Annotated in this window: 54 protein-coding genes (1 of these 54 running past the window's edge); 20 read left to right on the top strand and 34 right to left on the bottom strand. The window is 41.6% G+C overall.

What is annotated here, in order from left to right:
• Together PAARA_RS06270 and PAARA_RS06265 are read right to left on the bottom strand one after the other, a co-directional pair.
• Nucleotides 1-525, bottom strand: partial view of an alpha/beta fold hydrolase gene (locus PAARA_RS06270; RefSeq protein ID WP_062568228.1) — the 5' portion only. 429 nt of this gene lie to the left of the window's left edge; the window shows 525 of its 954 coding nt (coding positions 1-525); it begins with the start codon at nucleotides 523-525; its stop codon lies beyond the left edge, outside the window.
• Between the two features lie 25 nt (nucleotides 526-550).
• Nucleotides 551-1,423, bottom strand: coding sequence for a virulence factor BrkB family protein (locus PAARA_RS06265; protein WP_062568227.1), 873 nt, complete (start codon nucleotides 1,421-1,423; stop codon nucleotides 551-553).
• Between the two features lie 86 nt (nucleotides 1,424-1,509).
• Here PAARA_RS06265 and PAARA_RS06260 point away from each other — a divergent pair, with 86 nt between their 5' ends.
• Complete coding sequence (locus PAARA_RS06260) at nucleotides 1,510-2,166, top strand: DUF2959 domain-containing protein (protein WP_062568226.1); 657 nt, start codon at nucleotides 1,510-1,512, stop codon at nucleotides 2,164-2,166.
• A 131-nt stretch (nucleotides 2,167-2,297) separates the two neighbouring features.
• Nucleotides 2,298-3,389 (top strand): MBL fold metallo-hydrolase, encoded by a 1,092-nt coding sequence (locus tag PAARA_RS06255; RefSeq protein ID WP_062568225.1) that lies wholly within the window; start codon nucleotides 2,298-2,300, stop codon nucleotides 3,387-3,389.
• A gap of 38 nt (nucleotides 3,390-3,427) precedes the next feature.
• Here PAARA_RS06255 and PAARA_RS06250 read toward each other — a convergent pair whose 3' ends face one another.
• Both PAARA_RS06250 and typA read right to left on the bottom strand, forming a co-directional pair.
• Nucleotides 3,428-3,727, bottom strand: a complete 300-nt coding sequence (locus PAARA_RS06250) for a hypothetical protein (protein WP_062568224.1) — start codon at nucleotides 3,725-3,727, stop codon at nucleotides 3,428-3,430.
• A gap of 143 nt (nucleotides 3,728-3,870) precedes the next feature.
• Nucleotides 3,871-5,694 (bottom strand): translational GTPase TypA, encoded by a 1,824-nt coding sequence (gene typA, locus PAARA_RS06245; RefSeq protein ID WP_062568223.1) that lies wholly within the window; start codon nucleotides 5,692-5,694, stop codon nucleotides 3,871-3,873.
• A 508-nt stretch (nucleotides 5,695-6,202) separates the two neighbouring features.
• Here typA and glnA point away from each other — a divergent pair.
• The 5 genes from glnA to PAARA_RS06220 all read left to right on the top strand — a co-directional run bounded on the left by glnA (nucleotide 6,203) and on the right by PAARA_RS06220 (nucleotide 11,309).
• The gene (gene glnA / locus PAARA_RS06240; RefSeq protein WP_062568222.1) at nucleotides 6,203-7,609 is read left to right on the top strand and encodes a glutamate--ammonia ligase; all 1,407 of its coding nucleotides are present in this window, start codon (nucleotides 6,203-6,205) and stop codon (nucleotides 7,607-7,609) included.
• A 134-nt stretch (nucleotides 7,610-7,743) separates the two neighbouring features.
• Nucleotides 7,744-8,268 carry a DUF4124 domain-containing protein gene (locus tag PAARA_RS06235; RefSeq protein WP_228074387.1) on the top strand — a complete coding sequence of 175 codons (525 nt, stop codon included), beginning with the start codon at nucleotides 7,744-7,746 and terminating at the stop codon, nucleotides 8,266-8,268.
• A gap of 80 nt (nucleotides 8,269-8,348) precedes the next feature.
• Nucleotides 8,349-9,419 (top strand): nitrogen regulation protein NR(II), encoded by a 1,071-nt coding sequence (gene glnL / locus PAARA_RS06230; protein ID WP_062568220.1) that lies wholly within the window; start codon nucleotides 8,349-8,351, stop codon nucleotides 9,417-9,419.
• Between the two features lie 18 nt (nucleotides 9,420-9,437).
• Nucleotides 9,438-10,823 (top strand): nitrogen regulation protein NR(I), encoded by a 1,386-nt coding sequence (gene ntrC, locus PAARA_RS06225; RefSeq protein WP_062568219.1) that lies wholly within the window; start codon nucleotides 9,438-9,440, stop codon nucleotides 10,821-10,823.
• Between the two features lie 27 nt (nucleotides 10,824-10,850).
• Nucleotides 10,851-11,309, top strand: coding sequence for a cyclic nucleotide-binding domain-containing protein (locus PAARA_RS06220; RefSeq protein ID WP_062568218.1), 459 nt, complete (start codon nucleotides 10,851-10,853; stop codon nucleotides 11,307-11,309).
• Here the strand turns inward: PAARA_RS06220 and PAARA_RS06215 are convergent.
• On the bottom strand, nucleotides 11,306-11,968 hold the full coding sequence (locus PAARA_RS06215; protein ID WP_062568217.1) for a hypothetical protein: 663 nt from the start codon (nucleotides 11,966-11,968) through the stop codon (nucleotides 11,306-11,308). The genes PAARA_RS06220 and PAARA_RS06215 overlap by 4 nt on opposite strands.
• Before the next feature lie 56 nt (nucleotides 11,969-12,024).
• Nucleotides 12,025-12,312, bottom strand: a complete 288-nt coding sequence (locus PAARA_RS06210) for a hypothetical protein (protein WP_062568216.1) — start codon at nucleotides 12,310-12,312, stop codon at nucleotides 12,025-12,027.
• A gap of 235 nt (nucleotides 12,313-12,547) precedes the next feature.
• On the opposite strand from PAARA_RS06210, the gene PAARA_RS06205 reads away from it, so the two are divergent.
• From PAARA_RS06205 to PAARA_RS06190, 4 genes are all read left to right on the top strand, one after another.
• A complete protein-coding gene (locus PAARA_RS06205; protein ID WP_062568215.1) occupies nucleotides 12,548-12,922 on the top strand; it encodes an RNA-binding S4 domain-containing protein in 375 nt (124 codons plus the stop codon).
• A gap of 434 nt (nucleotides 12,923-13,356) precedes the next feature.
• Complete coding sequence (acnA, locus tag PAARA_RS06200) at nucleotides 13,357-16,107, top strand: aconitate hydratase AcnA (protein ID WP_062568214.1); 2,751 nt, start codon at nucleotides 13,357-13,359, stop codon at nucleotides 16,105-16,107.
• A gap of 188 nt (nucleotides 16,108-16,295) precedes the next feature.
• Entirely contained in the window at nucleotides 16,296-17,183 is an 888-nt protein-coding gene (locus PAARA_RS06195) for a DUF4097 family beta strand repeat-containing protein (protein WP_062568213.1), read from the top strand.
• An 81-nt stretch (nucleotides 17,184-17,264) separates the two neighbouring features.
• Nucleotides 17,265-17,510, top strand: coding sequence for a hypothetical protein (locus PAARA_RS06190; RefSeq protein WP_062568212.1), 246 nt, complete (start codon nucleotides 17,265-17,267; stop codon nucleotides 17,508-17,510).
• On the opposite strand, the gene PAARA_RS06185 is transcribed toward PAARA_RS06190, so the two are convergent.
• The 6 genes from PAARA_RS06185 to PAARA_RS06160 all read right to left on the bottom strand — a co-directional run bounded on the left by PAARA_RS06185 (nucleotide 17,507) and on the right by PAARA_RS06160 (nucleotide 26,417).
• Entirely contained in the window at nucleotides 17,507-18,046 is a 540-nt protein-coding gene (locus tag PAARA_RS06185; protein ID WP_062568211.1) for a DUF4124 domain-containing protein, read from the bottom strand. The genes PAARA_RS06190 and PAARA_RS06185 overlap by 4 nt on opposite strands.
• A 15-nt stretch (nucleotides 18,047-18,061) precedes the next feature.
• The gene (locus PAARA_RS06180) at nucleotides 18,062-18,784 is read right to left on the bottom strand and encodes a substrate-binding periplasmic protein (protein ID WP_062568210.1); all 723 of its coding nucleotides are present in this window, start codon (nucleotides 18,782-18,784) and stop codon (nucleotides 18,062-18,064) included.
• A gap of 102 nt (nucleotides 18,785-18,886) precedes the next feature.
• Nucleotides 18,887-19,627: a phosphoadenylyl-sulfate reductase gene (locus tag PAARA_RS06175; RefSeq protein WP_062568209.1), complete on the bottom strand. Its 741-nt coding sequence runs from the start codon at nucleotides 19,625-19,627 to the stop codon at nucleotides 18,887-18,889.
• Between the two features lie 38 nt (nucleotides 19,628-19,665).
• Nucleotides 19,666-21,363, bottom strand: coding sequence for an assimilatory sulfite reductase (NADPH) hemoprotein subunit (gene cysI, locus PAARA_RS06170; RefSeq protein ID WP_062568208.1), 1,698 nt, complete (start codon nucleotides 21,361-21,363; stop codon nucleotides 19,666-19,668).
• 48 nt (nucleotides 21,364-21,411) lie between these two features.
• The gene (locus tag PAARA_RS06165) at nucleotides 21,412-23,226 is read right to left on the bottom strand and encodes an assimilatory sulfite reductase (NADPH) flavoprotein subunit (protein ID WP_062568207.1); all 1,815 of its coding nucleotides are present in this window, start codon (nucleotides 23,224-23,226) and stop codon (nucleotides 21,412-21,414) included.
• A 260-nt stretch (nucleotides 23,227-23,486) separates the two neighbouring features.
• Nucleotides 23,487-26,417, bottom strand: coding sequence for a TonB-dependent receptor domain-containing protein (locus PAARA_RS06160; RefSeq protein ID WP_062568206.1), 2,931 nt, complete (start codon nucleotides 26,415-26,417; stop codon nucleotides 23,487-23,489).
• A 275-nt stretch (nucleotides 26,418-26,692) separates the two neighbouring features.
• Between PAARA_RS06160 and PAARA_RS06155 the strand changes: the two genes are divergently transcribed.
• Nucleotides 26,693-28,330, top strand: coding sequence for an endonuclease (locus PAARA_RS06155; RefSeq protein ID WP_062568205.1), 1,638 nt, complete (start codon nucleotides 26,693-26,695; stop codon nucleotides 28,328-28,330).
• A gap of 39 nt (nucleotides 28,331-28,369) precedes the next feature.
• Here PAARA_RS06155 and PAARA_RS06150 read toward each other — a convergent pair whose 3' ends face one another.
• From PAARA_RS06150 to rpsJ, 15 genes are all read right to left on the bottom strand, one after another.
• Nucleotides 28,370-28,960: a hypothetical protein gene (locus tag PAARA_RS06150; protein WP_062568204.1), complete on the bottom strand. Its 591-nt coding sequence runs from the start codon at nucleotides 28,958-28,960 to the stop codon at nucleotides 28,370-28,372.
• Between the two features lie 68 nt (nucleotides 28,961-29,028).
• A complete protein-coding gene (locus tag PAARA_RS06145) occupies nucleotides 29,029-29,319 on the bottom strand; it encodes a hypothetical protein (protein WP_062568203.1) in 291 nt (96 codons plus the stop codon).
• A 62-nt stretch (nucleotides 29,320-29,381) separates the two neighbouring features.
• Nucleotides 29,382-30,119, bottom strand: a complete 738-nt coding sequence (locus tag PAARA_RS06140) for a hypothetical protein (protein ID WP_062568202.1) — start codon at nucleotides 30,117-30,119, stop codon at nucleotides 29,382-29,384.
• 148 nt (nucleotides 30,120-30,267) lie between these two features.
• The gene (locus PAARA_RS06135; protein ID WP_062568201.1) at nucleotides 30,268-33,126 is read right to left on the bottom strand and encodes a TonB-dependent receptor domain-containing protein; all 2,859 of its coding nucleotides are present in this window, start codon (nucleotides 33,124-33,126) and stop codon (nucleotides 30,268-30,270) included.
• A 651-nt stretch (nucleotides 33,127-33,777) separates the two neighbouring features.
• Complete coding sequence (gene rpsQ, locus PAARA_RS06130) at nucleotides 33,778-34,035, bottom strand: 30S ribosomal protein S17 (protein ID WP_054552372.1); 258 nt, start codon at nucleotides 34,033-34,035, stop codon at nucleotides 33,778-33,780.
• Nucleotides 34,035-34,226: a 50S ribosomal protein L29 gene (rpmC, locus tag PAARA_RS06125; protein WP_004588692.1), complete on the bottom strand. Its 192-nt coding sequence runs from the start codon at nucleotides 34,224-34,226 to the stop codon at nucleotides 34,035-34,037. Before rpmC ends, rpsQ begins: the two co-directional genes overlap by 1 nt.
• Nucleotides 34,226-34,639, bottom strand: a complete 414-nt coding sequence (gene rplP / locus PAARA_RS06120; RefSeq protein WP_036974208.1) for a 50S ribosomal protein L16 — start codon at nucleotides 34,637-34,639, stop codon at nucleotides 34,226-34,228. Before rplP ends, rpmC begins: the two co-directional genes overlap by 1 nt.
• A gap of 12 nt (nucleotides 34,640-34,651) precedes the next feature.
• Nucleotides 34,652-35,353 (bottom strand): 30S ribosomal protein S3, encoded by a 702-nt coding sequence (gene rpsC, locus PAARA_RS06115; RefSeq protein ID WP_062568200.1) that lies wholly within the window; start codon nucleotides 35,351-35,353, stop codon nucleotides 34,652-34,654.
• Between the two features lie 11 nt (nucleotides 35,354-35,364).
• Nucleotides 35,365-35,697, bottom strand: coding sequence for a 50S ribosomal protein L22 (gene rplV / locus PAARA_RS06110; protein ID WP_055016519.1), 333 nt, complete (start codon nucleotides 35,695-35,697; stop codon nucleotides 35,365-35,367).
• Nucleotides 35,698-35,711: 14 nt separating this feature from the next.
• Nucleotides 35,712-35,990: a 30S ribosomal protein S19 gene (rpsS, locus tag PAARA_RS06105; RefSeq protein ID WP_010376377.1), complete on the bottom strand. Its 279-nt coding sequence runs from the start codon at nucleotides 35,988-35,990 to the stop codon at nucleotides 35,712-35,714.
• A gap of 16 nt (nucleotides 35,991-36,006) precedes the next feature.
• Nucleotides 36,007-36,831, bottom strand: coding sequence for a 50S ribosomal protein L2 (gene rplB, locus PAARA_RS06100; protein WP_036974212.1), 825 nt, complete (start codon nucleotides 36,829-36,831; stop codon nucleotides 36,007-36,009).
• 17 nt (nucleotides 36,832-36,848) lie between these two features.
• Nucleotides 36,849-37,151, bottom strand: coding sequence for a 50S ribosomal protein L23 (gene rplW, locus PAARA_RS06095; protein WP_054552368.1), 303 nt, complete (start codon nucleotides 37,149-37,151; stop codon nucleotides 36,849-36,851).
• The gene (gene rplD / locus PAARA_RS06090) at nucleotides 37,148-37,753 is read right to left on the bottom strand and encodes a 50S ribosomal protein L4 (RefSeq protein ID WP_062568199.1); all 606 of its coding nucleotides are present in this window, start codon (nucleotides 37,751-37,753) and stop codon (nucleotides 37,148-37,150) included. Before rplD ends, rplW begins: the two co-directional genes overlap by 4 nt.
• A 17-nt stretch (nucleotides 37,754-37,770) precedes the next feature.
• Nucleotides 37,771-38,406 (bottom strand): 50S ribosomal protein L3, encoded by a 636-nt coding sequence (rplC, locus tag PAARA_RS06085; protein ID WP_036974218.1) that lies wholly within the window; start codon nucleotides 38,404-38,406, stop codon nucleotides 37,771-37,773.
• A gap of 27 nt (nucleotides 38,407-38,433) precedes the next feature.
• Nucleotides 38,434-38,745, bottom strand: coding sequence for a 30S ribosomal protein S10 (gene rpsJ / locus PAARA_RS06080; protein ID WP_002957900.1), 312 nt, complete (start codon nucleotides 38,743-38,745; stop codon nucleotides 38,434-38,436).
• A 420-nt stretch (nucleotides 38,746-39,165) separates the two neighbouring features.
• On the opposite strand from rpsJ, the gene plsB reads away from it, so the two are divergent.
• Entirely contained in the window at nucleotides 39,166-41,616 is a 2,451-nt protein-coding gene (gene plsB / locus PAARA_RS06075) for a glycerol-3-phosphate 1-O-acyltransferase PlsB (RefSeq protein ID WP_062568198.1), read from the top strand.
• On the opposite strand, the gene tesB is transcribed toward plsB, so the two are convergent.
• Nucleotides 41,613-42,470: an acyl-CoA thioesterase II gene (tesB, locus tag PAARA_RS06070; protein WP_062568197.1), complete on the bottom strand. Its 858-nt coding sequence runs from the start codon at nucleotides 42,468-42,470 to the stop codon at nucleotides 41,613-41,615. The genes plsB and tesB overlap by 4 nt on opposite strands.
• Nucleotides 42,471-42,549: 79 nt before the next feature.
• Between tesB and PAARA_RS06065 the strand changes: the two genes are divergently transcribed.
• Together PAARA_RS06065 and PAARA_RS06060 are read left to right on the top strand one after the other, a co-directional pair.
• Entirely contained in the window at nucleotides 42,550-43,011 is a 462-nt protein-coding gene (locus PAARA_RS06065; protein WP_062568196.1) for an EVE domain-containing protein, read from the top strand.
• Nucleotides 43,012-43,087: 76 nt separating this feature from the next.
• Complete coding sequence (locus PAARA_RS06060) at nucleotides 43,088-44,119, top strand: hypothetical protein (RefSeq protein ID WP_062568195.1); 1,032 nt, start codon at nucleotides 43,088-43,090, stop codon at nucleotides 44,117-44,119.
• A gap of 1 nt (nucleotide 44,120) precedes the next feature.
• Here the strand turns inward: PAARA_RS06060 and PAARA_RS06055 are convergent, their stop codons facing one another.
• Nucleotides 44,121-44,333, bottom strand: coding sequence for a hypothetical protein (locus PAARA_RS06055; protein WP_062568194.1), 213 nt, complete (start codon nucleotides 44,331-44,333; stop codon nucleotides 44,121-44,123).
• The gene (locus PAARA_RS06050) at nucleotides 44,330-45,400 is read right to left on the bottom strand and encodes a potassium channel family protein (RefSeq protein ID WP_062568193.1); all 1,071 of its coding nucleotides are present in this window, start codon (nucleotides 45,398-45,400) and stop codon (nucleotides 44,330-44,332) included. The genes PAARA_RS06055 and PAARA_RS06050 overlap by 4 nt, the downstream gene beginning before the upstream one ends.
• A gap of 146 nt (nucleotides 45,401-45,546) precedes the next feature.
• Between PAARA_RS06050 and PAARA_RS06045 the strand changes: the two genes are divergently transcribed.
• Both PAARA_RS06045 and PAARA_RS06040 read left to right on the top strand, forming a co-directional pair.
• A complete protein-coding gene (locus PAARA_RS06045; RefSeq protein ID WP_062568192.1) occupies nucleotides 45,547-46,497 on the top strand; it encodes a chemotaxis protein CheV in 951 nt (316 codons plus the stop codon).
• Nucleotides 46,498-46,650: 153 nt separating this feature from the next.
• Nucleotides 46,651-47,964 (top strand): short-chain fatty acid transporter, encoded by a 1,314-nt coding sequence (locus PAARA_RS06040; RefSeq protein WP_062568191.1) that lies wholly within the window; start codon nucleotides 46,651-46,653, stop codon nucleotides 47,962-47,964.
• A 41-nt stretch (nucleotides 47,965-48,005) separates the two neighbouring features.
• On the opposite strand, the gene PAARA_RS06035 is transcribed toward PAARA_RS06040, so the two are convergent.
• Nucleotides 48,006-49,019 carry a metalloprotease gene (locus tag PAARA_RS06035; protein WP_420806951.1) on the bottom strand — a complete coding sequence of 338 codons (1,014 nt, stop codon included), beginning with the start codon at nucleotides 49,017-49,019 and terminating at the stop codon, nucleotides 48,006-48,008.
• Nucleotides 49,020-49,193: 174 nt separating this feature from the next.
• On the opposite strand from PAARA_RS06035, the gene PAARA_RS06030 reads away from it, so the two are divergent.
• Nucleotides 49,194-50,420 (top strand): EAL domain-containing response regulator, encoded by a 1,227-nt coding sequence (locus PAARA_RS06030; RefSeq protein WP_083515273.1) that lies wholly within the window; start codon nucleotides 49,194-49,196, stop codon nucleotides 50,418-50,420.
• Here the strand turns inward: PAARA_RS06030 and PAARA_RS06025 are convergent.
• Nucleotides 50,417-51,481: a hemolysin family protein gene (locus PAARA_RS06025; RefSeq protein ID WP_062568189.1), complete on the bottom strand. Its 1,065-nt coding sequence runs from the start codon at nucleotides 51,479-51,481 to the stop codon at nucleotides 50,417-50,419. The genes PAARA_RS06030 and PAARA_RS06025 overlap by 4 nt on opposite strands.
• Before the next feature lie 145 nt (nucleotides 51,482-51,626).
• Here PAARA_RS06025 and PAARA_RS06020 point away from each other — a divergent pair, with 145 nt between their 5' ends.
• Complete coding sequence (locus tag PAARA_RS06020; protein WP_062568188.1) at nucleotides 51,627-54,122, top strand: alpha/beta hydrolase family protein; 2,496 nt, start codon at nucleotides 51,627-51,629, stop codon at nucleotides 54,120-54,122.
• 164 nt (nucleotides 54,123-54,286) lie between these two features.
• Nucleotides 54,287-54,991 (top strand): response regulator transcription factor, encoded by a 705-nt coding sequence (locus PAARA_RS06015; RefSeq protein WP_062568187.1) that lies wholly within the window; start codon nucleotides 54,287-54,289, stop codon nucleotides 54,989-54,991.
• Nucleotides 54,992-54,995: 4 nt separating this feature from the next.
• On the opposite strand, the gene PAARA_RS06010 is transcribed toward PAARA_RS06015, so the two are convergent.
• Both PAARA_RS06010 and PAARA_RS06005 read right to left on the bottom strand, forming a co-directional pair.
• The gene (locus PAARA_RS06010; protein WP_062568186.1) at nucleotides 54,996-56,507 is read right to left on the bottom strand and encodes a YifB family Mg chelatase-like AAA ATPase; all 1,512 of its coding nucleotides are present in this window, start codon (nucleotides 56,505-56,507) and stop codon (nucleotides 54,996-54,998) included.
• A gap of 37 nt (nucleotides 56,508-56,544) precedes the next feature.
• On the bottom strand, nucleotides 56,545-57,159 hold the full coding sequence (locus PAARA_RS06005) for a trimeric intracellular cation channel family protein (RefSeq protein WP_062568185.1): 615 nt from the start codon (nucleotides 57,157-57,159) through the stop codon (nucleotides 56,545-56,547).
• Nucleotides 57,160-57,671: the final 512 nt, after the last annotated feature.

The following is a 57,671-nucleotide window of genomic DNA, read 5'->3' as shown; positions in this document are numbered from 1 at the left end:
AAAATCTAATAGCTGCGACCAATCGCGCAGTTCTCCTGCAAATTCTCTATAGCTTTCTGGGTAAAATTGGGCGCCAGCCCCTTGTTGTGAATACAACCATGCAAAATCACTTTCACAGGCTAAGAAACTAGCACGTAGAAGCAGCCCTGCAACGGATTCAGGATGACTAATCGCATAGAGCAAAGCCAATGTTGCCCCCCAAGACTCACCACTAACAAGCCACTTTTTAACGCCAAGCTGGATGCGTAAAAATTCAAGATCAGAGATCAAATCTTGGGTCGTGTTCGCTTGCGTTCCGTGGGGTGTAGAGTGACCGCATCCACGCTGACTAAACATAATTACACGATAACGCTGAAGATCGAAAAACCGACAATTTTCAGGGCATAGTCCAGAACCAGGCCCCCCATGACAGACAACGACAGCGATGCCACTGGGCTCTCCGAACTCCTGAACATGAATTTGATGACCATCCCCTACACTCAGATGATAGTCGCGGTTAGCTACGTATTGTGGATGAAACTGCACCTTGCTCTCCTTAGGTGCAGTTGGTTTAAATATCTATATCAGGGGTGTCTTCAATTTTTTCCGGGCTGATACAAACGGTAAACTCTGCACCGAGTAAAACAACAATCCACGACAAATATACCCATACAAACAAAATAGGAATGGTCGCCAGGGCCCCATAAATAACCTCATAGGATGGGAAATGACTGATATACAGTGCAAAACCTTTTTTCGTCAGCTCGAACAACATGGCTGCAAATAAAGCCCCTGGTATTGCCGCCTTAAATGGAACTCGTGTGTTAGGTACTAAAGTATAGAGCATAATAAAGCCCACCATGGAAATAACGTAAGGTAAAAGCTTTAATAAGAATCCACTAAAACCGGGGATCCCTTGATCTGCAAAAGACACTAACGACACAATATAAGAGGTCACGCCAATACTTGCCCCCAATAACACAGGTCCTAAGCTTAAAACCATCCAATACACGGCAAAAGAAATCATCATCGGCCGTTTTTTCTTGATTCGCCAAATACGATTGAGGGTAGCATCGACATTTCTAATCAATAACAACGACACAGCCGCTAAAAAGCCGACCCCGACTGCCGTCATCTTATTTGCGTTACCAGCAAAAGAACTGATATGCTCTTTAATAACATCAGTCGATGTGGGAACTAAGTTAGTAAATAGAAAGTTTTCGATTGTCACTAAGGTACTCTCAAACCCAGGAAATGCAGAAAATATCGCCACGCCCACGGCAACAAGTGGTACAATCGATAGCAAGGTCACATACGCCAAATAGCCAGCATTAACCGTAATTTGATCATCGATACATCGCGTCAAATACTGCATCCACCAACTAGGTTGCTGCTTTAGGAAAATACTTATTTGCAGCTTAAAACGACTGAGCTTCTCATCCATAGAATCAACTTTCTGCTAAAATGTTTTGATAATCATAGCAATCCGCCACATAATTTGAAATGACAGGCATCCAAAAAGGGAACTCAATGAAAAAACTGACACTTTTAAGCGCACCACTATTTGCAGTTACCATGGCATTATCAGGCTGTCAGTCAGCTTATTATTCAGCCATGGAGTCTGTAGGTGTCCATAAGCGCGATATTTTAGTTGACCGTGTTGAAGAAACTAAAGAGTCTCAACAAGAGTCACAAGAAGAATTTCAATCAGCATTAGAGAGGCTGACCACATTAATCAACTTTGATGGTGGCGAACTACAAGATGCCTACAACCAACTCAATGATGATTATGAATCAAGCCTTGCAGCTGCGAATCAAGTAACCACCAACATCAACAAAGTTGAAGATGTAGCCGAAGCGCTATTCGATGAATGGAGCGATGAGCTTGAGCAATATAAAAGCGCTTCTCTAAAGCGTGAAAGCAGCAAAAAGCTTAATGCAACCAAGCGCCAATTTGACCAACTGTTACGCTCAATGCGCAGTGCTGAGAGTAAAATGGAGCCTGTATTAACATCGCTTCACGATAACGTGCTGTATCTAAAACACAACCTTAATGCACAAGCTGTAACAGCTATCAAAGGCGAGTTTACGAATCTAAAACGCGACATCAAAATTTTAATGGATGATATGAATAAGTCGATTGAAGACTCAAATAAATTCATTGAGCAAATGAATAAAGCAAGCTAATCATCTTGCGCAAATTTCACTAAGCCTACTTAAACGTAGGCTTTTTTATGTAACCTCTTGTTACTTTTTAATGATTTATCTTAAATCTTATTTTGCTAAACTCGTGGCAAAGAATAAAAAGTAAGCATGTTATGCATTTAAAAACACTTCCTACACTTATCGCCGCAGCACTTTTAGCAGCTTGTAGCCACTCTAACACTGTTAATGTTATTGCTGGCGAAGGTACGATTACCCCGTTAAAAACCGAAGGAGAGCAGGCTGGTCGTTACCATAACCTTTACCCCGGTGAAAAAGAGTACCCAACAACCTGCACCGACAATTGCTATGAAACGTCTGAGCTGCTTGTATGCAACGACAGCAACTCACAATGCCACTATCAAGGCGAACAAATAGTACCTAAAGTCGATTCAGGCTTTACAGTTCGCTGGTTAGGTCATGCAGGCTTTTATATTCAATCACCCAGTGGTGAGCAGTTGCTGTTTGACCCCGTTAAGGATCAGTTTGATTCACCTGTAGACTTGGCCTTCAAACTCGCAGGCGGTATCTATCGCAAACCTGGGGCTTGGCCAACACAAACAGAGCTTGATGGCCTAGATGCGGTGATGTACTCACACATCCATTATGATCATTTTAACAAAGCGGATATAGAAGAAATTGGCAATGGTCCACGCTATTTAGTGCCTTTAGGATTTGCAGATAATTTTCCTACCGGTGGTTTTACTATCTCAGAGATGGCGTGGTACGCAAGTACCAAGATTAATGATTTAACGATTCATGCCGTGCCAGCTCACCACTTTAGCAGCCGTATCTTAGTGCCTTTCATTTATGAAGATCACAATAAAGATTTATGGAATGGTTGGTTACTCGAACAAAACGGAAAAACCTTATTTTTTGCTGGCGATACCGGTTACTCAAAACATTTTCGGGATATTAAACAAAAATACGGCGAAATTGATGTGTGTTTGATGCCGATAGCGTCCTATTACCACCAAGAAAGCGGCAAATGGTACCGCTATGTACACACAACACCTGAAGATGCGTTAAATGCAGCTGAGGAGCTAAGCTGTAAAGTGATGATCCCATGGGGGTATGGTAACGCAAGCTGGCAAATGGGCGACCATTCTAGTCACTCTGCATTGCTACGATTACTGCATATGCAAAAAGACATGAGCAGCCAAGTACCCGTATATATACTGAATGAAGGTGAGCAAGTGTCACTGTAGTAAAACCTTGCCCCTATCAATCTAACACACCAAAACGGTTAGACTTTCGTCTCTTTTATTAAACTATGAAGTAAGTCTAATCGTTTATGTAATTGTTTATCTGCATAGTATTGGGCAATACTTACATTAAAAATCATTAGTAAAATAAAGTAGAAAACAGGCTGGTCAATCGTTTCAGGAAAGAAGTATTGCACAACTAAAAGCGTGAAAATAAAACTTGCATACTTACTGATAATAGACCACCACTTAGGTCTGAGCGCATCTATTTTCTCATTGATGGATTCATTACGCTGCATCTGAGAAAAAGCAATTTGCGCGTCCACTTGATCCTTGTCCATTAAATCGATTCCTTTGTTTTTGTAGGCAGTCTTATTTTACAAGTTAAGAGTTGTCACTAGAAGCTCTTTATTTTAAAGGCCTAAAAAAACCGCCGTATTTTTCAATACGACGGTTTTTATATTTTTAAAACTAAAAGACGTTATTAGTCTTTAGCTTGACGGCTCGCACGTTTACGGTCACTTTCAGTTAAGTGACGTTTACGAATACGAATGCTCTCAGGTGTTACTTCCACTAACTCGTCATCATCGATGAACTCAATCGCTTGCTCAAGCGTGTAGTTTAGTGGTGGCGTTAATGTTTGCGCTTCATCAGTACCTGATGCACGAACGTTAGTAAGTTGCTTACCTTTAAGTGCATTTACTGTTAGGTCGTTGTCACGGCTATGAATACCAATAACCATACCTTCGTAAACTTCAACACCGTGACCGATGAATAGCTTACCACGGTCTTGTAAGTTAAATAATGCATTAGTAAGTGCTTTACCCGTTGCGTTCGCAATCATTACACCATTCTTACGCGCACCAATAGTACCGCCTTTATGTGGACCGTAGTGATCGAATGTATGGTAAAGAAGACCAGAACCAGAGGTTAATGTCATAAATTCAGTTTGGAAACCAATTAAGCCACGACTTGGGATCATAAAGTCCATACGTACACGGCCTTTACCATCTGGAGACATGTCTGTTAGTTCACCCTTACGAAGACCAATTTGCTCCATGATAGAACCTTGGTGCTCTTCTTGACAGTCGATTGTAAGTGTTTCGTATGGCTCTTCTTTTTGACCATCAACTTCACGAAGGATTACTTGTGGACGAGATACAGCAAGCTCGTAACCTTCACGACGCATGTTCTCGATTAAGATACCTAAGTGTAACTCACCACGACCAGAAACACGGAAGCTATCTGGGTTATCAGTTTCTTCAACACGTAGTGCTACGTTGTGTACAAGCTCAGCTTGTAAACGCTCAAGGATATTACGTGAAGTGACGAATTTACCTTCTTTACCAGCAAATGGTGATGTGTTTACAGAGAAAGTCATTGTTACTGTCGGCTCATCAACGCTTAGTGGTGGTAATGCTTCAACGGTATTTACATCACAGATAGTATCTGAGATTTTTAACTCACCAAGACCTGTAATTGCAATGATGTCGCCTGCGCCCGCAGATTCTGCTTCGTGACGCTCAAGACCTAAGTAACTCATTACTTGGCCAACTTTACCGTTACGCTTAGTACCGTCTGCACTCACAATCGTTACTTGTTGGTTAGGACGAACAGTACCACGCTTGATACGACCTACACCGATAACACCGATGTATGAGTTGTAGTCAAGCTGAGAAATTTGCATTTGAAGAGCACCTTCAGGATCGGCATCCGGTGGAGATACTTCGTCAACGATCATCTGGAACATAGGTTCCATGTTGTCAGATGGCGTGTCTAAATCCATTGTTGCCCAGCCGTTGATAGCTGATGCATAGATTACTTTAAAGTCTAACTGTTCATCAGTTGCACCTAGGTTATCGAATAAATCGAAAACTTGGTCCATAACCCAGTCAGGACGTGCACCTGGTTTGTCGATTTTGTTGATAACAACAATCGGCGTTAAACCTTGTGCGAATGCTTTTTGCGTTACGAAACGCGTTTGTGGCATTGGACCTTCTTGAGCATCAACAAGTAGTAATACTGAGTCAGCCATCGAAAGTACGCGTTCTACTTCACCACCGAAGTCGGCGTGTCCTGGGGTATCTACGATATTGATATGGTAGTCATTCCAAGAGATAGCTGTATTTTTAGCTAAAATGGTAATACCACGCTCTTTCTCAATGTCGTTTGAGTCCATTACGCGCTCTTCGTTACCGCCGCGCGTTTCTAATGTGCCTGATTGCTCAAGCAGTTTATCAACCAAAGTTGTTTTACCGTGGTCAACGTGGGCGATAATCGCTATATTTCTTAACTTTTCGATGCTCATATTTTTTCTCAGAGAAATTGAATCTCATTGATCCTGCAAGATCTACGCACTCATCTGAGTTTTCACCAGATGTCCCAGCATAGGATTTAAAAGGGCGCATATTATCCCTTAATAATGGCATGGATGAAAGTTTATCCAATGTAAATTTATAAACTTTCTTCAAGCTTTTTCTAAGTATCTGTTTTATAAATGACAAATTTATGAACTTTGTTCATTTCAAACAGTAAGAATTGGCGAAATTCTGAGTTATGAGCCATATTTTCAGAGTAAATCAAGCTCAGAGTTCATTTATTAGGTATGCTCAATTTCTGTGCATTTGGCATTGTGAAAAAGCAATGCACCACAATGAAACTTTTACGCACCAAAGTTGTGCAAATAGTTTTAACAAAACCCTATTCTATTTTTTTTTATAAGCCTAAACAACATGTTAAAAATATGGCATGAAATCAGCTTATATAAAACAAAAGCAATAATGCAGCAAAAATAAAACCCAACAATTGGAGGACACATGTCACAATCGGTTTTAGATTTTATCAAAGAAAATGACGTTAAGTTCATTGATTTACGCTTTACTGACACCAAAGGTAAAGAACAGCATGTTTCTATTCCTCATCACCAAATTGATGAAGAGTTCTTTGAAGACGGCAAAATGTTTGACGGTTCTTCAATTGCTGGCTGGAAAGGCATCAATGAATCAGACATGGTACTAATGCCTGTACCTGAGTCTGCTAAAATGGACCCATTTTCTGAAGAAGCTACTTTAATCGTACGTTGTGACGTTGTTGAGCCTTCAACACTTCAAGGTTACGAGCGTGATCCACGTTCTGTTGCAAAACGCGCTGAAGAATACATGCGTTCAACAGGTATCGCTGATACTGTTTTATTCGGCCCAGAGCCAGAGTTCTTCCTATTTGATGATGTAAAATACAAATCAGACATGTCTGGTTCTATGTACAAAATTGATGATATCGAAGCTGCATGGAACTCAGATAAAGACTACGAAGGTGGCAACAAAGGCCATCGTCCAGGCGTTAAAGGTGGTTACTTCCCATGTTCACCTATTGATTCATCACACGACTGGCGTTCAGCTACATGTTTAGTTCTTGAAGAACTAGGCCAAGTTGTAGAAGCTCATCACCATGAAGTTGCAACTGCGGGTCAAAACGAAATCGCAACACGCTTCAATACCATGGTATTAAAAGCAGACGAAATCCAAGAGATGAAATATGTTATCCATAACATGGCTCACCTTTATGGTAAGACAGCAACCTTCATGCCTAAGCCTCTTGTAGGTGATAACGGTTCTGGTATGCACTGTCACCAATCTTTAGGTAAAGATGGCGTAAACATCTTCGCTGGTGACAAGTACGCGGGTCTTTCTGAAGAAGCACTTTACTACATCGGTGGTATCATCAAGCACGCTAAAGCAATCAACGCATTCGCTAACGCGTCAACTAACTCGTACAAACGTCTAGTACCAGGCTTCGAAGCACCAGTAATGCTTGCATACTCTGCACGTAACCGTTCTGCTTCAATCCGTATCCCTGTGGTACCGTCTGCAAAAGCACGTCGTATCGAGGTACGTTTCCCAGATCCAACAGCTAACCCATACCTAGCATTCTCAGCAATGCTTATGGCTGGCCTTGACGGTATCAAAAACAAGATCCACCCTGGCGACGCTATGGATAAAGATTTATACGACTTACCAGCTGAAGAAGCTGCTGAGATCCCACAAGTTGCCTCTTCACTAAGCGAAGCACTTGCTTCTTTAGACGCTGACCGTGAATTCTTAACCCAAGGTGGTGTATTCACTGACGATCTAATCGATGCATACATCTCACTGAAGAACAAAGAAGTTGAAAAGCTTAACATGACAACTCACCCAGTTGAGTTTGAAATGTACTACAGCGTGTAATTGCGCTGTAGCAGAATTATCTATATCAGATAATAAATGTGTGTTCTCAAGCCCGCTTTGCGGGCTTTTTTAATGGTAATTCGACGTATTCTCCTCTACAGTTTTAAATAGATTAAGAAATGCAGGGTTGCAGAGTGAAAAGCATAACTTTATTGTTAGCAGTACTAATTTTTGTTAGTACTTTTAGCCATGGTACCGCTCAGAAGAAAGTGTATTCGTGGAAGGATAGAAATGGTGTTTTAGTCTTTTCTGATACACCACGTCCAGGCGCAACTGAAGTAAAGCTAAATACGCAAAATCTCACTATGCCAGCGACCGATACGAGCATTCTAGATAGCAGCCCGAACGTTACACCGGTTAATTTTAAAGTGACAATAGCCTCACCTGAAAATGAAGCCACCGTTAGAGAGAATACTGGTTCCGTTTATGTAACAACTCGTATTAGCCCACGCTTTGCAACAGGCTTTAAGGTACAACTCCTTGTTGATGGCACTCCTTTAGGTGTTGCCAGTAGCAGTACAACCTTTGCACTTAGAGAAGTCAATCGAGGCGAACACACACTGCAAGCTAAGCTTTTTAATGAGAATAATAAACTCGTTTCGGTTAGCCCAGTAAGCACCTTTTTTATGCATCGAGCATCTGTATTAAACAGCAATTAACTTTTTAAAATAGATACCTCACAATGCAGAATGGCTGTGCTAAGCTATGCTCAATCGCAACGCACTAAAATGGTGCAAACATGCTCAGTAATACTCCCTTCGACTCAGAAATACTCGACAGTATCTGGAAAAATTTAAGTACTGCCGTTATCTTGCTCGACCGAAACTTCAAACTGGTTTATGCAAATGACAGTGCAAGTGAGCTTTTAGGTTTAGGTCCTAAACGTATTATCAACCAACCATTCGATAATCTATTTAACTATCACTCAATTGATTTAAAACGCATCGCCCAGTACTCACTGTTCGATGGTGTTGATTGCCATCAGCATAGAGCTGACGTGGTGTTCATCGATTCTCGCCATGCTAAATTAACAATCAGTACGCGACGGCTCAGCAGCAAAAATAAAAACTACATTTTATTTGAATGCCGCCAAATGGACGATGAAATTCGTCACGATCAAGCCTCTAATCAAATGCATCAATATCAAGCTGCGCGTAATTTAATACGTGGTTTGGCGCACGAAATTAAAAATCCGCTAGGTGGAATTCGCGGAGCGGCGCAATTATTGCAGTATGAGGTTGATCAGCAAGAACGAGATCAATGTGCAGAGCTTATTATTGAGCAAGCAGACAGATTGCGAGAGCTAGTCGACCGCTTGCTTGGCCCGAATCAGTTGCCCCACAAATCCTATGGCAATATTCACCAAGCACTTGAGTCAGTAATCAAGCTAAGCATGCTGGATAATAGTGCGAATATCACCTTAGTAAAAGACTATGATCCGAGCATACCTAATGTGTATATAGATCAAAGTAAAATTCAACAGGTGGTGTTGAACATTATTCGTAATGCCCAACAGGCTCTCGTTGATGGTGGTGAAATCAGAATAAAAACCCGTATTAACCACCAGCATAGACGTCCTGGTAAAGCGCCGAAAAAAACCTTGCTGATCCAAATTTCGGATAATGGTCCAGGTATAGATAAGAATCTAAAAGAAACTTTGTTCTATCCCATGATCACCAATAAAGAAAATGGTTCAGGGCTTGGTTTATCCATCGCGCAAACCTTGGTTGACCAGCATGACGGACACATAGACTGTGACAGTTGGCCTGGCCATACAGAATTTAATATCTATTTGCCTTTTACGGATTAATGGTTTTTTGGAGTAATCATGAAAACAGTCTGGTTAGTTGATGATGATGCCTCAATACGCTTTGTATTAGAAAAAGCGCTGGCAAGAGCAGGATTTGACACCCAAAGCTATGCAAATGCACAAGATGTACTTAATGCATTAAAATTTAGCCAGCCCACAGTGCTCGTCTCTGACGTGCGTATGCCAGGTATGGACGGCATGGCATTGCTAGAAACAATTGCTGAGCAAAATCCTGGCTTACCTGTGATCATCATGACTGCCCACTCAGATCTCGACTCTGCAGTTAATGCGTTTCAAAAAGGGGCATTTGAGTATCTTGCCAAACCGTTTGATTTAGATGAAGCCGTAGCATTGGTAGAAAGCGCATGTCGTGCTAACTCAACAAAAAAAACCAAACGTAAATTAGCGCCGCAAACCAATGCGCATATCATCGGTGAAGCACCTGCTATGCAAGAGGTGTTTCGTGCGATTGGTAAATTATCAGCTTCAAGTATGAGTGTGTTAATCAATGGCGAATCGGGTACAGGTAAAGAGCTTGTCGCCAGTGCCCTACACAACCACAGTCCACGCAAAGAAAACCAGTTTATCGCTCTCAATATGGCTGCCATTCCTAAAGAATTAGTCGAATCTGAATTATTTGGCCATGAAAAAGGCGCATTCACAGGAGCTGACAGCATTCGTAAAGGTCGCTTTGAACAGGCAAATGGCGGCACATTATTTTTAGACGAAATTGGTGATATGCCGCTTGATGTGCAAACTCGCTTATTACGCGTGTTAGCCGATGGTGAGTTTTACCGTGTTGGTGGTCATCAAAGCATAAAGGTCGATGTGCGAATTATCGCCGCAACTCACCAAAATCTCGAAGACTTGGTTAAACAAGGGAAGTTTCGTGACGATCTGTTCCACCGTTTAAACGTCGTGCGTTTGCGCCTACCCGCCCTACGAGAACGCACCGAAGATATTGAGCGCCTCGCACAACATTTTTTACATAAAAGTGCTAAAGAGCTGCAAGTCGAAAGCAAAATTTTAAGCCCTAAAGCCACTGAGCAATTACGCCTATTCAATTGGCCTGGCAATGTTCGTCAACTAGAGAACACCTGCCGTTGGTTAACTGTAATGGCACCGGGTGAGCTTATCAGCGAGCAAGATTTACCTCCCGAAATTATTGCCGCAGCTCCCACAGAGCAAGAAGGCGACTGGCTAGATGCATTTCAGCAATGGCTTAATCTTGAACTTAAACAAGGCAAAGAGAATATTTGGCCTGCGATTCAAGCACAATTAGAAACTCGCTTAATTAAAACTGCACTTGCAAACTGTGCAGGCCACAAACAAGAAGCAGCCATCAAAATTGGTTGGGGGCGTAATACGTTGACCCGCAAGCTAAAAGAGCGCAATATTAGCTAAATTTCACACTATGAACACAGTGAATCAATGAAGTTAATCGAGCATATTCCGCTTATTAAACAAATGGAAATCATTAACAGACTGTCGTTTTTTAGAGAGTTTTCTCTCAGTGAACGACAGGTGTTATTAGAATCGTTTAGTCACTTATATTTAGTACAACAAGGCCGTGCGGTTTTTAAACAATTTGATAATGACAAACGCCTTTATATTGTACTAAGTGGCTCTCTTACCGTGTTTAAGCAAAGCCATTTAGTTGAGCTAGGCAGCATAGAGCCTGGTGAATTTATTGGTGAAGGCGCGTTTATCAATAACCGTGAACGAAGTACTAGTGCGCGAGCTAAGATCGATACTATCGTACTTGCAATCACACCAGAAGCGCTTACTCGACTACCAAATGTAATCCGTGAGAAAATAAAAGATCGTATCATCGAAGGTATGAGTGAACGCATCATTAAGCTCAGTAATTATCTAGAGTCACGCGGCTAATCCATATACACAATTTGTAACGAGCAATTCAACCAGCTTGGTTCATTAACCCGTGCTGTGTAACGGTAGGTGTCTGATGGTTTCATACCAAATGGGGTACTCACTTCTGGCGTTAAATGGCTGTAACTTTGCGAATAGTTTTTATAGTAAATAACTAGGTAGCCATATAAGTAATCCCAATCAAGGGAGACTTTTCTACCGCTTGTAAGGGTAAAGTGTGCCTGCTTATTATTAAATGTAACAGCAAGATCATTATACTTGTCTTCAACACATCCGGTGGTGAGTACACGAGTCGGCATAGTAAAACTAGTTGTGGTATTTTTAGCTCTTAAATAAAAGCCAATATTGCCATGATTGTAAAAGTGATTTGCGGCGGTGGTGTATTTGATCTCAGGCTGATAACCCAGTCGCTGCATGATACCAGCTAAGATCTCAGTCTGTTCAGTCAAAATTTTATCTTCGGATAACATCAAAGTCGCGTCGCCAAACTCTCGCGGCACACTCAGTTGCGTGTATTTATAAGGTAAACGCTGAGCACTTAAGGCTAAATCGAGCTGAGCTTGCTGCTGTGCGTCTAAGTTTTCTGTATAAACATAAACAGTTGGCTGTTGGCAACCAACTAACAATAGCAACACACACCAAATATACATCCTGTTCATACTATTCCCCCAAAAGATTACAAATGTAGTCTATTAAAGGAAAGCTGATTAATCAACTAATTTAAATGGTAACTTAGCCATTTATCAACACTGCGTCGAGTGTAAAGAATATCTTTAAATAAGCGGTGAACCTGATACTCAAGTAACTTTTCTTTACTCTCCTCTCCATAGGCAAGCTGGCTGTGGTTATCATTAAAACGTGAAATTAACGCGAAGCCTTGTTCTGACTTTTCGGGCTGTGCTTTGATTGCTTTTGTTAGCAAAGCTCGCACATCATCTGCGGCTAATAGTGACGAATCCTGTAACCCCATTAACTCTTTCCTTAGTGCTGATCTTACGCCCATTACTACTTCTCCAGAACGAATTTAAAATGAAACGAGATTGCTTATAGCAATTAGTACACCAATTTAAAACGCGCGCAGTGTAACCAGAAAATACTGCAATTTTTTTACTGCTTTTGAAAAATATCATTCTTTTTTGCGAGCCAATTTTAACCCTTTGAAGAAGTTAAAAATTTAATCTTGGTTCAATCCAGTGCTAGGCTTTATAATGGCTACGATTAAATTATGAGAGACCAACATGAACGAAGATTTCATAGAAATTGAACTAGAAGAAGAGCCTATAGAGTTATGTAATTTGCTAAAAGTGCTCGACTTAGTCGAAACCGGAGGCCAGGCAAAAGCACTAATAGGTGAAGGTTATGTTGGAGTAAACTATGAAATTTGTACAATAAAACGGAAAAAATTATACAGTGGTGATGTGCTCGCTTTTGATGGTGAGTTGTTTCAATTAACATTAAGCGAAGATGCAACACCGAATCCTCGCCCACCAGAAACACCGAAAAAAGCACAATCAGAAACGAGCGAAACAGCACCGAAAAAAACAAAACGCAAGCGTACTAAAAAACCAAAAGTGGACGAAAAAACAGGCCGTCGCCCTATTTCATTTGGTTAGTTCAAGGTTGCTTAGTTGCTATAAATCACCTTTAATTGAGTTGGATTATAACAGTAATAAAAGGTGGTTTTGACACCTCCAACTTAGCTAAAACTACTTGCTTAAGCAGTAAGCCTCGCTAGCATCTTATTACTGGCAATACCATTTTGTGTCATTATCATTGGCTTGGTACTGCTTTTTGTTAGCCATAAAAGTCAACATGAAGAATGGCTCAGCTAAACATTCTTTTTTTTAATAGTCACCTTAATTAACTGACTATTTATCTCCCCTTGCCCTTGAAATAAATCGTGTCGGCATCAACACTATTTAAGTAGCATACTTTTTCGTCAGCAAAATAAATTTACTAGCTGGTATTAAGTTTGCAACAGGCTAGTGTATATCTCGAAAAGGAAACACAAAACAAGCTCGGCTTGTTAAAACCACAGGGGCAAATAATGAATAACAGTTTTGATACCCAAAAACAGCTTACAATCAATGGTGAACAATACCATATTCACTCTTTACAAGGCTTAGGCGATAAAGCAAAGCGCTTGCCATTCTCATTAAAAATCTTACTCGAAAATCTGCTACGCAATGAAGATGGCGTTAATATCAAAAAGCAAGATATTGAAGCTTTATTAAACTGGGATCCACAAGCTAAACCATCAGCAGAAGTAGCGTTCACGCCTGCCCGTGTTGTCATGCAAGACTTCACAGGTGTACCCGCCATTGTTGATTTAGCCGCGATGCGTGACGCCATGGAGAAACTCGGCGGCGATCCAGCAAAAATTAATCCTCTTTCACCCGCTGAACTTGTGATTGACCATTCAGTGCAAGTTGATGGTTATGGCGAAGATGGCTCATTCGACTTAAATGCGAAACTTGAATACGAACGCAATAAAGAACGTTACGAATTCTTACGCTGGGGACAAACTGCTTTTGATAACTTGAAAGTTGTGCCACCAGCAACGGGTATCGTTCACCAAGTCAATTTAGAATACCTAGCCCGTGTGGTGTTCAATGATGAAAAAAATGGTAAATCACTGGCTTACCCAGATACCCTTGTCGGCACAGATTCACACACAACCATGATTAATGGTCTTGGGGTACTTGGTTGGGGCGTAGGTGGTATTGAAGCCGAAGCCGCCATGCTAGGCCAACCAATCAGCTTACTCATTCCACAAGTTATCGGCTTTAAGCTTAATGGTCGCCTGCCTGAAGGCACGACTGCGACTGACCTTGTGCTAACCGTAACAGAAATGCTGCGTAAACACGGCGTAGTGGGTAAATTTGTTGAGTTTTATGGTGATGGACTTGCTGATTTACCACTTGCTGACCGTGCTACTATCGCCAATATGGCGCCAGAATATGGGGCAACCTGCGGTATTTTCCCAATTGATGATGAAACCATTAACTACCTACGTTTAACTAACCGCGATGACAAACAACTTAAACTCATCGAGGACTATGCAAAACATCAAGGTTTATGGCGAAACCCTGGTGATGAAGCCCACTACACAGATACCCTTGAGTTATCCCTTGATGATGTAGTACCAAGTCTTGCGGGTCCTAAACGTCCACAGGATAGAATTGCCCTTGATAAAGCGGGCGACATCATTGGTGAACACTTAAAGGGCTTCCAAGATGAACGTATGCAGCATCGCGATAAAAGTGATATTCAAGAAGCGCGCATTGAAGATGAGGGCCCTACAACCAACCCAGATGAGCCAGTCAACGAAGCACAATTTATGGGGGCGGCTAAGGTTAACTTTAAAGGCGAGGAGTTTGAGCTTAATGACGGTGCGTGTGTCATTGCTGCAATTACAAGCTGTACAAATACCTCAAACCCAAGTGTTATTTTAGCAGCGGGTTTAGTCGCTAAAAAAGCGAAACAATTAGGCTTAAAAGTGAAACCTTGGGTTAAAACCTCATTGGCACCTGGCTCTCAAGTAGTGACTGACTACCTGAAAAAAGCAGACTTAATGGATGATTTAGATGCGTTAGGCTTTAACCTTGTTGGTTATGGCTGTACAACCTGTATTGGCAACTCAGGCCCACTGGCTGATGAGATCAGCGAAGCCATTCAAAAGCACAAACTGGTAGTCAGCTCTATTTTATCAGGTAACCGAAACTTTGAAGGTCGTATTCACCAAGATGTGAAAATGAACTTTTTAGCTTCGCCACCACTTGTTGTCGCCTACGCTATCGCAGGCCGTACAGATATTGATGTGTACAACGAGCCGCTAGCACAAGACCCTAATGGTAATGATATTTACCTGAAAAATATCTGGCCGAGTGTCAGTGAAGTCAATGAATTAGTAAAAGAGACCGTAACCAAAGAAATGTTCGCATCAAGCTATGGCAATGTGTATCAAGGCGATGATCGTTGGCAGAAAATTCAAATTCCTGATGGCAAACTGTACGATTGGGATGATGCCTCAACCTACATTAAAAAAGCGCCCTTCTTTGATGGTATGGAGATTGAGCCTCCAGGAATTCCAAGCATCAGTGGCGCACGCTGTTTAGCAAAATTAGGTGACTCAGTCACCACTGACCACATCTCGCCAGCAGGTGCTATTAAAGCCGATGCCCCTGCAGGCCTCTACTTACAAGAGCATGGCGTGCAAAAAGCACAATTTAACTCATATGGTTCGCGCCGTGGTAACCACGAAGTGATGATGCGCGGTACTTTCGCTAATGTACGTTTACGTAATTTATTAGCCCCAGGTACCGAAGGTGGTGTGACCCGTATGCAACCGAGTGATGAGCTTGCCAGCATTTATGATGCTGCTATGAAGTATCAGCAAGATGGCACGCCACTGATTATTTTAGCAGGCGCGGAATATGGCACAGGTTCTTCACGAGATTGGGCAGCCAAAGGTTCACTACTGCTTGGTGTTAAAGCCGTTATTGCACAAAGTTATGAGCGTATTCACCGTTCAAATCTAATTGGTATGGGTGTATTACCTTTACAATTTAAAGACGGTGAAAGCTATGAGTCATTCGGTCTAACTGGCCAAGAGTCATTCGACTTTGAAGGCCTGTATGACAAAACCAATGAAGTAAGCGTCATTGCCACTAACAGTGAAGGCAAACAAATTAGCTTTAGTGTTGATGTGCGTATAGATACGCCTAAAGAGTGGGATTACTACAAACATGGCGGTATTTTACAGTATGTACTTCGTAATATGCTGGCTGAGCAGTAATCACTTTGTAAGTTAACTAAGGGGCTGAATTTTCAGCCCCTTTTTTGTTTAAAACACCAATAATTTGTAGTTTAGACCAACACACTTATTTACAAAAAATGAAAAGCATATAAAAATCAGCATGTTAAAGTTGGACCATAGTTTGCAAATGCTAACCAGATAAAAATCACAATAATTTTGGAATCCATATGACAATTGCATCATTCAAACGCGCAATTTGCGCAACTGCCATCACATCTAGCTTATTATTAACTGGTTGTGTGATTCATGTATCTCCGGGTCAAATCGCAGAGCAAAAACAACAAGATTTAAGCGTGTCGGCTGCAAATTTAAGCACATTCAAAATCGATGCCGAAGCAGGCTCACTGACCATCAAAGGCGATAGTAACGCTTCAGCTATCACAGTAAATGCCAATATCTATGCGGCTAAAGGCGATGAAACCTATACCCTAACTATTGAAAAACACGGCGACACCGCAGAGCTTATCAGTAAGCTCAATAATGGTAGCTTATCGTTTTACAGAGGTTCATCACCTCACATTGATTTAATCGTATCTGTGCCCACCAACCTTAAACTTGATATCGATGATGGCTCAGGTGATATCGTTATACGTGCGATGCAAAACGACATTCGCATTGATGATGACTCAGGGTCAATTGTGATTGAAAACGGTCGCAATATTAATATTGATGATGACTCAGGCGATATTCGAATTAGCAATGTAAGCGGCAATATAAGCATTGAAGACGACTCTGGCTCGATTATGATAGAGCAAGGCCAAGGTCGCATTGATATTGAAGATGACTCTGGCGATATCCACATTGAGAACAGCCAAGGGCCTGCACGTATTATTGATGGTTCAGGTAGTATCAGCGTTAAAAAATTGGCTGGTTTGCTGGCTATCGAAGATGGCTCTGGTGATATAGATGTGAGACATATAAATGGACTCGTTACTATCACCGATGGCTCGGGCAGTATTTATGTGAATGATACACTAGGCCTGACAATTATCGAAGCGGGCTCTGGCGATTTAAGTATCGATAACATCAATGGCCCAGTTAAATTGGATAGATAATCGACAATTGCTTGATTTAGAACAATCCAGTTAATAACAACAGCACCTACACTTTAATTAAGGCAAAAGTGAGGTGCTTGTATGACTGAACAAACCATCATTCGAATATTAAAAACCTTCATCATTTTAGGTATTTGCTTAATCGTATTGGGGCATTCTTTATTAGCCGGCAATTACTTAAGTGAAAGCATGGGTGTGCATGGTATTATGTTCAGCGCAGCATGTATTGCTATCGGCGTACTGTTTTCATTGCCTACCAAAATTTACCTCACTATTTTGCTGATGAAAATGGAAAGTGATCTGACAGCACAAAACAGGCTGAATTAGTTACCGCTTTGCTCTTGTAGCTGCTTTTCAAGTTGCTTATTGCGTTGCTCCATAAGCTGTTTTACTTGCTCTGCTTCTTGCATCATCTTTTGCACATTTTTAGCATCGTACACCCCAAGTGCGGGCGGTGTTACGTCAGCTTTAACGGTTGATGATTGCTTTTCATCAGCTTGAAAAGTTTCTGCAGGTAATACAGTAATATCGTTCGGATCTAAGCTAACAACTGTACTCGAATAATTAGGGTGAGGTGTATCAGCATAGTGCCACTGACCATGCTCATCTTGCCATTTATACACGACAACAGGTGCATGTGCGTCTTTGCTAAAGCTCAATTTCTCAGTTAACTTTTTAGCTTGTGTGCTTAATGCATCGGCACCTTGCGAAGCAAAGTCACTCACATCACCACTCACTTTTTCAGAGTAATGTTCGAACATGCTCAGTTCTAAGTAAGGTTTACCATCTGGCTTTTTAATATAAAATAACAGCACAACACTGATCAGCAGCAACATGACGGCAAAATAACAAAAACGCTTCATCCTTCCATTTACCTACTATTGATAGCGACTCACAATCTTAGCAAATTCTCCTGAAGCTTTAAGACTTTTTATAAAGTCATTAAACTGCTCTTTGATTAAATATGTTTTTGCTGTTGCTGAAAACTGTAATTGGAGTGGCGCTTTTCCCACATTATAGGTGCTTACGGTTAATTTTTTGAATACTTCATCCCGGCTCACATACCAGTTTAATGCATCTAGAGAGATAGCGGCGATACGCTGATTATGATCCCAGTCCATTAATGCTAAGAGCATCTCTCGTTCTGAATAAAAATTCTCACGGTGCATCGCCCCGCTGTCAAAATAATGTTCAAATTTCGGATAAGTATAAGCATAACGACCCATAAATACATAGCCTGTTAGCTCATCTATGGGTGGTATATGACAGCCATGTGGCATGACTAACACATCCTCTACAAAGCTAATCGCCTCACTCCAATAGTACTGGTTACTCCCTGTATACCAATCTATAGATTCAATGCGCCCATCTAATAACCCATCATCAAGCATTTTTTGCGAGCGCTTTTCAGGCGCATACGAATACTGTACCTCAATAGCATATTGCTCACTAAAGCGTTGCAGTATATCTTGAACAATACCGCCTTGTTCGGCATTGATAAAATGATAAGGAGGGTAATCGCTGTCTGGTAGACCAATCTGCAATACTTTTGACTGGCAAAACGGCACTACAAAAAATAAGAAAACGACAAAACGACTCATCGACGACTCCATACTACTAATAAGCCGCGAATTGTACACAAAAGACACAAAAAAAGCGCAACCTAAGTTGCACTTTATGAATTTTCTGATAGGAAAATAGAATTAAATACCATCACCATCAATGTGCAAGCCACATTCACGGTTTAAGCCGAAGAAACGCGTCTCTTCTTCTGTCATACCAGGTTCAAGTTTACGAGTTGTATGAACATCACCCATAGATACATAACCTTGTTCCCAAAGTGGGTGATATGGTAAATCATGCTTAGTTAGGTACTGATAAATATCACGGTTGTTCCACTCAATAAGTGGATACACTTTCACAGTACCACGGCTAATTTCAACAATTTGCTTGTCAGCACGGCTAGATGATTGCCCGCGGCGTAAACCACTAAACCAGGTGCCCGCTTCAAGCTCGTTTAAAGCACGAGTCATTGGCTCAACTTTATTCAGTTGATTGTACTGCTTAATACCGGCTTCACCTTGCTCCCAAAGTTTACCAAACTTGGCTTCTTGCCACGCAGGACTAAGCTGTGCTTTATAAACTTTAAGATTAAGCGATAATCGCTCCGTCATTTGCTCGATGAACTGATAGGTTTCAGGGAACAAATAACCAGTGTCAGTCAGTACCACAGGAATATCTGGCTGCTGCGATGTCACTAAGTGCAACATCACCGCCGCTTGAATACCAAAACTAGACGACAAAAAGTGCGTGCTTGGTAAGTTTTCAAGAGCCCACGCAACACGCTCTTCAGCGCTTTTATCAGCCAGAAGACCATTAATATCAGCCAGCATAGCTGTTTGGTCTTCTTTGCTCATCGTTAAGATGTCTTTAAATTCACTCATGGTTAATTCCAAACCTTAAAGCGGTGTCGCTTATAAAATTATGCGTGAAAATCGGTTACTGAAACTTTAACTTCAGCAACAATGCCTTTGCGAATAACAAAATCACCAAAACACTCGCCTTCATTACGCTCACTTGCCCATTGGCCAATTAGCTTATCGAATGCCTCTAGGTAAACGTCTTCGCCAACATTTTCTAAATACAATTTTGGAATACGCGTGCCTTCACGGTTCCCCCCTAAGTACACGTTGTATTTACCAGGTCCCTTACCAACCAAACCCGCTTCTGCCAACATTGCGCGGCCACAGCCATTCGGACAACCCACAACACGCATAATGATGTTGTCATCGCTCAGACCATGCTTAGCTAATAATGCTTCCGTTTTCTCTATTAAGCTTGGTAAGTAACGCTCAGCTTCTGCCATCGCTAATGGACAGGTTGGTAATGCTACACACGCCATTGAGTTTTTACGCTGCTCTGTATGGCTGTCATCAATTAAGCCATGGTTGCGCGCAATCTCTTCGATTACCGCTTTTTGGTCAGCCGGAACACCTGCGATGATCAAGTTTTGGTTTGCCGTCATACGGAAATCACCTTGGTGAATTTCAGCAATTTTACGACAGCCTGTTTTTAGCGGTTGATTTGGGTAATCTAAAATACGGCCACTTTGGATAAACAGCGTTAAGTGGTGCTTGCCATCAATACCTTCAACCCAACCGATGCGGTCACCACGGTGCGTGAACTCATACGGGCGGCTCTGCTGAAATTGAACACCAGCACGTTTTTCAACTTCAGCTTTAAATACATCAGAACCTACACGGTCTAATGTGTATTTAGTTTTCGCATTTTTACGATTTGAGCGGTTACCCCAATCACGCTGTACAGACACGACGTGCTCAGCAATTTTCAAGGTGTGCTCAAGTGGGATAAAACCAAAGTCATCTGCTTTACGAGGATACGTTGCTGTATCACCGTGAGTCATCGCAAGACCACCACCCACTAACACGTTAAAGCCAACTAACTTGCCGTTTTCTGCAATTGCCACGAAGTTTAAGTCGTTCGCATGCACATCCACTTCATTGTTCGGTGGAATTGTTACTGTGGTTTTAAACTTACGCGGTAAGTAAGTTGAACCTAAGATTGGCTCTTCAGTGGTTTCACTCTTTTCGCCATTTAGCCAAATTTCAGCGTACGCTTTGGTTTTTGGTAATAGGTGCTCAGAGATCTTCGCAGCCCACTTGTAAGCTTCTTGGTGAAGCTCAGACTCAACTGGGTTCGTTGTACATAATACGTTTCGGTTTACATCGCCCGCGGTTGCAATTGAGTCAATACCCACGCTATTAAGCATTTGGTGCATGCCTTTAATGTTTGGCTTAAGCACACCATGGAACTGGAAAGTTTGACGCGTGGTTAAACGAATACTGCCATAGCTGGTTTTCTCTTCAGCAAACTTATCAATTGCTAACCATTGCTCAGGCTTGATGATACCGCCAGGCATACGCGCACGTAACATTACGTTATGTAATGGCTCTAATTTTTGTTTAGCGCGCTCAGGGCGAATATCACGGTCATCTTGCTGATACATGCCGTGGAAACGGATCAGTTGGAAGTTATCAGCAGTAAAACCACCGGTGATCTCGTCTTTTAAATCTTGCTCAATTGTGCCACGTAAAAAGTTACTTTCTCTTTTCAAACGCTCGTTATCAGAAAGCTTTACGTTTTTGTCTTGTTCGCTCATGGTATTTCCTAAATTTGTTACAGTGACGGCTGTTAGCTTTAAACGTGATTAGTACACGTCTTTCTGATAGCGGTTTGCGCTACGTAAATCTTTTAAATATTGCTCAGCTTGTTCATCATCTTTGCCGCTATTTTCTTTGATAATGTCTACAAGCGCCTGATGAACATCTTTCGCCATACGGTTTGCATCACCACAGATATACAAATGTGCACCGGCTTCTAACCAAGCAAATACTTCTTGGCTGTTTTTGCGAAGTTTGTCTTGAACATATACTTTTTCCGCTTGGTCACGGCTAAACGCCACATCTACTTTAGTCAGTAAACCTGACTTCAAGTAACCTTGAATTTCAACTTGATATAAGAAGTCTTGAGTAAAGTGTGGGTTACCAAAGAATAACCAGTTTTTACCACTTGCTTCACGAGCATCACGCTCTTGTAAAAACGCACGGAATGGGGCAATACCCGTCCCTGGACCGACCATGATAATGGGCGTTTCATCATTAGCCGGTAAACGGAAGTTATCGTTGTGCTCGCTGAATACTTTTACTTTACAGCCTTCTTGTGCACGACGTGCTAAATAGCCAGAGCAACCACCTAAGTGTTCGCTACCGAATGCATCAAACTCAACCAACCCCACCGTTAAGTGAACTTCTTCTTCAACTTCAGCTTGGCTAGATGCAATCGAATATAAACGTGCTTGTAGTTTACGTAAGCAATCTACTAAGGTTTGCGCTTCCAATTGAGCTGGGTTTTGACGAATAATATCGAAGATTTGGCGAGGCTCGATGTACTCACGCATTGCTGCTTTATCTTCAACTAACTTTAATAATTCAGGGTTGCCCGTTGCTGTTGCGTATTTTTCAACAAAGCCTGGGTATGACTGAGTTAACTCTAGCTTTTCGATTAGTGCGTCACGAATACTTAGCTCGTCGTCGCCGAGTTTAACCGTGCTAGATGCATCGATTTGTGTAAGCGTGAGCACTTCATCAACAAGTGCTTCGTCATTTAAAAAGTAGACGCCTAGCGAATCACCCGGTGTATAGGTGATGTCTGAACCTTCCAATGAAATTTCAACATGACGCACATCTTTGGTTGAATCACGACCCGTAATTTTTTGCACAACGCTTAGCTCTGCAGCAAATGGGTTTTGCTTGGTGTATTGGCTTGCCGCAGGTGCCGCTGCACCAAATGGCATCGCCACAACTTGACCACCACTTGCTTGCTGTTGTGCTTTAAGGTCAGGTTCAAACGCATCAAGTGCACCATCAATCCACTTAGCAGCTTCATCATCGTAATCAACATCTAAGTCAGCACGCTGGAAAATAGTCTCTGCGCCAAGCTTGTTAAAACGCGCTTCGAAATCTTTTGCTGTTTGGCAGAAGAACTCGTAGCTTGAGTCACCTAAGCCAATCACAGCCACTTTAACACCATCTAGTTTTGGTGCTTTTTTAGTCGTTAAGAATTCATGCAGGCTTTCAGCGTCTTCTGGTGGCTCGCCCTCACCATAGGTTGAAACAACAACCGTGATGAACTTTTCTTTTTTCAGGGCAGTTGGTTTGTAGTCAGCCATGTTGACTAGCTTAACGGTAAGACCACGCGACTGGGCTTGTTCTTTTAACTTAGTCGCAACGCCTTTTGCGTTACCCGTTTGCGAGCCGTATAAAATAGTCAGTGGTGCAGCATCACCCGTAGCTGGAGCGGCAGCAACACCACCCGTTATTGCACCTGCGTTGGCATTAGCAGCTAAGTAACCACTGACCCACGCTTGCTGAATTGGATTAAGTTCAGCCACTAAGCCTTGCAGCTTTTGTACTTGCTCTTGCGATAGCGGGCTCGCCGCTGCATTTAGTTGACTTAACAACATGAATTTATTCCTCGTAACCCTGAAAAGTTAACTGCGAAACGAACTTGCTACCGTCATTTCGCGAACAATTTTTTTCGACTTTAAAGACTAAATAAAAACGCTTTAAAGGTTTATCTGAGCGTGAAGAATAACGAGGTCTCGCGCGATTAAAAAAGAATAGAATCTGCTTTGATATTCCATTTAGTTATTAATTTTATAAATAACTAAAAAAAAGACACTAACATATAAGTAAGTGTCTTTTTGTTTAAACGGATTTTTAGTTAAAAATCAATAACAACATTTGCAAAGAAACGACGACCGATAGCATCGTAAATTGCATCATTAGCTCCACTGGCTGCAATATAAGCCGGTGGTAATTTATCGGTTAAGTTACGAATACCTAAACCAACTCGGGTGTTTTGAAATAACTGGTAGCTAGCGGACAAGTCATGGGTCACAATAGTTCCCACAAAGGCAGGGCTCAAATCTTCAGGTATATCTCCGTCAGGCGATAGGTCGATACGAGCTGAACGATCTATTAAACGTGATGACCAGTTTACAACTAAATCGTTAATAGCATAGGTTGCGGAAAAGCGAGCTTGCCACTCAGGATCCCCCACTTCACCATCTTCCACATTTACTTTATCAGGTCGACTTTGGAACTCAAAAGCCTCTAGCTCTAAAAGATGATTTACAAATAAGTTTAAATTTAAATCCCCTGCCAAACCATAATCAGACAGCTTCATACTGTAATCAAAATCAGCTTCAAGGCCTCTAGTTGTCAAAGCTGCTGCATTTAAAAAGCCAGAGCGAACTAAAGTCACATTATTCGTTGTAGGGTCTCGCTCAACCTGCGAGCAAAAACTTTCGTCTGGGCCTCCTGGGGCATCCACACAATTATCAGCAATACTTTGTGTCGCGATAAATGAAATTGCGTCTTCTATTTCAATATCATAGTAATCAAGGGTCATTGAAAAGTTTTCAAAAAAGCTCGGTGTCCAAACAATGCCTGCCGTAAATGAGGTTGAGGTTTCAGATTCAAGTTCAGAGTTGCCACCACTAATAGTATCTATACTCGCATTATCATTTGCCTCAAACCCTGCTGGTATGCCGATTGCTGCACAATTAGCAACGCGATTAGGATTATCGAGAATACTATCAGCATCACATGGATCGGCTACACGGCCAAAGCCTGGAGAAATGGGTGAAAAGGCTTCGGCTATATTCGGGGCACGTACCGCTTGGCCGTAAGTGCCTCGCAAGCGAATATCCTCAATAGGCTGATACAACACACCAACCTTCCACGCGTCAGTGTCGCCAGCATGCGAGTAATCAGCATAACGATATGCGGCATCTAAGGTTAGTTCTTTTGCGTAAGCAAGGTTTGCAAGCAGAGGCAAGCTCACCTCTATAAAACCCTCAGTTACATCATACTCACCAAATGCATCGAGTGTAGCTGCCTGTGCTAAAACACCTGATTTTGTCAGCTCATCGGTGCGTGTTTCTGATGTTTCTTCACGGTATTCAAAACCAGCAGCTAAACCGATTGGCCCGCCAGGTAGTTCAAAAAACTCCCCAGTATCAAATGTTATATTAGCGCCAATTAATTCTTGCGTTATTTCATCTGTTCGCGATACATCGGCCGTTACCCAGTCTTTTGCAGCCTCTGATGCTTGGTCAAAACCAAACGCATTGTAAGGAACACAATCTGCGGGGTTTAAAGTGGCAGGGTTGACATACTCATTTCCATCCTCATCTGGTAGTTGTAAGTCGGGTACTTGATTTCGACATACTATTTCGCCCGTATCTGGGGTAATAACAGCATCAAGCGCAGCATCAAGATTGCCTGAAATTAAATCGTTTAATGAGTTCCGGCGGTTATCTGTTTGCCCATATACATAGTAAACATCATAGTTAAAATCAGTTTGGCTTAAAGTAAATAAGCCTTGAACCCCACCAACGAATCGAAATAGCTCACGGCGGTTATCAGCACTTCGATTACCGAATTCAGCAAAAAACTTAGACATTTCTATTGTTGTAATGCCTTGGTTAAGGTAGGTCTGGCGTAGCGTTTCATCCAGGTAGGGGTTGTCTGCTACGTTAATAAATATATCACCAAAGCGAAAAGATGGCTGAAACTGTTGTTTAATGTCTGAACGAACGAACTTAAAGTCACTGTAAAATGTATGGTTGTCAGTAATATTATAATTAAGTGTTGATGCGATGGTTATTTTATCCTGCTCAGGTAATACATTTTCATAGTCTTGAAGTTTAAAGCAGTGCTCACATCCATCAGGGAAATTACCGAATGCAAAGCTATTTGTGAACTCACGAATCGGCATTAATTCAGGTGTGCCATTATCTGAAAACGTGGTAATTTCACCAAATGCACCAAATGGGTTTAGCACACCATTTTCACTTATACGATCCGAAAAAACACGAGGCCTTGTTAAACGATCAGGAATACCATCTTCCTCACCTTGGCTGAGCGGATTATCAACTGTTCCCCAGTTATCCGACTGGCGTAAGTCATTTGCCATCACTTCATTGATATGGTCTTTGCCAGCAAAGAAAGTGATATTACCCCGACCGCCGGCAATATCTGTCCCCGCTAAAATACTTAGTGAGGTATTTTTAGAGCCGACTCCTTCGGTTGAATTACCAACTGATGCCTTTAATTGTAAGCCATCGAAATTGTCTTTTAGAATCACGTTTACAACACCGGAAACCGCATCAGAGCCATACACTGCCGATGCACCTCCTGTTATTACTTCAATTCTGTCAATAAGTGCAGCTGGAATTGTTGATAAGTCTACCTGAGATGACCCTGGCGCCCCTGCGACATGGCGCTTGCCATTCACTAAAACAAGTGTACGCGTGGATCCTAGGCGTCTTAAATCAGCAGAGCTGATACCTGCATCAGCATTGTCATCATTATTACCAAAGAGGGTATCGGTCGCGCCTATAGACGGAAACTCAGCTAGAATACTCCCTAAATCTGGTGTACCTGCTTTGGCTATTTCAGCCGCACCAATTGTTACTATTGGTGTGGGTTGAGAAAGCTTTGGTTTTGCAATACGAGACCCTGTAACTTGAATTCGCTCAACTTCATCAACTCCCTCTTCAGCTGCGACTGAATAACCCACAGTAGAAAGTGCAGTTAACGACAAAGCAAACTTAACGCTATGCGCCAATAAATTATATTTCTTCATTTTGACCCCTAAACAAGCTGTTATTATTTGATTATTGCTGTTGAAGTCGGGTGATCTTTACACCACAAAACTATAACAGTGCTTTTAGAAGTAACACGACAAACCCAAAATAGGAACAAAACTAAAAAGTGTGCAAAATATAAACAATGCAGAAATGTAAATTTTAATTAACAAATGCGTATATAAAATAATCCAAAAATTATCAATTCTGTAAAAAACCTGTCATTGTTATCATCTATTGTCCACCATTTGAAAACACATAATAGGGAAAATCTATGCCATACGGGATTAAGAAAAAGCTCATACTTACTAGCAGCTTACTTTTTTTAAGCAACACAGCGTTTGCAAATATTAATAATGCAGACTTTGAAACTTGGTCAGCAAACACACCAACAGCTTGGAGCACGATTGATAGTGGTATCAGCATTAGTGCTAACAACAGTGTGGTTTACTCTGGCGAATATTCTGCACAAGTCACTGTTAACACTGGCACACAAAGCAATACTGATTTACAGCAGCTCGTTGATGTTGTTGCGGGCGAAAGCTACGAGTTTTCTGCTTGGGTTTACCATACCGAAGGTGGTGTGAAAGCACGCTTAGTGGTTGATGGCTATCAGGACTATTCAAATTCAGCATTAACCAATCAATGGCAACAAATTAGCTACCAGTACACAGCTCCAACAACAACCGCTATCAATGTTGGCTTACGCTTTTACGACGTAACGGGTTTTGATGGCAGCGAAGTGGTTTATGTCGATAATTTTGCACCCAGCACAGGCACAACCCCACCACCGACAGGTAGTTGCACAGATAATCAAGTATCGTTAGTGCTCACCACTGACAACTATGGTGAAGAAACAAGTTGGCAAATAACAAATGCCCAAGGCAGTACAGTGGCATCTGGCGGCAGCTATGCAGCGAATACTCAGTATAGTGAGCAAGCCTGTTTAATTGATGGTGACTACACATTCACTATTTTTGATAGTTACGGTGATGGCATGTGTTGCTCGTTCGGTAATGGCAGCTACAACCTCTCTCTAGGCCAAACGGTGCTTGCCAGTGGCGCAAACTTCCAAAGCTCAGAGGCGACACCGTTTACATTAGGTGATAGCGCTGGCGGTGATGATGGCGGTACAACACCACCTGATCCGACAGGCTATTATGTGACTACACAAGGCCTCACAGGCTATGCTCTAAAAACAGAGTTGTACAACATTATTAAAGATCACAACTCGCAAGGTTACTCTGCTATTTGGAGTTTTTATGACATTGCCTCACGCGATAAGTATTTTGAAAACGATAACTCAATTCTAGACCGCTACTCAGAAAACCCGACAGGTCAAGATAGCTACAACTATGTAGCCGTAAGCGATCAATGTGGTACTTATAACAGTGAAGCTGATTGCTACAACCGTGAACACTCTTTTCCGAAAAGCTGGTTTGGCGGCACTGTTGAGCCTATGAACTCTGATGTACACCACATTTTCGCAACCGATGGTTATGTAAACTCTAAACGCAGTAACTACCCATTTGGTGAAGTAGGAAGCGCAAGCTATACCTCTAGTAATGGTAGTAAATTGGGCAGCGCAGCGAGTTCTTTAAATTACTCAGGTACTGTATTTGAACCTATTGATGAGTTTAAAGGCGATTTTGCAAGAGCCTATTTCTATATGGCAACACGCTATCAAAATGTCATTGCAAGTTGGCAAAATAAAACTACTTACAGTAACGCTGTACTTAACGGCACCTCAAATCAAGTATTTGAGAATTGGGTTGTCGCAATGCTACTAAAATGGCACAACGAGGACCCTGTCAGCCAATTAGAACTTGATCGCAACCAAGCGGCATATGAGCACCAAGGTAACCGTAATCCATTTGTCGATCACCCTGAGTTTGTTGGGATGATTTGGTAATATCATAAGCCAGGCGCTTAGCTCAGCTAGGTGTCTGGTTTAACTGTCCAACAATATAACTCGTTTTTCGGCGACGAGTTGCTCCACAAATTGTTTTTCGAGGTTCCAAGGGTGACGCTTCCAACCTTGAAAACCAAAACCTGCAATATGTACGTATTTAAACCGCACTAAAAAGTAAGCAATTGCCAAAGTACCAGAACTAACACAACGAGGCCGATGTATCGGTGAGCCAAGGGCTAATAATTCATTTAATAATGATTGGCGAAACTGTGCTGTTAAACGCTCTACTTGGCACTTTTGCGCATAGGCTGAGATTAGAGCCTCCCCGAAATCTACCTTACCTTTACGTTGTATCAATTTAAAAAAACATTGCGCTACAGAATTAGGAGTTGGATCGGTGATCATAACCTGGCTCAGCCCTTCGAGAGACATTTGTGGTGTGTTTAATAAACTCAGGGCTTGTCGGCCACGCCCAACCAACCACAAGTCAGTACAACGTTGGCCTAAATAATCAGGCATTGCTGCACAATGGTTAAACCTAACCACTCGTGGGCAATGATTTACTTGCTCAGTAAGATCTGTATTGATAGGACCATTACCTAAGATAATGATTTTTGGCTGCTCTTGCATAAACTAAGCGACTTTTCTTTCTTAAAGCAGCTTATTTGACGCTAGCAGTGTGACTGGTTAATGACAATTCAAGATAAATTTAACCAATGAGTGAGTCGTTTATGTTCTATCAACAGCATGTTGTCGTGTTGTTGTTTGGTCTGATAACCAAGTAGCGGCAGCACGTGCTTTAATAACTCATGGTGTTGCTGTTGTAGTGAATAATGCGTGACCTTTAATGTTTCTAACAACTCCCGAGCATAAAGCGATCTCGATTGCAGCGACTGCCAAGTACGAATCTGTATTTCGACGATTTGTGAAATTGAAGTGTTATAGTTATTAAGTTGCAAACTTAACAAGTAGTTTTCTAATGAGTTCATAATAGCGTCCTTTTAAAAACGCCACTTTAAAAGCTCAAGTTAAGTTGAGGTAAAGTATTTTGTTATTTTTTGCGCCATTTATTCATTATTTCCTTAAATAATTTAGCCTCTTTATCTTCACAGGGTCTGGGCGATCCGCTTGGTACTCCTGACTTGCCAAATACGGTATTAAAATCGATGTCGTAACATAGCCCATTGAGCATTTCTGTTCGCTTGCTGCCATTGCCATTTTGCCAAAGTATTGTTGCTTTATCAGAGACAGTTAATTGTGCAGGCACTGTAACCCCGCCTACAGGCGAATTATTATTTGCAGCATCAATCTGACCAAGTGCTGAAGCATTAGAAAAGCCATTTTCAAACTTAAGCTCTGGGATTGGTGCATAAGGATTCAGCTTTTTAAATGGTTTTTCAGCTGTTTCTTCACTATTCGTTTTAGGCTCAGCAGTTAAAGTTTCTACCTCTTTACTGGATTTAGCGACTACAGCTTGAACTGCTTTAGGCTCTTTCAAAGAGCGATTAGCCGCTTTTGTATCAGCTGACTGTCCTAAATGACTGGGTTCAGCCTCTTTTGTTTGCGGTTTCAGTCTTGAGTCATTCTGCTTTTCTTTTGAGGTTATTTTTTCACTTTTTTTTATACTAGGTAAAGCCGTGAGATCAACACTAACGTATGCGTGTATTACATTCACAGAATCAGAGACAGGTGATACAGATACAGACCGCATATGCTGCGCAAATAGAAACAAGATTACAGCATGCAGCGCAATTGAAATCATCCATGCTTTGTAGCTTCCCTTTAACACCTAAACTCCTCACTTTTTATTTTAAGAGTGTTAAAAAAACGAAATAGTTCAGTGCCCAGAGCTTTAACAGATACAAAAAAGCAGCATCTTTTAGAATATACAATCAAAAAGCCCCAGCATGTGCTGGGGCTATCAAAACACTTAAGGATTAAAACTTATAGTTAACACCTAGTGTGAAGGTGCGACCGTTCAAATCAAAGTATTCACCGTCATCATAAAGACTTGGGTGTCTTGGTGGAGTGCGGTCAAATACATTTAACATACCACCACGCACTTGTAGGCCATCAGTAATATTATAACGCGCTGTTAAATCCCACTTCGTATAAGATGAGATATCGTTATAGTTATTATCTTCAGCTACCCAGTCGTTTGACCAAACAGTACTGTGGCGATAGGCACCGATTAAATTTACCTGTAAGTTTTCATAGGTATAGTTCGTTGTGAAACGTGCCTTCCAGCGTGGATCTGTATACTCACCTGCAGCATTACGTTTATCAGCTTCTTTACCTGTTAAGTTTTCATCGTTTTTAGACATGTAAGTGGCAAGCATATTCATTCTGAATGAGCCAAATGTTGTATCAAATGAATATGTTACTTCCATATCCGTACCCGCAATACTGTTACTTGCAGAGTTAATAGGTTTCAGATCATACGAATCAATTTCAAAGGTATCTTTATTACGATAGATAAGTGGGCAATATGGATTATCTGTACTCTCAAATTCATAACAGCTTTCAATCACTGTTTTTGCTTTAGGTGTACGGATCATATCTTCAAGATCGAACTCCCAATAATCAAGAGTAATACTTAAACCATCAACAAATGAAGGTGTGTATATAACACCAACAGTTAAATCGTGCGCACTTTCATTTTCAAGATTAATATTACCTAAATTGAAACCAGAGTGGTTAGTACGCTTCCAGTCTTCACTTGGAACCCAACCTTCAGGAATGCCTTGCGAGCGACAGTTATTGGTGATGTTTTCTTTATACTCACCTGCATTATCAATTTGGCCTTGTTCACATGGGTCATCAAAGCTTTTAAAAGTCTCTGAACGGGCTTGATAAAGCTCATTTATGTTCGGTGCACGAACTGATTTAGACTTATTAATACGGAAACGAATATCATCATTAAGTACATAGTTAAAACTTAACTTCCATGCGTCATCAGTGCCTGTTGATGAGTAATCCATGTAACGATATGCCGCTTCAAGGAAAATTTCATCGGCAAATGATGCATCTACAACAAGCGGAATAGAGAACTCTGCAGCGGCCTCACTGACATCAAATGAACCTGATAATGCCTCAGATTGATTGTTAAAAATCAATCCTTTACGCATAGCGGGATCAGGTAAAGTTGATGATGCTTCTTTACGATGCTCAATGGTAAATGCTGTAGCAATTGGTCCCGCTTCTAGCTCAAATAAATCACCGCTAAACGTTACACCATAAGTTGTTTGATCAACTGTTGCACGGCGAGTTGCATCTGTCTTTACATAATCAAGCGCTTCTTGCGAGGCAAGACCTGTTCCCCAAATATTAAGAGGCACACAACCTTCACGGGCAGTTACTTCATCTCTAGAACGATCGGCACAGACAATATCGCCATCAATTTCAACGGCATCTAATGACTTATTAAAATTGTCGACAAGCATTTCACCGTGCCAAGTTGTATCCGCTTGTACTGAGCCACGTTGTACATAAGCTGAGTAAAACCAGTTATCGGTTATTTCACCTTCAAAGCTTAAAACACCTTGAATAAGCTGACGCTTTTGATCGTATACGCGGTTACCTAGTGCGTCTGTAGTAATATACGCTGTATATGTGTCCATATCACGATCAGAGAAAAACTGTTTTGTCTCATCACTAAAGAACGCATTATCTGTACGCATACCACTTAAAGTATGGAATGCAGGCGAGCTTTCACCATAGGCATGCGTATTTGAATACGTAAGCTCAAATGCCATTGAGTGAGCATCACTAAACGCATAGTTCACATTCGATGATAAATTTAAACGCTCAAGTGGTGTACGCACATATTTATGATTTAAGAAATGATAGCCATCGCCTTCATTACCAACATAATATTGCGTATTACGGCTACCTGGCGTTGAACTTGCTGGTAAATATTCACCACTTGCAAATGGACGAATTGAACCGTCATCAGCAAAGATATAATGACCATCAGATGTGAAGAAATCACCTGTTGGACTATAAAAGCCAAGCGTTGTGCTACCTGTTTGATCATAAATGATTCGACGAGGAATGCCATCTTCATCATTTGAGTTATCAGGGTGGTCTAAAGAAATAACACCGTTACGAATAAAGTCTCGTTGATCACCACGTAATTGTTTTGAATCCGAATAAGAGATATTCGTTACAAAGCTTGCTTTTTCACCTTCGTTACCAAAAGTGAATGATACATAAGACTCTTCACCGCCGTCTTGTTGAGGCTGCGATGTTGATGCATCAAATTCAAAGCCTTGGAATGATTTCTTAGTAATAATATTGACCACACCAGCAACCGCATCTGAACCATACACAGCTGAAGCGCCGCCGGTTGAGATTTCCATACGCTCAATCATTGCGGTTGGAATATTATTTAAGTCGACGGCGCTACTGCCCGGAGCACCCGCAATAAAGCGGCGTCCATTAACAAGTACGAGCGTACGTTCTGCACCTAAACCTCGTAAGTCTGTATTACTCAAGCCATTAGCAAAAACGTTATCGTTTGTTGTCTCAGGTGATAAACCAACTGTAGCCGATGGCATCTCGCTTAATAGTTCAGCGGCATTAGTAATACCCGCATTAACCATCGCATCGCCCGTAATAACAGTAACAGGAGTTGGAGACAAATCACCAATACGCTTTATTTTTGAACCCGTAACTTGAATACGCTCAACTTGCTCATTACCTTCATCTGCAGCAGTGGCAAAATGTGATAAACCAAGCCCTGTTATACACAGGGCAGCCTTTATATTAAATGATAATGTGTTTAACTTGCTCATTTTCCCTTCCAAATGATTATTTTATTTTTTATTTGCGTTTTACATCAATACACCTATATCAATAACCAATAAAGGTACATAAACGCAAAGCTCATTATAAATTTAAAAAGGAACAATTAAATAAAACTATTGATACATATGTAAATATATGTAAATCAAATAAATAACCAATACAATCAGTAACTTGAGATAAAAATAATTTCCACACCTCACATTATTAATTATAATATTACATATAAACAATAAATTTACAAAAGCATAAATCTGGATAAAAAACACATATAAAATTAAAAACAAAACAACAAAGTAACAATATAGCTCAAAAATAAACCTATTATTTAAGGTTGATTCTGAAAAAGTATTTCATCACTTATTTTTGACAATAATAAATTTTGAGCCAGCTTATAAAAAAATGATTAAATATCTCTTTCTTAAAACGACACGGTTAACTTTATTACTTCAATCGTTATTTTCTATTTAATTGAGTGGTCTGTTTTTTGAACACTTGCGAATTACTGTAAATCAAATTACGCAAGCTTTTTCATACAAAGATGAATGACAGTAAACACTAACTGAAATGGCTGTTTAGAGTTTGAAAACAAAAAGCCCCAGCAAGTGCCGGGGCTTTTTAAAAGTAAACTTAATTAAAAATTAAGCTTTCTTTGGACGCTCAACAACGTCTACTAAAGTCCAAGACTTAGTCTTAGAAATAGGAGCACACTCAGAGATAGTAACTACGTCACCAGTTTGAGCTGTGTTGTTTTCGTCATGTACGTGTAGTTTAGTCGTACGTTTGATGAATTTCCCATATACTGGGTGCTTCACGTAACGTGCGATAGCAACAGTGAAAGACTTATCCATCTTGTCGCTGATTACACGGCCTTGAAGAGTACGGATTTTATCGCTCATTATTGACCTGCCTTCTGGTTAATAATTGTTTTTACACGCGCGATATCGCGACGTACTGTTCTTAGCGTGTGTGTCTGAGCTAACTGACCAGTGCTTGCTTGCATGCGCAGGTTGAACTGCTCACGAAGAAGTCCTAGAAGTTCAGCGTTTAGCTCTTCTACGCTTTTGTCTTTTAGTTCGCTAGCTTTCATTACATCACCGTCCGAGTTACGAAAGTTGTTGTGAATGGTAATTTACGCGCTGCAAGGTTAAATGCTTCACGAGCAAGCTCTTCAGAAACACCTTCCATTTCGTAAAGTACTTTACCAGGTTGAATTTCAGCAACCCAATATTCAACAGAACCTTTACCTTTACCCATACGAACTTCTAATGGTTTGTTCGTAATTGGCTTATCTGGGAATACACGGATCCAGATTTTACCTTGACGCTTTACGTGACGTGTCATAGCACGACGAGCTGCTTCGATTTGACGAGCAGTCATACGGCCACGACCAGTAGCTTTCAAACCGAAAGTACCGAAGCTTACTTTGTTACCGTTTTGCGCTAAACCGCGGTTGCGGCCTTTGTGCATTTTACGGAATTTTGTACGTTTTGGCTGTAACATTACTCGCTACCTCTACTTAGCACTTTTTTTGGCTTTCTTTGGCGCGCGTTTAGCTGGCTTCTCTTGCTCTTGTACTAGTGGTAAACCACCAATAACTTCGCCTTTGAAGATCCAAACTTTAACACCAATGATACCATAAGTGGTTAAGGCTTCAGAAGTTGCGTAGTCGATATCAGCACGTAAAGTATGTAGAGGTACACGACCTTCACGATACCATTCTGAACGTGCGATCTCAGCACCGCCAAGACGACCGCTAACTTCAACTTTGATACCCTTTGCACCAATACGCATTGCGTTTTGTACCGAACGCTTCATAGCGCGACGGAACATAACACGACGCTCTAGCTGTGACGCAATACCGTCAGCTACTAGTTGTGCATCAAGTTCAGGCTTACGAACTTCAGAAATATTGATCTGAGCCGGAACACCTGCAATCTTAGTTACTGCTTGACGTAGTTTTTCAACGTCTTCGCCTTTTTTACCGATAACAACACCAGGACGAGCTGTGTGAATTGTTACACGGATAGATTTAGCTGGACGCTCAATAACGATTTTAGACACAGAAGCCGCTTTTAATTCCTTAGTAAGGAATTTACGTACTTTGTGATCGCCAAAAAGCTGATCAGAGAAATCTTTTGAATTCGCGTACCAGGTAGAAACCCAAGGTTTAGAGATACCTAGGCGAATACCAGTAGGATGAACTTTTTGTCCCATTACTTATACTCCTAGCTATCTGAAACCACAACAGTGATGTGGCTTGTACGCTTAAGGATGCGATCTGCGCGTCCTTTAGCACGTGGCATAATACGCTTCATTGTAGGACCATCGTCCACAAAGATCGTAGCTACACGTAGCTCATCAATGTCAGCACCTTCGTTATGCTCTGCGTTAGCAATAGCAGACTCAAGTACTTTCTTAACTAATACAGCCGCTTTTTTAGGGCTGTACGCCAGGATTTCTAGAGCGCGATCAACCGGAAGTCCGCGGATCTGATCTGCAACTAGACGAGCTTTTTGCGCCGAACCAGAGGCGAATTTATGTTTAGCTAATGCTTGCATTTATCATTCCCCTCTTAACGTTTCTTCGCTTTCTTATCCGCAGCGTGACCGCGGTAAGTACGAGTTGGTGCAAATTCGCCCAGTTTGTGACCGATCATTTCGTCTGTGATAAACACAGGAACGTGCTGACGACCATTATGGACAGCGATGGTCAATCCGATCATGTTAGGTATGATCATTGAACGACGGCTCCAAGTTTTAATTGGCTTCTTGTCACCGCTTTCCAACGCTTTCTCTACCTTCTTCAGCAAGTGTAGGTCAATAAAAGGACCTTTCTTGAGAGAACGTGGCATGGCTATTCCTCAACTATTATTTAGTACGACGACGTACGATAAACTTATCAGTACGCTTGTTCTTACGTGTCTTAGCACCTTTAGTCGGTTTACCCCATGGAGACACAGGATGACGACCACCAGATGTACGACCTTCACCACCACCGTGCGGGTGATCTACCGGGTTCATGGCAACACCACGAACTGTCGGACGGATACCACGCCAGCGATTTGCACCAGCTTTACCTAGTGAACGAAGCATATGCTCAGCATTACCTACTTCACCAAGTGTTGCGCGACAGTCAGCTGGAACTTTACGAACTTCGCCAGAACGAAGACGTAGAGTCACGTATTGACCTTCACGTGCAAGGATTTGAACGTATGCACCAGCAGAACGTGCGATTTGCGCGCCTTTACCTGGTTTTAATTCTACGTTGTGAACAGTCGAACCTACAGGCATGTTACGCATTGGTAATGTGTTACCAGCTTTGATTGGTGCATCAACACCAGACTGGATTGAATCACCAGCTTTTAAGCCTTTAGGTGCAATAATGTAACGACGCTCACCGTCTGCATATAATACAAGAGCGATGTTTGCGCTACGGTTTGGATCATACTCTAGACGCTCAACAACAGCTGGAATGCCATCTTTAGTGCGTTTAAAGTCGATTACACGGTAATGATGCTTGTGACCACCACCGATGTGACGAACCGTGATACGACCTTTGTTATTACGACCACCAGACTTAGAGTTTTTCTCTAGTAGTGGTGCGTAAGGTTTACCCTTATGTAGATCTGGGTTAACCACTTTAACCAGGTGACGACGACCCGCAGAAGTTGGTTTACACTTTTGAAGTGCCATAATTCTAACTCCCCTTATTACTCGGCGCCGCCGACAAAGTCTAGCTCGCTACCTTCTTTAAGAGTAACGTAAGCTTTCTTCCAGTCTGAACGACGACCGAAACGCATGCCAGTACGTTTTGTTTTACCCTTAACGTTTAGTGTGCGAACACCAGTTACTTCTACTTCAAAAAGCTTTTCTGCTGCAGCTTTGATTTCAGCTTTAGTTGCATCAGAAGCTACTTTGAAAACAATCGTGTTGTTCTCTTCAGCAGCGATAGTGCTTTTTTCAGAGATGTGTGGAGCAAGGATCACTTTTAAAAGACGTTCTTCACGGATCATGCTAGCGCCTCCTCAAGTTGCTTAACAGCAGCAGCTGTAATAAGTACCTTATCGAAAGCGATTAGGCTTACAGGATCGATACCAGCTACATCACGCGTGTCAACCTTGTATAGGTTACGTGCCGATAAGAAAAGATTCTCATCTACTTCTTCAGTCACGATTAGAACATCTTTAAGCTCAAGTTCTTTAAGCTTAGCAACTAGTTCTTTAGTTTTTGGTGCTTCAAGACCAAACTGTTCAACAACGATTAAACGCTCTTGACGAACTAATTCAGATAAGATGCTTTTGATCGCACCGCGGTACATTTTACGGTTTACTTTTTGGCTGTGATCTTGTGGTTTAGCTGCGAAGCTAACGCCACCTGAACGCCAAATTGGGCTACGAATTGTACCAGCACGTGCACGGCCAGTACCTTTTTGAGACCATGGTTTTTTACCACCACCGCTTACTTCAGAACGTGTCTTCTGAGCACGAGTACCTTGACGAGCACCTGCTGCGTAAGCAACAACTACTTGGTGTACTAATGCTTCGTTAAACTCACGTCCAAAAGTAGCTTCAGAAACTTCAAGAGCGCCAGAAGCGTCTTTAATTGCTAATTCCATCACTAAATCTCCAGGACTTATGCTTTAACAGCTGGTTTAACGATAACGTCACCGCCGATAGCGCCAGGTACTGCACCTTTAACTAAAAGCAAGTTACGCTCAGCGTCAACGCGAACTAGTTCTAAGTTTTGAGTCGTTACACGCTCAGCACCCATGTGACCGGCCATTTTCTTACCTTTAAACACCTTACCAGGTGATTGGTTTTGACCGATTGAACCAGGAGCACGGTGAGATAGAGAGTTACCGTGAGTCGCGTCTTGCATGCTGAAATTCCAGCGCTTAACACCACCTTGGAAACCTTTACCTTTAGAAGTACCGGTTACGTCAACTTTGTTGATTTCGTTGAATAATTCAACAGTAAGCTCAGCGCCTACTTCAAAATCGCCTTCACCACCATTTAGGCGGAATTCCCACAGACCGCGACCCGCTTCAACACCAGCTTTAGCGAAGTGACCCGCTGCTGCTTTGTTTACACGGCTTGCTTTTTTAGTGCCTGCGGTTACTTGAAGCGCGTTATAACCGTCAGTTGCTTCAGATTTGATCTGAGCAATACGGTTAGGAGTCGCTTCGATAACTGTCACAGGGATAGATACACCATCTTCAGTGAAGATACGTGTCATACCCACTTTACGACCGACTAGACCTAATGCCATTTTCCTAAAACCTCTCTAATCTTCCGATTAACCCAGGCTGATTTGAACATCAACACCAGCAGCAAGATCTAAACGCATAAGAGCGTCAACAGTCTTGTCAGTTGGTTCTACGATGTCGATCAGACGTTTATGGGTGCGGATTTCGTACTGATCACGCGCGTCTTTGTTAACGTGCGGTGAAGTTAGTACAGTAAAACGTTCAAAGCGTGTAGGTAGTGGGATTGGACCACGTACTTGTGCGCCAGTGCGTTTCGCAGTTTCCACGATTTCCGCCGTTGATTGGTCAATCAAACGGTGGTCAAAAGCTTTTAGGCGAATACGAATGCGTTGATTTGACATTCTTAAACCTCAATATAAAGAGCATTTAAAAAGAGCATAAAAAAACGACCGAAACAATCTTACTAACTAAGATGTCGGCTGCTTTCTTATATCTACGTTGAACTCCAAATCGGAGTTCCTGTTTTATTAGCTTGAAATCCAAGCTTAATCTTTCCTTCCAAGTTCCCGAGGGAATTTTGAAAGCCTGCGTATTATAGTGATATTGGTGATAAATGCAACAACAATTTTGAAAAAATCCACAGCCCCAATTAAAATTTGTTTAATTTTCGAACTTTATCAATAACATTGCCGTCTTTACTTTATACTTGTGCAGTCTGAGGCGCGCAAGCATCGCTTTTAAATGGTCAGTCCAGTTAATAATTGCTATTCTATTGCGCTTATTTTTGCCTCTATTACTACTTTATTTACTTTGGTGAGTTGATGCGTATCATTAATCGTTGTTTGAATTTTATGTCAGCAGGTATGAACCGCTTGTTTGTAAGAAGCAAGGTACTGCCTGACAACCCGATTGAACAATATAACCTAAACCCAGCTAACCCGACTTTCTATATAGTTAAGCTCAATGCACGCTCAGATTTGGCTGCACTCGCACGCGTGTGTAAAAAATATGGTCTACCAGACCCAACACAAGAGCAGCTTTTAGGGCATGCTGAACTTAATCGCTTTATTGGTATTCAAAACCCTCCGCCATTATTTGGGGACAAAAGTAAACCCAGTAATGCGCTGCAACAAGGCAAGCAAATCATTGATCATTTGATGCGCACGGGAGAAAAAAACGTGCAAGTGATCCCCGTGACTATTTTATGGGGTCGTAACCCAGGTAAAGAAAAACCTGGCTTAGGGACGTTAGTATCGCACTCGCTCACACCAAGTTGGTTCCGCAAGTTTTTTGTATTGCTATTCTCTGGGCGCGATAATTTTATTCGTTTTAGTCAGCCCCTGGACTTATCACTGCTAGTGAACGAAAAAGCAGACGTGGATGAGCTACCACACAAACTACTGCGTGTTGCACGCGTTCACTTCAAACGTCAAAAACTGGCCGCGACTGGCCCTAAAATGCCATCGCGAGAGCAGCTATTCAATTCGCTACTTGCTTCACCAACAATTAAAAAAGCCATTCAAATTGAAGCCAAAGAAAAGAACATCAGCCAACAGCAAGCACGCCAAAATGCGCTGAAACTTCTTGATGAAATAGCGGCAAATTACAGTGATGCAACCATTCGTGTTGCTGATCGCGTGTTAACTTGGTTATGGAATAAGCTTTACAACGGTATTGATATTAAGTTTTCTGAACAAGTCAATGAGCTGACTGATAAAGGCCACGAGATTATTTATATGCCGTGTCACCGCTCTCATATGGACTACTTATTACTGACCTACTCTATTTACCATTTAGGTTTGGTACCGCCGCATATCGCGGCAGGTATTAACTTAAACTTCTTCCCAGCCGGTGGTGTATTCCGCCGTAGCGGTGCGTTCTTTATTCGCCGCTCATTCGCGGGCAATAAACTGTATTCATCAGTATTCAAAGAATACCTGAGTCAGCTGTTTATCAAAGGTTATTCAGTAAAGTTTTATACTGAAGGTGGCCGTAGCCGTACTGGTCGTTTGTTACCGCCAAAAACAGGTATGCTCGCTATGACGTTGCAAGCCATGCTACGCGGTATTGATCGCCCTATTTCGATTGTACCTGTATACATAGGTTATGAGCACGTAATGGAAATTAATACCTACTTAAAAGAACTTGCCGGTAACGATAAAAAAGGTGAGTCGATATTAGGTATCTTTAAAGCGATTAAAAACCTGAAAAACTATGGACGTGGTTACTTAAACTTTGGCGATCCTATTTCGATAAACCAATATCTGAATGAGCAGCAACCTGATTGGCGTGAATCTATTCACCCAACCGATGTACAAAAACCACAGTGGCTTGGGCCACAGGTCGCCAACCTTGCTGATAAAGTCATGGTTAATATTAATAGCGCCGCGGCACTCAATGCGGTGAATCTACTGGCCATGATTTTATTGGTTAATGATAAACATGCGTTAAGTAAGCCTAAATTGATTGCTCAGCTTGAGTTTTATCTACATTTACAACGCAGCGCGAGTTATAGCGACAAAGTAACAACACCTGACGAAACGGCTGAGCAGCTATTAGAGCATGCGCTTAAGCTTAATAAATTTGATGTTATCAGCGATGAGTTTGGTGAAATCATTGCTATCAACGACAAAGAGAAAACGTTATTCAACTATTACCGTAATAACGTATTGCACTTATTTGCTGTGCCAAGCTTGCTTGCACTGCATTTATTTAAAGCGCATAAAACGACGATGGCAGATTGCCACGCCTTGATTGCACGCTTTTACCCACTATTTGCCAAAGAGTGGTTCTTACATGAGTTAGATGAAAACTACATTACGCGTGTTCTTGCCAGCTTTGTTGATCAAGACCTCATTGAAATTGACGGTGATAATATAAAAATCACCAACAGCAGTGATTGCTTAGCAAAACTAGAAATACTCGGTCGCGCTTTAAGTTTAACCTTACAACGTTATGCAATCGTTATTGGTTTTATTCAAACCAGTCATGGCATTGAACGTGCTGAACTTGAGCATGAAAGCCAAGTATTGGCAGAGCGTTTAGGGACGTTACATGGCATTAAAACCCCTGAATTCTTTGATAAGAAAGTACTCATTGGTTTTATTACAAGTTTACGTGAGCAGAAGCTGATCACTGAAACAGAACAAGGGTTAACGGGTAGCAGTGAGCTGTGTGAGGTGTATATATACCTTAAGGCATTGCTGCCAGCACGCGTCTGGCAGTCAATTGACGACATAGTGCAAAGCCAAGCTAAGCACTCAAAAGGTTAACGCTGACGCATGACCCCTTCTTGGATCGTTGAGGCAACCAAGTTGCCTTGACGGTCAAAGAATTGGCCTCGCACCAAACCACGTCCAGAGCTCGCACTTGGGCTATCAATCGAGTATAAAATCCAATCATCAAGTCTAAACGGACGGTGGAACCACATTGCATGGTCAATCGTTGCAACCTGCATATTCGGCTGCATAAATGATACACCGTGGGGCTGTAAGGCCGTTGGTAAGAACTCAAAATCCGATGCATACGCAAGTAAATAATTATGAATGCGCTGGTCGTCAGGCATCTCGCCATTGGCTTTAAACCAAATATGTTTCACTGGCTCCATAACTTGTGGCTTAAATGGGTTATGAAAAGTCACAGGGCGCATTTCAATCGGCACTTCGCGAATGAACTTATTGCGTATAGGTTCAGGAATAAGCTCGGCATTCGCTTGATAGAATTCAAGAGACGACTTTAGCTCTTCAGGCTGTGGCACACTTGGCATTTGCGCTTGATGCGATAACCCCTCTTCATCGCCTTGGAATGACGCCGTCATATAAAAAATAGGTTTACCGTATTGAATGGCTTTCACACGGCGGGTGCTAAAACTTCTACCATCACGAATGTTTTCTACATCATAAACAATCGGTTTTGCAGCATCCCCTGGGCGTAAGAAGTAAGAATGCAGAGAGTGAACGATGCGCCCCTCGGGTAACGTTTCTTTAGCGGCCGATAAAGCTTGGCCCATAACTTGGCCGCCAAAAACAGCTCTAAACCCTAAATCTTGGCTTTGGCCACGATATAAGCCTTGTTCAATTTCTTCTAGCGCCATTAATGACAGCAAATCATCTAATACTTGGCTCATTTATTTATCCTCAATCCCGACAAGCGTTTAATGATACTATAGACTAATTGGAAGTAAATCTTTGTAAGAGCACCTCATTATGGCTTATTGGCTTTTTAAAACCGAACCCGATGCATTTTCAATTGATGATCTAAAAAACACACCTGAGCAAACCTCTATGTGGGATGGCGTACGTAATTATCAAGCCCGTAATTTCATGCGTGATGACATGAAGCAAGGTGATTTGGTGATGATTTACCACTCCAGTTGCAAAGCAGTTGGTGTGGTAGGCATTGCCACGATAACGCGTGATGCCTACCCTGACCCAACACAATTCGATTTAAATAGCGACTACTATGACGCCAAAGCAACAACAGACAACCCTCGCTGGTTTGTGGTCGATGTGAAATATCAATCACACCTTAAAAAGCCAGTGAGCTTACAAGCAATTAAAGCCAATGAGTCAATTACCGAAATCGCCCTTAAAAAAGGCGGCCGACTGTCAGTCATGCCCGTGACTGAACATGACTGGCAGCAAATAATGACAATGAGTGAGACATAAAATCACTGTCATTTAAATGAGCCCCCAAATTTGCTAAAATACGTCACCTTTGTTTCAAGGGTAAGATGGGGTATGTATGAAATTATTGTATTGGTTAGATGAGTGGACCAAGCTACCCCGCGACGAACAGCAAAATCAACTACCATTTATTGGCGGCGACTTGCTTGGTGATGTGTATATGAAATATCACATCAGCGATGCTAATAAGCCACTGCTATTTACCTTCTCTCCTGCTGGTACCAATTATCAAGAACATGACTTAACCGACGACTTTACTCCTTGGGGCTATAAGCTCGCCAAAAAGCAGGGAATAAATATAATTGCGTTTCAACATTTAGGGAAAAGCAATTGGTTTAGACATCGGAATCTGATTTTCTTTATTGAGCAATTGGCACCTTTAGTTAGTTGCTTTACCGAGCGATTAGGTTACGGCTTGAGTCGTGGTGGCTTTGCAGTAGGTGCATTCGCTAACTTATTACAACTAGACAAAGTACTATTATTTCACCCTGTCAGCACCAAAAATAAAGATAAAGTGCCATGGGATGATCGCTCAAGCACAGATATCGCACAAAATTTTGATTGGCACGGTGATTACCATGACTTAGATTTAGGCCACGCTAAAGGCTACATTATTTACGACCCAACAAATCGCATCGACCGTGCCCACGCTAAGCGCTACCCACAGCTTAATCATCTAAGAGTGTTCGGAATGGGACACAGTGTACATGCCACTTACCTCAGTAAGTTTGGATTTTATAAAGATGTTGCCGTTGACTTTATGCGCCACCAGCAAGTCGATATTGCACAATTTCGCCAGCAAACACGTACACTGCGTTTTAAAGAAGACTACTATCGCCGCCTTAACAAAGCGAATGCGAGTTCCGCACACCGCTTGGCACTATTGAGTACAGCCCATAACATTTTAATTGATGAAAAAGCGGAGCATGTAAAAGAAGAACAAGAAAACGTTGACGTGCAACCTTTGTTAGATGTTGCTCTAAAACACCAAGAGCAACACCCTAAAGATGCCGTAAAATTGCTTGAAGTGGCGCAACAACTGGCTCCTGACGATCCGGTTATTGAACACAAACTAAAACAGTTAAAATAACTTAGTGTTTACTTTTCGCCTTTTTATTTTTTTTAACGTGCCCATGCTTGGGCACGATGGTTAAGTACATGATAAGTGCTAACCACGAAAACAAGATAATCCCTATTAACCATGCATTTTTTTCATGCCCCTGAGTGCGTTTGCTATTTAAAACAATCACCACAGGCAAAATATACGCACTCAATACAATGATTAAAAACGCAACTTCATTCATTCGCTCACCAATGAAGACCAATCAACTTCATTACTAAGTACACGTTCAACGGCGATGTAGTGCAAAATATCCCCCTCACTGACGGTATAATCCAGAGGTGGGTTTAAATCCATATTCTGAGCACTTAAGTTATGCGCCACACCAAGCAAAATCGCATCATGACTTTGTTTAAAGTGATGAAATAAATTACCAAACGTCATGGCTTTTACACCCTTAGGTATTGGCAAGCTAAATTGCGTGTCACCGTGTAGCGTAGATAATAATTCTTCTTGCACACGGCTTGAACCTGGGTCTTGCATCGAACGTACAAGAATTTCTGCAGACTTAGAACTACTGCATTCAACATTATTACAATGCTCAAGTAGCATCTCAATTTTAGTTTCATCATCAAAATGAGCACTAATATGGCACTGCTTATTGACCAATTTACTGATGCGTAATGCCGTTGTGAATGTTTGGTCATCGTCTTGACCATCAATAATGATTTTATCTGCCCGCTCTATAGCCACACGTTTTAACTCATCAATATCGGTAAAACTACTTAAGCGAGCAAAGTCGACATGTGCATTGGCTAGAAATGGATGCTCCATTTGCTCGGTCACTGCTAATAATATGCGTCGATCAAGACGCTTGTTATCTGCCAAGATATAGTCAATCATCTTTTTTGTCCGCGTATCATGCCAACCGAAAATAATAATGTGATTGTTAATATGTGAGAAGCTTTTATCACCCGTCATAGCGCGCCTAATCAAGTAAGTAACTGTTTGCCCTGTTTTTCCTAACAGAACACCAAATAATGCCAAACCAAAAGGAATTTGTAGCAGTGCAACGATCCAGCGTCCTAGCTCTGTACTGGCACTAAAGTCGCCATAACCGACTGTAGAAGTCGTGACAACATAATAGTAAAAGTAGGTGCTAATTGGTGTGAGATCCTGCTCTCCTGCAAGCACGAGTAACCACCAAATAAGCAACATATGGAAAAGTGTTGTTATTACCACAGCCTGCCAGCTAACCTGATCAATATGACTGCGTATAAGCACCACTAAGCGGTTAAAAATATGATGCATAATCCTTGCAATGTATCTTAGAAGAAATTAACCGATACGGTACTGTAATGCATAGGTTTTGGCAACTGGTGGAAAATTCTTAATGTCTGTCGATGAAAAATAATAGTAGACTATACTTTCTCTGTATTAAGTATTAAGGGTGCAATATGTCTGGTGTTCTAGCTTCAGTCGATCAACGTACACAATTAGTTGGTGAAAATCGTTTAGAGCTCTTGCTGTTTTATCTACACAGCCGCCACTTATTTGCGCTCAATGTATTCAAAGTAAAAGAGGTTGTTAAACTTCCCCACTTAAGCAAAATACCCAATTCACATCCTAAAGTATCTGGTGTTGTCGATATCCGTGGTGAATCTATTCCTGTGATCGATTTACGTAAAGCGATTAACATGCCTGAGACGAAACACATTGAAGATACTAACTTAGTAATTACTGAGTACAATCGCACCGTACAGGGCTTTTTAATTGGCAAAGTCGATCAGATTATCAATATGACATGGTCTGACATTATGCCGCCACCCACCGCTATTGGTAAAAACCATTACCTAACTGCACTGACAAAAATTAAACGTGATAATCAAGAGCACCTAGTTGAGATTATCGATGTTGAAAAAGTCTTGGCTGAAATTATCGAATACGAAGTGCAAATCAGCGATGACATTTTAGATCAAAATATAGTCAACGAGTTCACAGGTCGTAAAATTTTACATGCCGATGACTCCCCGACTGCGCGCAAACAAGTAAGTGATACACTAACTCAATTAGGTATAGAAATAATTCCAGCACGTAATGGCCTTGAAGCATTAGAGATGCTAAAAGGCTGGGCAGACGAGGGCAAGGATGTTGAAAAAGAATTACTGATGGTAATTACCGATGCTGAAATGCCGGCAATGGATGGTTATAGGCTCACCCATGAAATTCGCCAAGATAGCCGCCTAAAAAACCTACATATCGTTTTAAATACCTCTTTGAGTGGTAGTTTTAACCAAGCAATGGTTGAAAAGGTAGGGTGTAATGCCTTCTTGTCTAAGTTTCAACCTATTTTGCTTGTCGAGGAAGTACAATCGCGTTTAAGAGCTGTACTCGAGCAACAAAAATAGTCTTATAAATAATTGCCCTTTTAAATAACGCAAAAAATGCTGATGAGCACTTTTTGGGATGCCCAATGTAAACCCACCACAGAATGTCGATTTGCCAATTAGTTATTTTCATGATTAATTGGCACAATCAATTTACTGACAACAATAAAAATTATGCTAAATCATGTTGCAAAGCCATTCACAAAACTGGTTGAGCGTTACCTACCAGATCCATTTATTTTTGTAATTTTATTAACTTTTTTAAGCTTTATCGTTGCTGGTATTTTCACACCATCGACACCGATACAAATTTTAACGGCTTGGGGAAGCGGCTTTTGGAACTTATTGCAATTTGCCATGCAAATGCTGTTAGTATTACTAACCGGTTATATGCTGGCAAGTACGCCTGTCATGCGACATCTATTAACCAAGCTGGCGGCCTTGGCTAGTACACCTGCCAAGGCAATTATACTGGTTACGTTCGTTTCATTATTAGCAAGCTGGCTCAACTGGGGCTTTGGTTTAGTAATAGGAGCTTTGTTTGCAAAAGCGATTGCCAAACAAGTTCGCGTTGATTACAGGTTACTCGTTGCCAGTGCTTATTCAGGCTTTATTGTCTGGCATGGTGGCTTGGCAGGCTCAGTACCACTGACTATCGCAACAGAGGGGCACTTTTCAGAGCAAAGTATCGGCGTAATAGGTACGGACAGTACTATTTTTTCAGGGTTTAATATCGCAATTGTCATTGGCTTATTTATTGTCATGCCACTTGTAAACCGCTACATGTTGCCAAGCAACAAAGACAGTATATATATTGACCCTGCAAAGCTAGATGATGAACCGACTCAGTCGGTAACCCCTAGCCGTCCTGCTGAAATCATTGAGCATAGCCGCATACTGGGTATAGGGATGGGACTCATCGGCCTTGGCTATCTAGTTTATTACTTTGTACTGAGTAACGGTGGCTTAAATTTAAATAGTGTTATCGCCATTTTCTTATTCAGCGCTATTTTACTGCACCAAACACCTCATAACTTACTCACAAGCCTACAGCAAGCAATCCCAAGCGGTGCTGGAATCGTAGTGCAATTTCCATTTTACGCAGGCATTATGGCTATCATGGTTAACACTGGCCTAGCTCAGCAAATTTCCGAAGGCTTCATCGCAATAGCCACAGCCGAAACACTGCCATTTTGGAGTTTTTTAAGCGCTGGTTTTGTGAATATATTTGTGCCATCGGGTGGAGGCCAATGGGCTGTTCAGGCACCTATCGTCATACCTGCGGCACAAACACTCGGTGCCGACATACCCCGTGTTGCTATGGCCGTTGCTTGGGGTGATGCATGGACAAACCTCATTCAGCCTTTTTGGGCCCTGCCTGTGCTTGCAATAGCAGGACTAAAAGCAAAAGATATTATGGGCTTTTGTTTAGTACAACTGGTTATCACCGGTGTGTTTATTGCGCTAATGCTGAGTTTTTATCCCTAGCTCCTAGTAACGGAAGCATGACTCAACGCTTCCGTTATAAACTAACTTGATAAGATTTTCATTGGTAGGCTTAAGATTGCGCTTTGTGAATCAGCAAAGTGCATCATCACGGCTACGTGGCCAGCGACCACCAGCGCATACATCACAGTTGAGAAGGTTTGCCCATAAGTATCTAATGGTACAAGGTGTGAATTATGGCGTTCACGCCACTCAAAAAGTATTTCCAGCGCACCAATAAACAAGAAAAACACTAACAACGTCAGTCCGAAAGTGTAGCTAAGCCAAAGGCCTAATAACACACCCACTAAACACATTGTTAGGCCAATCCACGAGCGCATTGAGAAACTAATACTTTTCAGCACATGCCCCCCATCTAGAGGGAGAATTGGTAATAAATTGAAGAGATTAAGTAGTGCACTTAATACTGCTACACCCGCGAATATTTCCATCTCAGTTGCGTAATAAAGCACCACACCCAGTACTGATGTGATCAAACCAAATGCTGGCCCCATCAATGAGATAACAACATCTTGCCAACGGGTCGTAATTTTATCGTCTGAAACAGCAAGCCCGCCGACAAATGGAATTAAGTAAATACCTTTGGTTTTTATACCAAAATACTGCATCGCTCTGACATGCCCATATTCATGCACAACCAAGCACCCTATTAGCATCAACGCAAACTCTATCGAGAATAGCCATGCATAACCCGCTACGGATGCTCCAGCAAGTGCTGCTTTAACAACTTTTGCACTTTTAAATAATTTAAACGCTAAAGCGACAAGGCCAATAACGCTTCTTTTGGGTTTAGTAGGTGTCATCGTGGGTATCACTAATCGGTGAGCAAACTGCTGATTTATGTAAATAGCTAAGCAGCGGTTATCAACATTACACGTATCTAAGCCGACTCGTTCACCTCGAAAGTCAAACTCATACATATACTGCTTGGGCGACTCAAAGGTAATAGCTTGTTGATGATGAAAAAGTCCTACTAATTGCGAACCTTTAAGGTGCAAGGTAAAAATTTCATCTGCTAGACTTAGCTGTATCGTTATCATAATGATTTTAAACGCTATTGTTGTATTAAGCTATTACATTTAGAAAAAGCAAAATTCCGGATTATTGACAATATTTCTAAAGTAGCGTTTTTTTTCATCACTGACCAGTCATAAAACATGACGAACTCCTTTTTTCCTACTACTTTTAAAGAAGATTAATTTATTCATGGAGTGAATAAGGTGAAATCAAACCGACATATACTTGTAGTAGATGACTCCAAAGCAATTTTAATTGTTATGCAAGCCATACTAAATGAGCTCGAGATAACAAATATCACAACCTGCTTAAGTGCAACTGATGCGTTGGAGAAAATCAAAAAAGCACCCCATTACTTTGATGCCGTATTTACAGATTTAAATATGCCAGATATGGATGGGATGGAGCTTATTCGACACTTAGGTGAAATGAAATACAATGGTGCGATAGCCATTATTTCTGAAATGGATCCAAAAGTCATTGATTTAGCGGCAGATTTGGCACGTAAGCATAACGCCCACTTGATTGGCAACATTTCGAAACCTGTACAATTGAATCAGGTTTATTTATTGCTGCAAAAACTTGAGCATTTTTCTGTTCACATTGAACGTACAAAATCACCTATTTCAGAGTCGCTGCTCCTGCATGCGATAAGTCACAATGAAGTGCTTCCTTATTATCAGCCCAAAATCAATCGCCATGATAATCGGGTAGAAAGCATTGAGGTATTGGCACGTATAAACACCAGTAAAGAAGATGAAGTCGTCTTGCCAGATCGATTTATCTGCATTGCTGAAGACTTAGACCTCATTAACCTCATCACTTTTCAGTTATTCGAAAAAGCAACCAATGACTTTAATGAGATAAAAGAGCATTTTGATCCTAACTTAAAGCTGGCATTCAATTTATCACCTTCCCAGTTAGAAGACTTAAGCTGCCCTGATAAGTTAGCCCTGATCCTACACCTTAATAAACTCACTCCCAGTGAAGTGATATTAGAAATAACAGAACAATATGCTTTACGAAGTGCCGCACAGCTAGAAACGCTTAACCGCTTACGCATGAGGGGCTTTGGCATATCCCTTGATGATTTCGGTACAGGTTTTACAAACGTACAGCAACTAAAAACGCTGCCTTTTACTGAAATAAAAATTGATAGAACCTTGATCAGCAATATTGAAACCGATCAATTTTCACAAGTTATCGTCAGTAGTTTAGTAAATATTGCCATACAAGAGGACTTAGCGATTGTTGCAGAGGGCATCGAGCGCGTTGAAGAGCTTGATTACCTTGATAGGTATAAAGAGTTCATTCTTATGCAAGGTTTTTTACTATGCCGACCAAAATCCAAAGACGACTTTTTAAATTGGTCTTTATCATGGCGGCAAATGGTTAAAACGGCGGCTGGCTATAGGCGTTAGGGCTTACGCTTATCATCACTAACAATCGTATTGCTACTTTCTAGGCGCTGTCGCCAACGCTGCTTGGCAACATGCTGCATATTAGCTGACTGATCATGTTCATCAACTATTTCGAGGCCCATCAACGCTTCAATGAGATCTTCAAGGGTGACAATTCCTTGCACATCCCCGTACTCATCCACAACTAGGCAAATATGAGTACGTTCTGTCAACAGTGTTTCAAGCAAGGTTGGCACGTGTAATGTTTCTGGCACAGTATAGATAGGTTTTACTAACTTACTGATTTTATAGTCTTCGCCTAATCGGTGATAAGCAAGCATAATATCGTTCTTATGCACAAAGCCAATAATATCATCGCCATTTTGATCATACACCAGTACACGAGAAAATGACGAAGAGCCATATTCAGACAAGTACTGATTAACGGTTAAATCTTTATGTACTTTGAACAATACAGTACGTGGTGTCATGATGGTATCGAGCTTAGCGTGGCGAAAGTGCAATAAGCTTCTTATTATTTCAGATTCATCCTGACCAAGCGCTCCCGATTCCGTTCCAATATCCGCCATAGCTTCAATTTCTTGACGAATATAATAAGCTTCATCGTAATTTCGACCTAAGAAACGAGTAAGAATATCTGCAAACCAGACAAAGGGTTTTAACATAAACACCAAGCCAACTAAGCCAAGGCTGACAATAGGCGTCAGAGCGCGCCAATAATTAGCGCCTAATGTTTTAGGGATGATCTCAGACAGCACCAACACTAATAACGTCATAATAGCTGATGCAACGCCCACGGCAGCATCAGAAAAAACCACGGCTGCTTGAGCCCCAACCCCCGCAGCACCTGCGGTATGAGCAATGGTATTGAGAGTTAAAATAGCGGCAAGCGGCTGATCTATATTATCTTTAAGTTTGGAGACACGTTTAGCTAAATGAGGCTGTTGTTTACGTATTAATGCAACATAGCTGGGCGTAATGCTTAATAACACCGCCTCCATCACAGAACACAAAAACGAAATCGTAATGGCGACGACCATGTAAACAAGTAAAAGTGTCACTATCTATCCTCACTTTGGGGTAACTTGCTCACCTTAACAAGTGTATGACTCAACCTCAAACCCTGAGTGCATTCTAACGCAGAGCACTTTTTGGCTTTTTTAGCGCGTGCTATATTAGCTCAAATTACCGACTATAGGCTCAATTATGACATTTAGAAGAACTTGGCAGAGTAAGTCTACCCATTTAAAAATAACACTGGGTGCATTCGTACTCAGTGCCCTAAGCACAACCTCTTTGGCAGACCCAATCGACAAATCAGCCATTCAGTTTATTGGCCCACTTGCAGAAGATATGCAACTGAAGCCGTATCAAACCGATCATCGCGATGCCATCATCGCAAACTTATTGCCAAGCTTACAAACAAGCAGTGACAGTATACATTTGTTTGGTAATGACGTTGACTGGCAAGCATTCGACAAAGTCAGTGCGTTAACCCTTGGAGGGTTACAAGCACTTAAATTCACAGCGTCAACAGATCGATTCAGTCAAGGCACATTGACCTTAAAAGGCATTGAAAACGCTCAGCTATTTATTGATGGCGAAAAACAAACAGAAAAAAATCAAGCCTACGAATTAGCCTTAAGCCAAGGCGATCATCAAATTGTTATCGTTACGGAGCAAGTCGCAAACTGGAATCAGGTGGAGCTTGATTTTACAGCTAAATCTGAACTAGACGCTATACAATTTAGCGCTAAACAGCAACATGGTTTATCGGCTAAGCAATTATTCGATGCGCCGACAATTAGCTTTGTGTCAATGGCACCCAGTGGCGATTATTTTATCACGAGCAAACGTCATTACGAAGATGCAACCGCCAACCAAGCTCAATATGTTACAGAGCTTAAAGACGCCAAGAACAATACTCTGTATCGTTTCGAGTCAGCTCAGCCAAGTAGTATAACTTGGAGCCCTGACAGCAAACGTTTAGTGTATCTATTAAATGGTGAGCTTAAGCGCTTAAATCTAAAAACCATGCAGCTGAGTGTCATCGCTAAAAACCTCTCTGGAGCGAACGGCTTTCAATTTTATGACCAAAACAGCTTGATCTTTAGCTGGTCAAAATCACCTGAAGATAATGGTAAGCTCACTAAGCACTATCAAGGTCTACAAGATCGCTGGTCGTATGCTCGTACGACATCACAAGTCTATTTACTTGATATTGCCACAGGTCTTAGCAAAATAGTAAGCCAAGGCCCACTTAGCCACTCACTAGAAGACTTTGATGCCAAACGTGGCAGCATATTAATGAGTCGCTCAGCACAAGCAATGCAACTATCACCCGAGCCAGCAACTGAGCTGGTTGAATTAAACCTGGCGACATCAGCGCTCAATGTACTTGGTCAATTTAAAACCTTTAATCAGGCTAAATACACAAACGAAGGGATTTATGTAACGGCAGGCCCTGACTTTAACAATGGTTTAGGGCGTAACCTACCACAAGGCATGCTTGCTAATAACTACGATGGGCAACTTTACCTTTTAAGTCGTGATGGTAAAAAAGCCACAGCGTTAAGCAAAGAATTTAATCCTGCAATTGGCCAACTCAATGTACTTGAAAATGGTGATGCACTTATAAAAGTTACAGAACAAGATACAGTACAACTTTACCAGTATGACCTCAGTAAAAAGCGCTTTAATAAGGTGAACGCCGGCTTTGATGTTGTTGAGCAATTTAGTTATTCAAAAGAACGCAACCCCAGCATTTTGCTCACTGGCACTACAGCTTCAACACCTCAGCAACTGAAACAACTAAGCCTAGGTAACAGCCGCGCGAAAATATTGTGGGATTCAAAACCGATCGCCTATAAAGATACTGCCATTGCCTCACTTGAAGAGTTTAACTTTACCAATAAAGACGGTATTGAAATTAAAGGCCGCGTTTACTTGCCGCACAACGTAGATAAAAGCAAAAAATACCCTGCACTGGTCTATTATTATGGCGGTACATCACCCGTTACTCGTGGTTTTACAGGTCGTTATCCATTTAACTTGTGGGCTGAGCATGGCTATGTTGTTTATGTTGTGCAACCAACGGGCGCAACAGGCTTTGGCCAAGAGTTCTCAGCTAAACACGTAAATGCATGGGGTGAGTACACAGCGAACGATATCATCGATGGCACAAAGGCGTTTTTAAACCAGTATCACTTCGTAGATAGCAAACGTGTTGGCAACTTAGGTGCGTCCTATGGTGGCTTTATGACTATGCTACTGGCTACCAAAACAGATATGTTTAGTGCCTCAATCGCCCATGCTGGCATTTCTAATATTACGTCGTATTGGGGACAAGGCTGGTGGGGGTACTTATACTCTAACGAGGCGTCTAAAAATAGCTATCCTTGGAATAACCCAGCCCTTTACAGCCAACATAGTCCTGTTTTTCATGCCGACAAGGTGACCACACCATTATTATTACTGCATGGTGATTCGGATACGAATGTACCGGTTGGGGAAAGTCACAATATGTACACGGCATTAAAGTTACTAGGAAAAGATGTCGAACTCATTGAGTACAAAGGCGCAGACCATCAGATATTTGCACGCGACAAACGCTTTGATTGGTGGGACACCATGCTCGCTTATTTCGATAAAAATCTAAAAGAGCAGCCACAATGGTGGCAATACCTTTACGCTGAAAAGTAGATTTTTATATAGTTGAGTACTACAAAAGTACTCAACTTTTCTTTCACTTTACGACACCTAACTAATTAAATTGTAAGAAATAGTTATAAACCTATCCATTACACTTCTCACTCTTTGTCATACAGTGCTAACATAACAACAAATCAAGTGTGAAATAGAAGCTAATGACTATTCAAGTTTTATTGGTTGAAGATGACGAGCTACTCGTCAAACGTATTCTCAACCATTTTAAAGAGACTGAATTTGAGATTGAGGTAGACTCAACAGGTGCCGATGCACTGGGCATTGTGCAATCCCGCGCCCCTTCACAAAATGCAATCTCTTTAGCTGTCATCGATATAGTACTACCCAAACGTGATGGTCTGCTATTAGCAAAAGAACTCAACGCGCTCACAGAAATTGGCGTAATTATGCTATCAAGCAGAGACTCTCAAGCCGATCGCATTGCAGGGCTTGCCCAAGGTGCAGATGACTACATATGTAAGCCCGTAGACTTACTTGAGCTCGAACTTAGAATGCGTGCCCTTCACAAACGTCTAAAGAGCTCTCAAAACGATGATGAAAGCGAAGAGTTTATTGAATATGCCGACTTCAAGCTACACCCTGATAATCGAACCTTGATTACCCCCAACGGTGAAGAGTCGCGCCTAACAGAAGCTGAACACAAAGTACTTATTTGCTTAATTGCAAATGCGGGTAAAGCAACATCACGTGAAAAGATATCTGAAGAGATTGGTCAACCAGATTGGAGCCCAAGTGATCGCACCGTCGATGTATTGATTGGTCGACTACGTAAAAAATTAAGTGATGAAAAGGATCAGAAGCGTATTGTTACAGTACGTGGTAAAGGTTACATGTTATCGATTTAAACTTTTAGAGTTGCGTTAGCTGACTAATTAGCCGCTCAAATGCCCGATAATTTAATGCTTCTTTTAGCTCACTTAAGGTTATATTTGGCTGCGCTTTTAAATCGCTGATGGTGCGTGCCACTTTAATTACCCGATGATAAGAGCGAGGCGATAAAGCCAGTTTTTCACTGGCTTTAGCTAAAAACTGAAGCTCTGCGGCTGCTAAAATACAGTAACGATTCATTTCTTTATTATTCAAACGCGCATTCACTTTGCCTTGTCTTTCAAGCTGAATTGCGTAGGCACGCTCAACACGTGAGCGAACTTGCTCACTGCTTTCTTCTATTTCAGTACTTTGTAGTTGGCTACTGGTTAATCTTGGCAACTCAATTTGTAAATCAATACGATCGATAAATGGCCCTGACACCCGAGATAAGTAACGTAGCACTTGATCGGGCGTCGCTCGCTTATCTGTGTGGCTACCTGTTGGGCTTGGGTTAAGGGCTGCAATCAACTGAAATTGCGAAGGGAACTCCATTTGCCTCGCGGCTCTTGATATCGTTACTACGCCCGTTTCCATAGGTTCACGCAATGAGTCGAGTACTTTTCTCTCAAATTCAGGCAGCTCATCCAAAAAAAGCACTCCATTGTGGGCTAATGAAATTTCCCCTGGCTTTGGGTTTGACGAACCACCAACAAGTGCGACTGCTGAACACGTATGATGAGGATTGCGAAAGGGACGCTCACGCCAATTCGCTAAATCGACTGATTGACCAATAATTGAATAAAGCGCTGCGGTACTAATCGCTTCATCGTCAGACATGGCGGGCATAATTGTCGGCATACGCTGTGCGAGCATAGATTTGCCTGTACCCGGAGGGCCTAAAAATAACAAATTATGCCCACCAGCAGCGGCAATTTCTAATACGCGTTTCGCGCCTGGTTGCCCTTTAACATCGCTTAAATCGAGGAGAGATTCCCTATCTAATTCCTGCTCTGGGTATTCAATATTCAAAGGAAGGGGTTGCTGGTTAAGTAAGTCGTTCCAGACATCTTGAATAGAATATACTGCTTTTCGTGCGACCCCAGAAACAAGACTCGCCAAGGAGTCATTATCGGCAGGAAGAAAGCAACAACGGCCTTTCTCTTTAGCACCGAGCACGGAGGGCAAAATCGCATTCACACCTCTAACTTCCCCATTTAAGGCAAGCTCACCATAAAATTCATAACGATGAATATCGGGACAACTAATCTGCCCTGATGCCACCAAGATGCCTACGGCGATGGCTAAATCAAAGCGCCCTCCCTCTTTAGGCAAGTCTGCGGGTGCTAAATTAACCGTGATCCGCTGATCAGGAAAGCCAAACTGTGAGTTTTCAAGTGCGCTTCTTACGCGATCTTTCGCTTCCTTCACAGATGTTTCGGGCAGACCAACTATATGAAAAGCCGGTAAACCATTACCTAAATGCACTTCAACTATGACTTCTGGTGCTTGTACGCCTATTTGTGCACGAGAAAAAATACGAGCTAATGACACGTTTCATCTGTCCCTATAACAAGTCCTAAGTTATAGTTTAATCAGAATATTTAAAAATATGCAACGTTAACCGCCACTTCATCGCCGCCAGTCGTAAAACAAGCGTCACTAGCATTGCAATCACCATCGCAAGCTCTGTTACAAAACCAAAAGAAATACCCAGCGTATAAGCGACTCCGCCTGCGATACAGGTAATTGCGTATAACTCACCTTTTAATAGCATAGGCATATTACCTGCGAGCACATCACGGATCATGCCGCCGAAGCAACCTGTAATAACGCCCATAATAATAGCCGTTGTGTCAGGCATACCTGCCAACATTGCTTTTTGAGCGCCCATAACAGCAAAAAACGCCAGACCAAATGCATCTGCTATCTGTAGCGTATTAAATTCAATCGAACGCTGCTTATTAATTAAACGTGTAGTAACAAATACCGAAAATAAAATAGCCCAAAAATAGCTTTGATCATGTAACCAAAAAACAGGAACATCTAGGATTAAGTCACGCAACGTACCACCACCAATTGCCGTTACGGTGGCAAGTACAACAACCCCAAAGCCATCCATTTTTTTATCATAGGCCAGCAGCGTACCCGATACAGCAAATACAGCCACGCCAATTAAGTCAAACCAGTGGTAAAGTTCAGTCATACTTGTAACTAAAAAGTAATTTTACCTACCTTGTAACATAAACTTTTCAATCTTTTAAGAGAAGATTATGCAAGTCACTAAACGTAGCAGAAGGAAAATATTAATCTGTTTAATAAAGAGAACTATTTTGAAGCAAGAAACCATATTATTAATAGGCAATGATTTCGTATTATTACCTATTAGGACAAACATTATGATGAGATAAAAAGATTTTTTCGATACTCAAGAGCACCTTCACTTTCTTATAGGCATAAAAAAAACGCTTTCGCGTGTCTAGTATTACATATTCATTTTTAATTTCAGCTGGTTGCGGGAGCTGTGAATTTTGAGGGCGAACCGACGACCTTTGGGTTTTGAGCCTGAGCAGCTGAATTTCAGGCATAAAAAAACACGCTTTCGCGTGTCTAGTATTACAGATTAATTTTTAATTTCAGTTGGTTGCGGGAGCTGTGAATTTTGAGGGCGAACCGACGATCTTTGGGCTATGAACCTGAAGTTCAGGCATAAAAAAA

The organism is Pseudoalteromonas arabiensis (assembly GCF_001550155.1).
Classification (GTDB): Bacteria; Pseudomonadota; Gammaproteobacteria; order Enterobacterales; family Alteromonadaceae; genus Pseudoalteromonas; species Pseudoalteromonas arabiensis.
Note: the sequence above shows the minus strand (reverse complement) of the source record. Positions and strands in the feature narration are given on the sequence as shown.

Bases quoted from the DNA above. Each gene is read 5' to 3' on its own strand.
- PAARA_RS06265 (WP_062568227.1), bottom strand. From the start codon at position 1,423: ATGGATGAGAAGCTCAGTCGTTTTAAGCTGCAAATAAGTATTTTCCTA.
- PAARA_RS06260 (WP_062568226.1), top strand. From the start codon at position 1,510: ATGAAAAAACTGACACTTTTAAGCGCACCACTATTTGCAGTTACCATG.
- PAARA_RS06255 (WP_062568225.1), top strand. From the start codon at position 2,298: ATGCATTTAAAAACACTTCCTACACTTATCGCCGCAGCACTTTTAGCA.
- PAARA_RS06250 (WP_062568224.1), bottom strand. From the start codon at position 3,727: ATGGACAAGGATCAAGTGGACGCGCAAATTGCTTTTTCTCAGATGCAG.
- typA (WP_062568223.1), bottom strand. From the start codon at position 5,694: ATGAGCATCGAAAAGTTAAGAAATATAGCGATTATCGCCCACGTTGAC.
- glnA (WP_062568222.1), top strand. From the start codon at position 6,203: ATGTCACAATCGGTTTTAGATTTTATCAAAGAAAATGACGTTAAGTTC.
- glnL (WP_062568220.1), top strand. From the start codon at position 8,349: ATGCTCAGTAATACTCCCTTCGACTCAGAAATACTCGACAGTATCTGG.
- ntrC (WP_062568219.1), top strand. From the start codon at position 9,438: ATGAAAACAGTCTGGTTAGTTGATGATGATGCCTCAATACGCTTTGTA.
- PAARA_RS06220 (WP_062568218.1), top strand. From the start codon at position 10,851: ATGAAGTTAATCGAGCATATTCCGCTTATTAAACAAATGGAAATCATT.
- PAARA_RS06215 (WP_062568217.1), bottom strand. From the start codon at position 11,968: ATGAACAGGATGTATATTTGGTGTGTGTTGCTATTGTTAGTTGGTTGC.
- PAARA_RS06210 (WP_062568216.1), bottom strand. From the start codon at position 12,312: ATGGGCGTAAGATCAGCACTAAGGAAAGAGTTAATGGGGTTACAGGAT.
- PAARA_RS06205 (WP_062568215.1), top strand. From the start codon at position 12,548: ATGAACGAAGATTTCATAGAAATTGAACTAGAAGAAGAGCCTATAGAG.
- acnA (WP_062568214.1), top strand. From the start codon at position 13,357: ATGAATAACAGTTTTGATACCCAAAAACAGCTTACAATCAATGGTGAA.
- PAARA_RS06195 (WP_062568213.1), top strand. From the start codon at position 16,296: ATGACAATTGCATCATTCAAACGCGCAATTTGCGCAACTGCCATCACA.
- PAARA_RS06190 (WP_062568212.1), top strand. From the start codon at position 17,265: ATGACTGAACAAACCATCATTCGAATATTAAAAACCTTCATCATTTTA.
- PAARA_RS06185 (WP_062568211.1), bottom strand. From the start codon at position 18,046: ATGAAGCGTTTTTGTTATTTTGCCGTCATGTTGCTGCTGATCAGTGTT.
- PAARA_RS06180 (WP_062568210.1), bottom strand. From the start codon at position 18,784: ATGAGTCGTTTTGTCGTTTTCTTATTTTTTGTAGTGCCGTTTTGCCAG.
- PAARA_RS06175 (WP_062568209.1), bottom strand. From the start codon at position 19,627: ATGAGTGAATTTAAAGACATCTTAACGATGAGCAAAGAAGACCAAACA.
- cysI (WP_062568208.1), bottom strand. From the start codon at position 21,363: ATGAGCGAACAAGACAAAAACGTAAAGCTTTCTGATAACGAGCGTTTG.
- PAARA_RS06165 (WP_062568207.1), bottom strand. From the start codon at position 23,226: ATGTTGTTAAGTCAACTAAATGCAGCGGCGAGCCCGCTATCGCAAGAG.
- PAARA_RS06160 (WP_062568206.1), bottom strand. From the start codon at position 26,417: ATGAAGAAATATAATTTATTGGCGCATAGCGTTAAGTTTGCTTTGTCG.
- PAARA_RS06155 (WP_062568205.1), top strand. From the start codon at position 26,693: ATGCCATACGGGATTAAGAAAAAGCTCATACTTACTAGCAGCTTACTT.
- PAARA_RS06150 (WP_062568204.1), bottom strand. From the start codon at position 28,960: ATGCAAGAGCAGCCAAAAATCATTATCTTAGGTAATGGTCCTATCAAT.
- PAARA_RS06145 (WP_062568203.1), bottom strand. From the start codon at position 29,319: ATGAACTCATTAGAAAACTACTTGTTAAGTTTGCAACTTAATAACTAT.
- PAARA_RS06135 (WP_062568201.1), bottom strand. From the start codon at position 33,126: ATGAGCAAGTTAAACACATTATCATTTAATATAAAGGCTGCCCTGTGT.
- rpsQ (WP_054552372.1), bottom strand. From the start codon at position 34,035: ATGAGCGATAAAATCCGTACTCTTCAAGGCCGTGTAATCAGCGACAAG.
- rpmC (WP_004588692.1), bottom strand. From the start codon at position 34,226: ATGAAAGCTAGCGAACTAAAAGACAAAAGCGTAGAAGAGCTAAACGCT.
- rplP (WP_036974208.1), bottom strand. From the start codon at position 34,639: ATGTTACAGCCAAAACGTACAAAATTCCGTAAAATGCACAAAGGCCGC.
- rpsC (WP_062568200.1), bottom strand. From the start codon at position 35,353: ATGGGACAAAAAGTTCATCCTACTGGTATTCGCCTAGGTATCTCTAAA.
- rplV (WP_055016519.1), bottom strand. From the start codon at position 35,697: ATGCAAGCATTAGCTAAACATAAATTCGCCTCTGGTTCGGCGCAAAAA.
- rpsS (WP_010376377.1), bottom strand. From the start codon at position 35,990: ATGCCACGTTCTCTCAAGAAAGGTCCTTTTATTGACCTACACTTGCTG.
- rplB (WP_036974212.1), bottom strand. From the start codon at position 36,831: ATGGCACTTCAAAAGTGTAAACCAACTTCTGCGGGTCGTCGTCACCTG.
- rplW (WP_054552368.1), bottom strand. From the start codon at position 37,151: ATGATCCGTGAAGAACGTCTTTTAAAAGTGATCCTTGCTCCACACATC.
- rplD (WP_062568199.1), bottom strand. From the start codon at position 37,753: ATGGAATTAGCAATTAAAGACGCTTCTGGCGCTCTTGAAGTTTCTGAA.
- rplC (WP_036974218.1), bottom strand. From the start codon at position 38,406: ATGGCATTAGGTCTAGTCGGTCGTAAAGTGGGTATGACACGTATCTTC.
- rpsJ (WP_002957900.1), bottom strand. From the start codon at position 38,745: ATGTCAAATCAACGCATTCGTATTCGCCTAAAAGCTTTTGACCACCGT.
- plsB (WP_062568198.1), top strand. From the start codon at position 39,166: ATGCGTATCATTAATCGTTGTTTGAATTTTATGTCAGCAGGTATGAAC.
- tesB (WP_062568197.1), bottom strand. From the start codon at position 42,470: ATGAGCCAAGTATTAGATGATTTGCTGTCATTAATGGCGCTAGAAGAA.
- PAARA_RS06065 (WP_062568196.1), top strand. From the start codon at position 42,550: ATGGCTTATTGGCTTTTTAAAACCGAACCCGATGCATTTTCAATTGAT.
- PAARA_RS06060 (WP_062568195.1), top strand. From the start codon at position 43,088: ATGAAATTATTGTATTGGTTAGATGAGTGGACCAAGCTACCCCGCGAC.
- PAARA_RS06055 (WP_062568194.1), bottom strand. From the start codon at position 44,333: ATGAATGAAGTTGCGTTTTTAATCATTGTATTGAGTGCGTATATTTTG.
- PAARA_RS06050 (WP_062568193.1), bottom strand. From the start codon at position 45,400: ATGCATCATATTTTTAACCGCTTAGTGGTGCTTATACGCAGTCATATT.
- PAARA_RS06045 (WP_062568192.1), top strand. From the start codon at position 45,547: ATGTCTGGTGTTCTAGCTTCAGTCGATCAACGTACACAATTAGTTGGT.
- PAARA_RS06040 (WP_062568191.1), top strand. From the start codon at position 46,651: ATGCTAAATCATGTTGCAAAGCCATTCACAAAACTGGTTGAGCGTTAC.
- PAARA_RS06020 (WP_062568188.1), top strand. From the start codon at position 51,627: ATGACATTTAGAAGAACTTGGCAGAGTAAGTCTACCCATTTAAAAATA.
- PAARA_RS06015 (WP_062568187.1), top strand. From the start codon at position 54,287: ATGACTATTCAAGTTTTATTGGTTGAAGATGACGAGCTACTCGTCAAA.
- PAARA_RS06005 (WP_062568185.1), bottom strand. From the start codon at position 57,159: ATGACTGAACTTTACCACTGGTTTGACTTAATTGGCGTGGCTGTATTT.